Here is a 57,671-nt window from a genome sequence, read left to right as displayed (position 1 = left end):
TGATAAGGATTAAGAAGGATAACCTGCTTTAGTATAATTTTCATTTTTCACCTTTTTTAATTTACCATTGTTCCGAGTAAATATAGAACCGCCATTCGAATGGCAACTCCATTTGTAACCTGGTCCAAAATTATTTGATAAGGTCCATCTGCAACTTCGGATGAAAGTTCCACACCTCTATTTATTGGACCCGGATGAAGTATTACAATATTTTTATTATTCTTTTCAATTCTTTCTGAAGTAATTCCAAAATAATTATGGTATTCTCTTGTTGATGGAATTCTTCTTCCTGCATCTCTTTCAAGTTGAATTCTGAGAACATTCAGAACATCATTATTCGCAATAGCTTTATTGATATCATGCAATACTTTTACCCCAAGAGATTCAATGCCCATAGGAATCATAGTTGTTGGTCCACATACAGAAACATTAGCTCCCATTGTTTTTAAGCCAAAGATGTTCGACATTGCTACTCTGCTGTGTGCAATGTCTCCCACAATACAAACATTTAATCCTTTCAGAGTTCCAAATTTTTCTCTAATTGAATACATATCGAGCAATGCCTGTGTGGGATGTTCGTGCAAACCATCACCAGCATTAATGATATTTGCTTTTGTAATTCTTGTTAAGAATTGAGGCACACCTGCAGATTGATGCCTTACTACAATCATATCAACTTTCATTGCTTCAATATTTCTCACAGTATCTTTAAATGTTTCCCCCTTTTTTGTGCTGCTTGTTGATGTGGAGAAATTAATAGTATCAGCCGATAATCTTTTTTGAGCAAGCTCAAAAGAAATTCTTGTTCGAGTTGAATTTTCATAAAATAGATTTACAATTGTTTTGCCTTGAAGTGTTGGAACTTTTTTGATTGGTCTTTCGAGTACTTCTCGAAATGTTGTTGCAGTATCCAGAATTAATTGAATATCTTCTTTTGGAACTCCATACAAACCTAACAGATGTCTGCTTGATAGTGACATATTTTTCTCTCTTAATTTTTATTTGGAACATTTACTAAATAAATAGCATCTTCTCCATCAATTTCTTTGAGTCTAACACGAACTTCTTCATCAATTGAAGTTGGAATATTCTTTCCTACAAAGTCAGCTTTAATTGGCAGTTCACGATGACCTCTGTCAACCAGAACGCAAAGCTGAATAGTGTTTGGTCTTCCTAAATCCATCAAAGCATCCAGAGCTGCACGAACTGTTCTGCCTGTATATAATACATCATCAATAAGTATTACATCTTTTTCGTTAATATCAAAAGTAATATTTGTTACAGAAACTTCTGGTTGTTTTAATCTTGTTCTAAAATCGTCGCGGTAAAGTGTTACATCAAGAATTCCAAAATTTGGTTCATAATTTTCAATTTCTTTAATTTTTGATTTAATTCGATTTGCAATAAATTCTCCTCTTGTTCTCATTCCGATTAATACAATATTTCTTGAGCCTTTATTTCTTTCAAGAATTTCGTGAGTAAGACGGGTTATTGTTCTGTTCAGACCTTCTTCATCAACTATTTTTGCTTTAATATCCATAGTTCTCCTCTTGTCTATATAAAAAAAATCCTCGTTGACTTATCGTCCCCGAGGATTCTTTGATTAATAATTTTATGATTAGCATTCCTTTTTATCTCTCTGGATAAAATTAAAGGATAATTTTTAACACAAACTTATAAGAATGCCTCTTTAAAGTAAAGAGTCATTTCAATTTGAAAATTACTGAATCTTAAACTCTATTCTTCTATTCATTGCTCTGCCTTCAGCAGTTTTATTATCAGCAATTGGATTTGCTTCTCCATATCCAACAGCTTTAAGTCTATTTGCACTAACACCTTTTGAAATCAAATAATTTTTTACAGCATCAGCTCTCTTTTGAGATAATTTTTTATTATACTCTTCAGAACCAATATTATCTGTATAACCTTGAATTTCGACATTCAAGCTTGGATTTTCAAGTAAAGTTTTTGCAGCATCAAAAAGGATTGGATAAGATTCTGGTGTAATTTTAGCACTATTGAATTCAAAATTAACACCAACGAGAACCCATTTTTCTGCTTTAGCTGCTTCAGCTTTTACGGGCTTTTCAACTACAACTTCTTTTACAACTTCTTTGGGTATATATCTTTTAACAATTTCTTCAATTCTTTCGTAATCGACTTTTGGTGCACCCTCTGCACTTAAACCCGAATAGAGTTGACAGAGTTTGGAAGGTTCACCTTTAGAGAAGTAATAGAGAACACCAAGTTTAACAGTCATATAAGAATCTTTTCCATTTATTTCGCCAATACCTAAAGCACCGTCAAATTCAGAATTAGTAACAAGATGATAACTTGCTTCAGATATTAATTTCAAGCATGAAGTCAATTCCCATTCTAAACCAACACCACCATTAATTTGCGCAACTAAAGCATTATCATCCAAAGTAGGTGTAGCTTTATTTGTAAGCATACGATAATCAAGCCCACCTCCTAAAAACAAATATGGTGAAACAGATTCACAGGGAACTATATAATATAATGCATCAAGGTTTCCCATTAGCACATTTGTTTCAGAAGTAACAACTGGAGTTCCCCATTCACCTTCGAGATGAAGATATGAGCCTGTTAAACGAAGTCCAACATGTTCTGTAAAATTTCTTTGGAGTGATAAAAATCCACCGTAGTTCTTATCTGTTGCTGTGATGTTAACATTAACGAAACGGGGATATGTTAATCCAGCTCCAAGGGTCCAGCTATTTTTTGCAAGTTGAGCCTGTAGTGTAATTGTCATAAAAAGAATTGGTATAATCATTAAAATAATTTTTTTCATCTTACCCTCCTATTTATCATAAATGTTTTATTTTCATATCAGAATTAAAAACAATATTTTTGTAAGAAAATATTTTGACTAAAAAACTTTTGCATGAATAAAACGGGGTGTAGCGCAGCCCGGTTAGCGCGCTTCGTTCGGGACGAAGAGGTCGAGAGTTCAAATCTCTCCACCCCGACAAATATTTAATTAATTCAAAACCAATAGAAAATTGCATAATAATTCTTTCCTGCTTTATCTTTAATTTATCTCATACATGACCAATTGAAATTCTTTTATTCATTGATTCTAAAATTTTTTATAAAGGGATTGAACAAATTTTATTACGAATAAAATTAAAAACTAATCTTAATGTTCAATCCCATTTTTTGATACAATGTTAACTAAATTATCTTAACCGCCAACACCTTGATCATGCTTTTTAACCCATGTCCAGTTGTCTCGAATCTTTTTATAAACTTTAAAATTAACTGTTACCTGCGCTGATTGGTCGCCCACAGTTATTGTTCCTGATATAGTAACTAAAAATCTTTGAACTACAGCAGACCAAACCCAAGTGCCTCTTTCATTTGGAGCGTTAGGATTATAATGGTCTAATTTTCCATCTCCATTTACATCTTTTTTATAATCAGCTGGCAAATCGGGCTGTGGTGTTGCAGTAAAAGAAATTGTAACAGGCTGTATTACTCCTTGATTATTTATTCTAAAATCATAAGCTGATGTTATATCAAGACTGCCAATAACATTTCTAATCCATGCATCACTTAAATCACCTGTCTTTTGAATTATATTAATAACAGGAGTATATGAATGTTGAATAGTTTGGTCTTTTGAGACAACTTGTTCGGAAGCATCTGGCTGATTATCACTAAATGCTGTTTGAGTAAATGTTCCATTTTCTGCAATGGACCATGTTGAAAAACCAGTAATTTGTGCTGAAGCTGATTTGCCATCTGCATCTACAATTGCTGTTCCTTTATTTTCCCATAGCAATGTGTTAGGATTAAGTCTGTATAATGTAAGCTGTTTTCCTGGAGTTGTTGTATATGGTAATGGAAATGATACTGTAACAGGTTGTAAAAATGTAAGTCCAGTTGGTTCAAAATTAGCAGCTGATGAAATCATTTTATTTAATGCAGCAGCAAAAGGTATAGTATTATTTGTTGATATTGAAGAAACAGTAATTGAAGTATTTTGCGATAATGCATTAGCTGGTATTTGCAATGTTACAGATTTGCCTGCTACAGACTCTGAAGAACTATTTGATATTTGACCACCACTGGCAGCAATTACATTTTGAGTTGTACCTGAAATTTTCATAAGATATGCCACAGGAACACTTGATGTATTATTAGCCTTATTAATCAAAGCTACAACATTTTTTGAGGTATATGAAGCAGCTGATACCCCAACAGTTAATTTAGCTCCAGGAACATTAGACAAATCATATTCATATTTGCCCGATGCATCTGTTGCAAGTGTTGTTAGAATATCCCCAGCTTCATTTTTAAGTAGAACGGTTGCACTCTGGATAGCAGCCAGACTAACTGCATCTTTAACATAACCTTTTAATACTAATGGTGCTGGTGGGGTTACTTCCGTTGGTGGAGGTGGTACAATTGGTGCTGTTTTGGTACTTTCACAGCTGATAAATATTGTACCTAAAAGAATAAAACTGATTATAACAAGATAACTTGTTAATCGTTTGTTTTTTGTTAACATACAGTACTCCTTTTATGTTATGAATAATTAATTGTTAATTCTTTTTAATAAAAAATTAGGATTATATTTTTTTAATGTTCTGTAGAATGAATTTCCTGTATTATACATTACGCCTATCATAGCAGGAATTTCACCTTTTACTCTGTACTCCCATCTAAAAGATTCTGCAGTACGCAATCTAATAGCTGAGGGGATACTATATGAAGAAGGAAACAATGGAATACTGAAATTAAAACCACCATTTGAATGTTTACTATCTGAACGCACTACAAAAAATCCTATTTCTATTTCACCAAATTGTCTGCTTACATCAAATCTCACACTTTTATCGCCATATAAAAACTTGCCTGCGGTCAAAGCCAATGTTAAATCATATTTATTAATTCTGTATTCAATATTCATGTTGATAGTCCATAAATATAAATCCGAATAAAAAATTTTTTTGTTCATGAAAGACAGGTAACCAGTGTAACCTGAGTTTATACCAGCTGTTAAATTTCCATCATAAAAAATTTTTTTGATAGATAAGTCAAATCCATATCTGTTTTCTGTGAAATAACCAAGAGAAGATGATAGAAAAAAATTCTCTGGTAATCTAAAATTTTGATTTAATGAAATTATTCCAGGTCGAACGTAATCACCTTCTCCGGGAAATTCATTATAAATCGGGACTAATATTTGTGTAACTATGTTCATGCCCTTCCAGAATGTTGTATTAATTTCAGGAATAAAATTTACTTGAGCTCTAACTGGATTAGAGTAATCACCAAACTGTCCCTTGAAACCTGGATTAAATATTAAATCAATTTTAAAGTCAGATTCGTTTTCTAATAAAAATTTTTCTTCTTGCAATTCTTTTTTAATATAGTAAGATGCAGTTACTCCTTCTTCAAATGTTTTTTTGTCAATAATCCCTTCTTTGTATCTCCGATAATCTTCATTACTATACTGTAAGGAAATAAGAGGCACTTTATTCTGCATAACAATTAACTCAATCATTTTAATCTCATTAAATTCTGATAACAAATTCATTACATTTCTTAATGCTTCAACATTGTATCTGTAAGTGCGATTTTCAAGCAAGATTAAAAGTTTTGAGGAATCTATTCTTACATATAAATTCTCAAAACCTTTTTGAGATAACAAAGCAGTAATTTTACCTTCAGGATTAAATTTACCTAAAGCAAATGAGTACAAAAGAAGTAAAAAAATTATTGCCCTTATGAGTAATTGCTTCATATATATAATCTATTGCAATTACTTGCAATCATTATTTTTTTAATAAGGGAACCAGAAATCTACAGAGACCCTCTTACACGTGTGAAATATAAGTTATTAATTATTTAATATCAAAGATTTTTTTTCTAAAATAAAAAATTTTTGTCTTATTTTATTTGAGCTTAGTTTTTCAATTAACTACAAATTAATCAGGAGTATTTCAATGCCATCGAATCACTCTTTCGACATAGTTTCAGAAATTAACTTTCAAGAAGTTGATAATGCTATTAATCAAGCCTTAAAAGAAATACAGCAGCGTTACGATTTAAAAGATTCTAAAACAGAATTAATTCTTAACAAAAAAGAAAAAATCATAACTCTTAACACAAAAGATGATTACTCAAGGAAACAAACAATTGATATTCTTCAATCAAAATTTATAAAAAGAGGATTATCAATCAAAGCAATGAAATTAAATGAACCAGAACCTGCAGCAGGAGGAAGAATTAAACAAATAATAACTTTGCAGCATGGTATTTCAAAAGACAATGCTAAACTTATAACAAAGATGATTAAAGATAGCAAGATAAAAGTGAATGCTCAAATTCAGGATGAACAAATTAGAGTTACTTCACCAAAAATTGATGACCTTCAAGCTGTAATAAAATTAATTAAAGATGCTGATTTGGATTTTCCTGTTCAGTTTACAAATTATAAATAAATTAAAAAAAATTTACTGCACATAAAAAAAGAGCCTTCAGAAATTCTGAAGGCTCTTGTTGTTAAGCTTCACATATTAAAAACTATATCTCAATCCAATCTGCATTCTCCAACGAGATGCCATATCACTAATTTGAGCAGCTTTGTTGTTGTTTGGCTTGGAGAATGTAAAGACTGGTCTTGTATTTAATGCAGCGTTTGAATTAACATTTCCATTTGCATCAACTCTTCCCTGATAAGTAACAATTCGATAAGTTGAACTTCCAACTGATTCAACTTTGCCCCAATCGCTGTTGATTAAATTAAGAACATTAAGAATATCAACTGACAACTGGAATCTTCCCAGACCCCATAAATCAGGAATATCTTGAGTTACTCTTAAATCTAAATATTGCTGCCATGGTTCTTTTGCACCATTTCTTTCTGCAATTTTACCGCGATTTGCATTTAAGTAGTCATCATTTTTAATGAATGCTTCTAAATCTTCATACATCTTACTGCTTGCTGGCACATATTGTTTATTGGAAATAGTACCGAGTAAAATTTCGGATTTGTTTCTTGGAATATAGAACAAATCATTCTGGTCAAATCCATCATTATTCAAATCGCCGTAAACAATGTATGAATAAGGAGAACCGCTTTGACCATTATAGAATAATGAAATTGTTGTTGGAGCATTTTTGAAAAATTCTTCTGTATAAGAAACAGAAGCAAATACACGATGTTCAATTTCCCATTGAGATGTAGTTAACTTTGGACTGTTCGGGTCAATATCAATTGGATTATATCTCATTTGTGATTGAGCTTGAGATGAATTCAAGCTGTTTTTATCTTTTGCCTGTCCATATGTATAACCAGCATTAACTGAAAAACCTCGTGCAACATTTCTTTGAATCTGGAATACTAAGTTATATTGATAACCAGAACTTGTGTTGTATAATTCGAGAACATCAAAGAAATTTCCACCGCCAGAATTTGTTCCACCATAAATTGGACGACCATCAAGACCAGTTCCAATAATTGAAATGTTTGCTATAGGTGGATTCAAATTAACTTTTCTATAAAGCATTTCATTAAGGTTCTTTGAATAGAGAACTTCAAATGTACCAATAAAGCCTAATGGTAATTGTTGGTCAACTCCAACATTAAATCTTAAGAGTTGAGGGAGTTTCAAATCTGGATCTACCAAATCGATTTCTGACTGTAATCTTGCAGAGCCTGTGCCTGGATCGCCTGCAATGTATTGATTATATGGGTCAGCTCTGAATTGCAAACCTGTTCCTTGATTTCTAACTTCTGCTGTAAATGTTCCAGCATTACCAAAATTATTTGACATCCATACATAAGGAATACGGCCAGTAAATACACCTAAACCACCACGAACCTGAGTAGTTCTGTCACCCGATGCATCCCAGTTAAATCCAATGCGAGGTGACCAGAGTAAATTTCCGCTTGGAACTCTGTTAGTTTTATAATCTGGGAAGTATTGTGGAACTAATGGATTTTCATCTGGAGTATCAGGGAATACTGGAACATCAATTCTTAAACCATAATTCAATTTTAATCTTGGTGATACTGTCCATTCATCCTGAACATAGAAGCCAAACTGAAGAACAGAAAATTCTGCTGCTGGAATTGCCTTAGGATCTCTTGGGTCTCCTTTTCTTGAATAAACTCTTTGATAGAATGATACTTTATCTGCAATGAAATCAGCTAAGCTGTTGTATTCATAATAACCAAATGCTGAACGAGCAAATAAGTTAGAGAACTTGAAAAATTCATTATGAGTACCAATTGTAAATGTGTGGTCGCCGGCAAAAATGTTGAAGTTGTCTGTTAATTCAAAAATGTCTTGATCTAATCTATTTGCAGATGAAAATCTATCCGGACCAGCATAAAAACTAAATGTGCCATTTAATTCTTTAATTAAAACTTCAGGTGCATCTGCTGAAATACCTTTTCTTTTATCACGTATCATTGTGTAACCAGCAATCAATTCATTCGACATCGTATTTCCAAAAGTGCTGTTCAAAATTAATACAGTAGAATTGGTTGTATTGCTCATTTTGTATGGCTGTGTATCAAACAACAAAGTATTTACTTGACGGAAATTATAAAATTTATCTGCTGATGCATCAACAAAATTATGTCTTAATGTCAATTTATGATTTGATGCAAGGTTATAGTCAAATCTTAAGAATAATTTTGTACTTGGTTGATGAAGTGTAACATCATTATAGGTTCCAGCATTAAAACCTTTTGAAGCAAGAGCTGCTTTAACTTGGTCGGCAAGGGCTTTTAATTCTGCTGGAGTTTTTCCACCATATCCACTTATTAATGAAATGTTTGGTGCAGGATTATCATAAGCAGTTAATTCACCATTGACGAAGAAGAATAATTTATCTCTTAAAATTGGTCCACCAACTCTAAAGCCATACTGATAATCTTTGAATTCATCTACTGCCTTAGAAGTTACTCCATTAACTTTGTATTTACCAACTAAATCTTGATTTCTTCCATAGAAATATACTGAACCGGAAAAATTATTAGTTCCACTTCTTGTAATTGCATTAATTCCACCACCGGTAAATCCGCTTTGGCGAACATCATAAGGAGCAATAACTACTTGAAATTCACTAATAGCATCCAAGCTTATTGGATTTGTAAATGTTTGTCCGCCTGGAGTTCCTGTGCTGCCCAGTCCAAATAAGTCATTATACTGAGTTCCATCAATTTGAATGTTGTTATAACGACTTGTTCTTCCAGCAGCACCTAAATCTGTACCTGAAAATAAAGGTGATAGTTTTGCAAAACTTTGAAAACTTCTGCTGACGGTTGGCATAGCTTCAATAGCACGAGGAGTAACTGTTTGAGCTGCACCAGTTCTTGCCTGGCTTAAAATAGCTCCTTTTTCTGCTGTTACTGTAACACCGCTTAGTTCAACTGCTTGTTCTGGCAGTTTAAAATCAATTCTTAAATTTTGACCTAATTCAAGTGAAAAACCTTCTTCTACTTGAGTAGTGTATCCAACATAAGAAACTGTTACTTTATATGGACCTCCTACTCTCAAGCCAAGTAGATTATATCTTCCATCTTCTCTTGAAGTAGTTCCATACTGAGTTCCTGATGGCTGGTGAACAGCTATGATATTAGCTCCTGGCAAAGGATTTCCGTTTTGGTCAACAACTTTACCATTTAGAGCTGCCGACGTAACGCCCTGTGCCCACAGAGACGTTCCCGTTATAAGCAAAAATAGAATTAGTAAAGAAATTAGTTGTTGAATTTTTTTCATATACACTCCTCATTTGTTTGTAGATTTTTTAATATAAGATATAGGTTATTTGTGCAGATAAAAATTTTTTTCATGCGGCTAAATATGATGGGATTTAATTTCATATACAAGTTTTAATTCAGAGTTAATAATTTTTTAATACTCTGACAATGACAAAATCCTAATTAAGATATTTTTCCTTACAGAAAATAGGAAAATACTTTTAATAGCAAAAGGATTTTATTTCTTTTTTTGAACTTTTAATTCTTCCTTATGCGTTGAATTTTAACTTAACTATATTTGTAATATCAAAATAATGGCAATAATATGAAAAAATTAATTTATAAGTTTTTTCTAATTTTAATTTTATTCCAAATTTCCATTTTTGCTCAGAAACCATATGTCATTTTAATATCATTCGATGGCTTCCGATGGGATTATTTGAATCGTGGCATTACTCCAAATCTCGAAAATATCCGAAATGAAGGAGTTTCAGCTATTTCTTTAAGACCAGCATTCCCTTCCAAAACTTTTCCAAATCACATTTCCTTAATTACTGGTATGTATCCAGAAAATCACGGAATCATCAGCAATAGTTTCATCAACCCATTCAATAATAAAAGATATAGAATGGGAGATACCAATGCTGTTAGAGATGGACAATGGTATATTGGAGAAGCTTTTTGGGAAACAGCTGAAAGAAATGGTATTAAAACCGCAAGCTATTTTTGGCCCGGCTCTGAAATTAGAATTCCTTACAGACATCCTTCTTATTACGAACATTATGACCATTATCGTTCTTATCAGAAAAAAATTAAAGGAATAATAGACTGGCTTAAAATGCCTGCAGATGAAAGACCACATTTCATGACTCTATATTTTCATGAAACTGATACTTATGCTCACGACTACGGAACAAATTCAACTGAGTTAAATAATGCAATTAAACATCTTGATACTGTAACAGGTTATCTACTGAATGAACTAAAAAATATTAATATGCTCGACAGCATTAATATTATTATTGTTTCTGACCATGGTATGACTGACATTTCCAAAGAGAAATCCATTAACATTGAAAAACTTTTAGAAAATTATAATTGCAGATTTGAAGATGACGGTCCGGTTATGATGATTGAACCACCTAAGCAATACTTCAACGATGTTTATGATATTCTCAAAAAAAATGAGAATCATTACAAAGTATATTTGAAAGAAGAAATGCCTGAATATTATCATTACAACAAACATCCTTTTATATTTTCAATAATTGTTATTGCAGATTTAGGCTGGTCATTAATTCGTAATTCAAAATCTGATTGGTTAAACACAACTAAAGCCAATCACGGTTATGACAATAATCAGATTGATATGCATGGAATTTTTCTTGCTATCGGTCCGCAATTCAAAAAAAATTATAGAACAGGTACTTTATGGAATATTGATTTATATCCATTACTCTGTAAAATATTCAACATTCAGCCACGTTCAAATATTGATGGAAAACTTGAAAGAATTGAATTCATTTTAAAAGAAAATAAGTAAAAACATGAATGAAGAACTTCTCAAAATAAATTATGAAAAACATAAACTTGCCAATGGTTTGGAAGTAATTTTATATCAGGATAAAAGTCTGCCTATTGTTGCAGTTAATATCTGGTATCGTGTTGGTTCTGCAAATGAATCTAAAGGAAAAACCGGCTTTGCTCATTTGTTTGAGCACATGATGTTTCAAGGTTCTCAAAATATTCCTAAAGGTGAACACTTCAGATTAATTCAAGAAGCTGGAGGTTCACTTAATGGTTCTACTTCTTTTGATAGAACAAATTATTATGAAACTCTCCCATCGAACTATCTTGAATTAGCATTATGGTTAGAGTCAGATAGAATGGGATTTTTACTGCCGGCATTAACAGAAGAAAAATTAAATAATCAAAAAGATGTTGTTATGAATGAAAGAAGGCAGAGATATGAAAATCAACCTTATGGACTTGCATGGGAAATTCTTCTTTCGAACTTGTTTTCATCAAACCATCCTTATTCATGGCCTACAATCGGCTGGATGGAAGACATAAAAAATTTTCAACTTGATGATGTGATAAATTTTTTCAAAACTTATTACAATCCAAACAATGCAACACTTGTAATAGGCGGAAATTTTGATTTTGATAATGCAATTAAATTAGTAGAAAAATATTTTGGAGAAATTCCATCAAGCAATTCAATTCCTTCTGTAAATGCTCCAGATGAAAAATTAGATGATTCAAAAAAAGTTATTCATGAAGATAATGTTCAGCTGCCAAGAATCTATTTTGCATGGCACTCAGATAAAATTTTTGGATATTATGATGCTTCGCTTGATATACTTTCAGATATTTTAACTTCAGCAAAAAATTCAAGGCTAACAAAGTCTCTTGTATATGATAAGCAAATTGCACAGGATGTCAGCTCGTTTCAGTACTCAGGCAAATATGCTGGCATGTTCTTAATAATTTCCACTGCTAAACCCGAAATATCACTTGATGAAATCAAAAAAGAAATTTTTGAGCAAATTGATTTGCTTATTAAAAATGGAATATCAGATGAAGAATTAATAAGGTCGAAGAACAGCATAAAATCTCATTATATCTATTCACTTCAAAAGCTGGATGTTATTGTTGACCATATCAATCATTATAATTTTTATTTGAATGAACCAGATTCTTTCATGTTCGATTTAAATCGTTATGAAAAAGTAACAAAGGAAGATGTTATTGATGCAGCAAAAAAATTTTTACAAAACCCTTATGTTGAATTACACATAATTCCAAAAAAAGAGTTAATAAAATGATAGATAGAACAAAAGTACCTTTACCTTCAGAAAACATTTCATTTGAAATACCTAAGATTAATTATTTTACTTCATCAAAAGGACACGAAATATTTTATACCCGCAAAGAAAAGCTTCCAATTGTAAGTTTTAGTATTGTTCTTTTCAGCGGAAGTAAATTTGATAACGAAAATCAAAAAGGTCTTGCTCTTCTTACATCTTTTATGATTGATGAAGGAGCTGGGAAATATGATGCATTTCAATTAAGCAATGAATTTGAAAAACTTGGAACCATTTTCAGTATTACTGTCAATCACGATACATTTTCATTTTCTATTTTATCACTAAAAGAAAATTTTGAGCGTTCACTCGAGCTTCTTTCAATAATTTTAGATGAGCCGCATTATGAAGAAAAAGATTTTCAACGAGAAAAGAAAAAACTTTTAGACAAAATAAAACAACTTAAAGATGAACCTTCATACATTGCATCTACTGCATTTGATAAACAAATATTTCAAGATTGTTATTACTCTTATCCTTCAATTGGCTATGAACAGACAGTTAACAACATTACACTTGATGATGTAAAAGATTTCTATGTTAAATACATTAAAAACTCTAAAAAGAAATTTATTGCAGCTGGCTGTTTATCGCAGAACGAAATATCAAATCTGATTGATAAATATTTTACATCAAATAAAATTCTTATTCCAGAAGCAGAATTAAAACTTCCCGAAAAATCCGTTACAAAATATTTTATAATTCATAAAGAAAATTCTGCACAGGGAGAAATCAGAATTGGTCATCTTGATGGATTGAGAAAGTCGCCAGATTATTTTGCAAATAAATTAATGAATTCAATTCTTGGCGGAGAATTTTTCAGCAGAATTAATCTCAATCTAAGAGAAAGAAAAGGGTTTACCTACGGAGCTCATTCATCATTTAATTATTATCAAAATGCCGGATATTTTGAAATTTCTACAGCAGTTAACATAGAAAATGTAGGGGAATCAATTTCAGAAATTTTATTTGAACTAAACAACATAAAACAAAATATTACAAAAGAAGAAATTAATCTTGCAAAATCATTTTTAATAAAACATTTCCCTTCAAATTTTGAATCTTATACACAGCTTGCACAAAGCATTGCTTTGCTATTAATTCATAATCTACCCTTAAATTACTACAATGAATATATACACAATATTGAATCCGTGACAGAGGAAGAAATTATCAATGCAGCAAGAAAGAATATTCACCTTGATGAATTAACTATTCTTGTTGTTGGTGATAAAAATAAAATTTTGCCACAGCTAAAAAAGATAACAAACGAATTAATTGAACTTGATATTTATGGAAATTTAATCGAGAAGCAGAATTTATAATTTCTATTTCAAATTATTTTTAACAAGATAAGTTGCTGAAAGCGGAATAATTTTATTCCCTTTCTTCCTCATTCTGTCAAATTCATTTTTTATCTTAAGAAAATTTTCATAAGTCAAGAAGAATATTTTTTGATTTGGCAATCCAGATTGATTTGGTAATTTATTTTTATCACTCTCACTTTTATCTTCAGCATAAAATCTGAATTTTGATATAAGTTCATTTTCATCTTCAGAGTTCAGATGAATGAACTCTGAGAGATTAAGCAAATTAATTTTTCTTTTTTTGAATTCATCTTTAATAAAATTAAATGTGGTAGAATTATATAATTCCGAAGTTTCATCAACAACAAAAAGCTGAGCATTGCTAAAAGAGACCACAATATTTTTAACAGAATTTTTCAAAATGTATTTATGTGATTTTGGATTCAGCTTGAAGGGCATATCAACAACATCATCGTTTAATAAAACAATAAATTCTTTTGAATAATTTTTAAGCTCGTTTGCTTTCAGAATTATATCTTCATCGGGAATAACTACTGTAGAAAATGGATAAGGAATTGACAGGAAAGAATTAAAATCTTTTTCGCTCAAATCAAATGCATCTGAGATAATAAAACAAAGTTCATTTCTCTTTCTTACTACTTGTTTATCGGGAATTAATTGAATTAATTGTTTGAGATATTCATTTGAATAGATTCTTATTTCCGTTGTGCCAAAAAATTTTTTTTCTTCGGATACAAAACTTGTAATATCATTTTCAATTTTTTTATGAAAATCCCGGATAATCAGAGGAATTGGTAAATCTGCAGGAAGCTTTACAACAATTTTTTTTTCAATAGAGTCTTCATCAGGAATTTTAATTTTTTCAGAAGATATCCATTCTGATTCGATTCCAAAATCATTTAATACATTATAAAAAATTGAATCGAGCTGACGACAGGAAAATTCATGTTCTGTATTTAAATCTTTTTTTCTTTTTGTAAAAAAATCTAAAGCCACATTTATAATTAAAAGCAGAATAGCCGAAGCAATTAAATATTTAGTAATTTTCTTTTTGAACTGCATAGATTAATGTTAAATTTAATTTGAATTCAGAAAAAGAAAAGTCATTTACGATTCTATATTTTAACAAAGATTGGAATGTTCGCTTTTATTACAAACGATATGTGTTGATTACCTGGCAAATAATTATAATAAGTAATAACATCAAGAATAAACATTGAGAAACCTGCTCCTATCTGAAATCCAAATCTGCCAAAATCCTCAAGAAAATTTTGTTTGTTCCTATCAAGTTTGAACTGATGTAAGTTTTCAAAGTATCCATATTCAACTCCTGCATCAACAATTGGCATAAGTAAAACTACATTTTCCAGAACAGGATGAAAATAATATCTTACACCTGAAGAAATTAAAATTACATTGCTCGAAAATGAAGAATAATCTGATTTTTTATAAAGGTCCTGTCTTCCAGGGAAATGTCCATAGCCAATTGTTGTATACAAAAAAATTGGGATAAAAAGATTATCAGTGTAAGAGAAAGTAACATCAAAGCCAACACCTATATTGCTGTTGTTATTTAGAGTTCCAATAGGAAATTTTGGTCCAACTCCCACAGCCATAAATAAACCTTTTGCTTCGCCAAACTTTATTATTTGTGCATTTGATATTGAACCAATCAATAAAACTATTAAGACTATTTTTTTTGTCATAAATTTTTATTTGCCAAACAATTTTGTACCTATTCCATATTTGAAAACAAGTTCACCGCCAAAATGGGCAGTCAACAAAATAAAAATTGCACCAATAAAACTAAGTAAAACCAATATTAATTGATATTTCCTGAAAAATTTTTTCTTAATTAATAAATATGTTCTTATAAAAAATAGAAGTGTGAAATACCATACTGTAATCGTTGCATAATCTTGATGTCTTTCAATCAGATTATTTAATTCATTTTTAGTTATATTGTTAATTACAGCTTGATAAGCTTGATTTCCTGTGAACACTGATAAAATTGCACTCAATATTCCAAATATCAATAATATGTAAGAACTTTTAGTTAAATATTCTTTTTTAAGCATAAAACCAGCTAATTCGAAAATGAAATAAATAACAAAAAGTGTTATTGAAAAATGAACAATTTTAGGATGAAGATTTGAAAGAAATTCCATTAGTTTTTCTTTTTGTTTGCTGATTTATTTATAAGTTCAGTTAATTTTTGGATTACCTAATGTAATGTTTAATTATATTGAAACCGCTAAGAGCGCAGAGAAAGTCGCAAAGTTATAGTGACAAAAAATTTATGTATCTCAAAGTTATCAAGATGCACATTTTTTATTTGCTTCTTCAATTCTTCGCAACTACTCAAGAAATTTTTTTTGATTAATCAATTATACCATTTTTAACAAATTATCTTCTAAATAACATTTACTCATATTTCTTAATTAACCACAAAGTACACTGCCTCCGTTGACATTAAGTATTTCACCATTAATATGTCTTGCCAAATCCGAAGCAAGGAAAAGAACTGGACCTGCAATATCTTCTGCTGTTGCAATTCTTCCCACAGGAATTTCTTTGCGTACTTTTTCCTTGAATTCTAAATCTGCAAAAACTTCGCTGCACATTTCTGTATCTACCCATCCAGGTGCAACGGAATTAACAGTGATATTAAAAGGTGCTAATTCAACAGCAAGAGATTTTGTAAAAGAAATTATACCCCCTTTTGATGCTGCATAATGAGAGTGAAAAGCTTCGCCGCGCTGTCCAGCAGTTGATGATATAAAAATCATTCTGCCAAAATTATTTTCTTTCATGTACGGCAAGCAGGCTTTAGCAAATAAAAATGTAGAAGTTAAATTAATTCTCATTAATTCATTCCAGCCGTCGAGTGTCAATTTTTCAAGAGTTCCATCGTTCCATATTCCAGCATTATGAACAAGTATATCTATTTTTCCAAAATCTTTAGCTACTGCATCAACCATATCAAAAATTTCTTTTTCTGATTCCATATCAACATGATAAGCTTTTACCATATCAGGAAATTCTTTTTCAAGAAGTTCGGCTCTTTGTTTTGAGTTCTTGTAAGTAAACGCTACTCTGGAATTAGCTTTTACAAAATATCTTACACAGGCTTCACCAATTCCACGAGAACCGCCTGTTATTATTGTTACTTTATTTTTTAAGTCTATCATTAGTACCTCACTTTATATAAAAATAAACCTTTTGCGGGAACGGATTCTCTTGCAATTTTTCTGTCTTTTTTAGAAAGAACATCAATTAGATAATTTTTACTCATATTTTTTTCAGCAGCATAAAGAAGTGTTCCAATTATAGTTCTAACCATTCCATGAAGAAATCGATTAGCCGAAATATAAAATAATGTTATATCCTTAAGTCGCCGCCAACGAATTTCATAAACAATACAAATTTTATTTTTTATTTCATTATTCACTTTTGAGAACGAAGTAAAATCGTGTTCACCTAAAAATACTTTACTGATTTCATTCAAAATGTCAATATCAATTTTCATAATTGGTGGATATAAATAAGAATATTTATCATAAAAAGGAGATTTAATATGTGTAAAAATATAGATATAACTTCTGCTTTTAGCATCATATCGGGCATGAAATGATTCGTCTACTTTTTCAATTTTTGTAATTGAAATATCATCAGGCAATAAAGAATTCAAGGAGTAATGAAATTTATTTAAGTCAATTTCTTTATCAGTTCTGAAATTTGCAGTTTGGTCCAAAGCATGAACACCAGTGTCGGTTCTACCTGAACCAATTAAATTAACTCTTTCCTTAATAATAATTTCAATTGCATCAATAATTTTTTGCTGAACAGTTACCGCATTTTTCTGAATTTGCCAGCCTGCATAATTAGTTCCATCATATTGAATATGGAGAAGAAAATTATTCATAATACCAACTAATTTTATATCAAAAGTTACAGAAAAATTTATTTATCATTTTCTTAAAATTTATTTTTAAAAAATAAAGCCAAATGAAATTTTCTGTTGTTTTTTAAAAATCAAAAAATTAGATTGTTTTTGGCATAACAAAATATAGGTTGATTATTCAAATAATGAATAATCTCTTATTTATTAACAATAAAATCTCTACCAAATTAATTTAACTAACTAATCCATTAACCAAAAAAGGGGTGTGTATGAAAAAAATTATACCACTTTTATTGCTATTTGCTCTAATACCTACCCTTTTATTAGCTCAAAACACATTTCGAGTGATGGGAAGGGTAACAGACAAACAAGGCGAACCGCTAGTAGGAGCAAATGTTTTTATTAAAGCTCTCAATATGGGAGCCGCAACAGACCTCGATGGAAAGTACTCTTTCGAAGTACCGAAAGAATTAGCAAAAGGTCAATCAGTTACTCTTAGTGTAACTTATGTTGGTTACAAATCACAGTCAGTTAATATCATACTTACAGGAAATTCAATTGAACAAAACTTTCAATTAGAAGAAGATATTTTTGAAAGTGAAACAATTGTTGTAACAGGTATTGCTTCGAGAACATCAAAATCAGTTTCTGAAATTGCTGTATCAAGAATTCCTGCAGCAGAATTAACTGCTGTTCAAAGTTATCAGGGAATTAATCAATTACTAAGCGGGAAAGTAGCTGGTGTTCAACTAAAACCAACATCTGGAAATGTTGGTGGTGGATTTAGTTTCTTTGTTAGAGGTGGTGGTGGATTAAACGGCGATGAACAACCAATGATTTTCGTTGATGGAATTAGAGTAGATAATACAGAAATTGTAGGCTATGGAAGAGGCGGACAAGGATTTAGCATTCTTGCTAACCTAAATGTTCAGGATATTGAAAAAATCGAAGTATTAAAAGGTCCAGCTGCAGCTGCTATGTATGGTACCAATGCTTCGAATGGTGTAGTTATGATTACTACTAAATCTGGTAAATTACTACCTGGTTTAGGAAAAGCAGTTTCCATTGATTACAAATACAACTTTGGAATTAATACTCCATCATTCAAATACAAAGCTTCAGATTTTCTTTCAGTTAAGGATAATGACAGAGCAAACAAAATTTATAAAGATGGTTTCATTAGAGACCATTTTATAAGTGCTACCGGTGGTACAGGAATATTAAGATATTATGCATCATTCCAGAATCGTATTGAAGAAGGAATTCTTGATCCAATCAAAGGAGATCGCAAAACTTTCAAAGTAAATGTAGCAGCTTATCCTGCAGATAATTTAAGCATGAAATTTAATACTGGCTTTGCATACAATTTCATACAAGCACCAAATAACGACAACAATATTTATGGATATCTTGGGAATACACTTTTAGCTTTGTGGGGATTTACAGATAGTGCAGCTGTTGCAAATTTCCAGGATAAAAACAACAACAATCAATTTCTTGGTTCTTACAGCATAACATGGTCGCCAATCCCAAATATGGATTTAAATGCTTCAGTTGGTATGGAAGATTCTGATTGGAGACAAGACCAAATTTATCCTGCACAATACAGATATGGAACAATTAACAAAGGTTCAAAAAGAATTTATAACAGACACTTTAGAGGTTTCACTTATGATTTAAATGCTCGTTATTCATATGACATCATTGACGGCTTAAGAAGCACATCTATAATCGGTACACAAATTTCTGACCGCAGAGTTCAAACAAGTTATATGAATGCTGAACAGTTTGGTTCTCAATACATAATGAACATTGGTTCAGGTGCTACAATAAGAGAATACAACGAAGGTGCAGCTCATAACCGCGATGCTGGTATCTATTTCGAAAATGATTTTTCTTATAAAGATACTTATTTCTGGACTTTAGCAGTAAGAAGAGACTATGCAAGCGCAGTAGGACGTGCAGCTCCAGCTATAACTTATCCAAAAGCCAGCTTTGCTCTACGTCTCGATAAAATGTTCAAACTTCCAGAACAAATTGACTTATTAAAATTAAGAGCAGCTTATGGAGTAAGTGGTCAATTACCAGCCAACGATGATGGTATTCCATTACTCTGGTCTGCTGTTAATGCTGGTCATGGAATTGGTGCAGTTTTAAATGCTATTGGAAATGAATCAATAAAACCAGAAGAAATCAAAGAATTAGAAGTTGGTTTCGAAACAGAATTCTTAAATATGTTTTCTCTTGAATTTACTTACTTTAGACAAAATGCAAGTAATTCAATTGTTGATAAACAAAATGCACCATCTACTGGTCTTACAGCAAGTGCAGTTCCATTTAATATTGGTGGAATGAAAAACTGGGGATTTGAATCATTATTACAATTCAATCCAATTAGAGGAAGAGACTATAATTTATCGTTCTCCTTCATATGGAATTACCAAAACAATGAAGTAACTGATTTGGGCGGCGCTCAACCAATCTTTGATGGTTTCGATGTAAATGTTATAAAAGAAGGAATGAGAAAACATGAATTCTATACATGGAAAACAAAAGGTGCAAAGTTTGATGCAAATGGTAAATATATTGGAGTCGAAGCTACAGAAGATAGAGTTGATTTAGGAAATCCATATCCAGACCATTATGGTTCTTTCACTGTTAATTTCAGATTCTTAAAGAACTTCAATTTCTATGCACTGGCTGAATATGGATTAAATAATAAAGTTTATAATCTAACAAAGCAATTTGCTATACAATACAACAACAATACAACTTACGAAGAATTAAAAGCAAAATTGGGTCTTACAACAAAATATCCAGAAATTCAGAGATTAGAAGTTGGTTCTGCAGAATACAAAGCAGCTGCAGAACAATATGCAAAGATGAATTATGTTTATGATGGAAATTTCATTGAAGATGCAGACTTCTTAGTAATAAGAGAATTAAGCTTGAGTTATGATTTTACAGAATTAATTTCTGAATTTATTCCTGGAAATTACATCCGCAATTTTGTTGTAGGGTTCTCTGCTTACAATATGTTTAAGTTCTCAAAATATACAGGTGCTGATATCGAAGTTAACTTTGCAGGCAGCAGAAGCTTATCACGCGGACAGGATTTCTTAACACTTCAGAATCCTAAAGTTTTCAACTTCTGGTTCCAAATCGGATTTTAATTGAAGGAGAAATGAATATGAAAAAAATAAAAATATTAAAATATGTTCCACTACTTGTATTTCTCACAGTATTTGCCTGTGAAGATTATGTAACTAGTGTTGACCCATTTATTGACAGAGTAGAAGATGCAGTGCTCGATAGAGAAGACCAAGTTAATTTTCTTGTTATTGGTGTTCAGGATGCAGCAGCATTTTGTATAGACGATTTATTTATTGCTGCAGATGGACTTTCTGACCAATTATTCTTTACTCGTGCAGTTCGTAATGCTACTTATCCAACCTATGAACAAATTGATTTAGGAGACATCTTATTAGATAACAACTCAATTGATGCAGCTTATACTCCATTACATCGCTTTAGAAAATATGCAGATACCTTAATTGCTCGAATTGATAGAATTACATTCAAAGATGAAAGTATTAAAAAGAACGGATTATACAATGCATATCTGTATGGAGGATTAGCTCGTTACTTCAGTGCTACTTACTTTGGTTTAACTCAAGAATCAGGCGGAGATGCAATCAATCGAAGTGCAATTATTCCATCAGCAAAATTATACGATTTAGCAGTTGAAAAATGGAAAAATGCTCTTAACTTTGCTGCTACAGATGCTCAAAAGAGATTGGTTAATTCTTTAATTGCGAGAGCATATCTCTTCAAAGGAGATTATGCAAATGCTGCAACTTATGCAAAAGATGGAATGAAAAATGGGGATCCAGTATTTGATGCAAAATACAATACTTTGAACGATAATAATTATCGTGTTCAAGCTGGCGAACTTCGTTCTCAATTTGTTCTTACACAAAGAATGGTTGATTATGTAACAAAAGACCCAAAAGAAGCCAACAGAATTCCATACAAAAAAGCTTCGCTTGCAACCGGAGCTACTGGCACTTACTATTATCAATACAAATATAAACTCGACCCTGGAACTGGTTTAATTACTGGCATTCCATTAATGACCTGGCAAGAAAATAATTTAATGTTAGCAGAACTTATTTTAAGAGGTGCTGCTTCTGGTGATGCACTTGCTTTGGTAAATGAAGTTAGAGCTTCTCATCAAATTGACCCATTAACAGAAATTACTCTGAATGACCCTTCAAAACCAAGTATTGTTGAAGAACGAGATAAAGAACTTTGCTTCCAGGGAATGAGATTACCAGATGAAAGAAGATTTGGAATTTGGCATTTACCAGGCAAGTGGCAATATCTGCCAATTCCTGAAGGAGAAAGAAACGAAAATCCAAACTTCTAAAAAAGAAAGGCTGACCATTTGGTCAGCCTTTTTTATTCTTAAAAACTCTTCCTAAAATTTATTGTTATTGCTGCTGGTAAAGTTGAATTTGTTTCTGCACTTACATTCCAACTTACATCATTTGAAATGTTTTTGTTATAAGCAGAAATTAATCTTACAGCATTAATTGCACTAATTAATCTATTCAATATCAAAGCACCGATTGCAAATCTTACATTATTATAAGCCTGTTCACTTGAAAGCCACATTTGTCGATATTCTTTTCTTTGACTTTCACTTTCCCATTTCCAAAAATCTGCTTTTGGGTCATAAACATTATAAAATTCTCTATTCAATTCTTTAACACGATTGTATTCATCAACACTGATATAAATTCCAATAGTAGCAAAATAATCCGAATCTTTTCCTTCAAGATTTACTCCGCCTTTCGATTGTGCAAATGATTTGTAATTATCCTCTTTCCATTTTCCATAAATATTAAATCCTGCAAATACACCCCAGAGAACTCCATCAGTAATTGTAAAATATTTTCCGCTTTCATAATTGCCTGCATATAATTCACCCATACCTGGAATTAACATCGAAAATAAAATACCAAGTGCAGGATTCTTTTTTTCTTTTGATTCTATGAAGTTATTCGAAATCAAACTTCTCTGTTTTTTGCTTTCACTTTGGAATTTTTCAGAATTATTTTGCAGAATTTGATTGCGAAGTTCAAATAAATTTTCTTTCTGAAATGTTTGAGAAAAAATTGTTGATGAGACAAAGATTAAGAAAAATAATTTTTTCATAATTCAACCTGTTTTAGTGATAATTCAGCAGTAGCAATATTCTCATCAACCCCCGTAACTTTTACATTTATAAATTGATTAATTAATTGTTCATCAAAAGGAATTTTTATTCTAATGTAATTTGATGAAAATCCTTTCATAAATCCATTGTGATTCTCAGCTTCAAAAAGAACTGTTTGTTCACTTCCAATCATTGAACGATAAAATTCATTTCTCTTTTTATCACTTAAAATTCGCAGCATATTATTTCTTTTCTTTCTTTCTGCAATATCTACTTTTCCTGGCAAATTTATTGCTTTTGTATTTGGTCTTTCTGAATATGTAAACACATGCAAATATGCAATTGGTAATTCTTTTAAGAAATTGTAAGTTTCGATAAAATCATCATAAGTTTCGCCCGGGAAACCAACTATCACATCAACACCAATTGCAAGTTCTTTTATCTTATTGACTGCTTTATAAATTAAATCATGATAATCTTCAACTTTATAACGACGCTGCATCAATCTCAAAATTTTATTGCTTCCGCTTTGAAGAGGAATATGAAGATGATTGCAAATTTTATTTGTGCCTGCAATTAAATCAATCAAATCATCATTTAATAAATTTGGTTCTATAGAACTTATTCTAATTCGATATTCACCATCAATTTTTAACATATCATTTAATAAAGAATAAAGATTATAACCGAAAGATTTTCCATAATCTCCAACATTAACTCCGGTTAAAATTATCTCTTTATAATTTGAATCGAGAAGTTTTTTAAATTCCTTTATGATTTCATCTGGTTTTGCACTTCTGCTCTTCCCTCGAGCAAGTGGAATTGTACAGAATGAACATTTATAATCGCATCCATCCTGAACTTTGAAAAATGCACGAGTCCTATCATTTGTTTCAGCCGAGAAAGATGAATAAAATGAATTCAATTCTTCTGTAGGTGTAACATGAATACACGAAAGATTTTTCTTTTCTTCTGTATCAGATGTATTTACTTTCTTGGGATTTTCAAAATCATTGATGTAATTAAAGAGATTAAATTTTTCGTTGCTTCCTAAAACAGCACTAACTCCTTCAATCTTTGCAATCTCTTCCGGCCTTAATTGAGCATAACATCCGGTGACAATCACATAAGCATCTGGATTATTTCTCAAAGCTCGACGCACAATTTGTCTGCATTCCCTTTCTGCATTTTCAGTAACACTGCAAGTGTTAACAACATAAACATCAGCGGATTCGTTGTAATCAACAATATTAAAACCTCTTTTCAAAAATTGTTCGCTGATTGTTGTTGTTTCAGAAAAATTTAATTTACATCCTAATGTGTAGAATGCAACTTTTTTATTCATAAAGAAAACTTTCTAATTATAAAATCAATTAATAAATATTATAGAATCAAAATCAAGTCAAGATTAAAATAATAAACGGGCTGAGTTTTATTCAATACTTGAATAAATCTGCAGCCCGAATATTTACTTTAACTGAATTTTTATTCAGACTTTTGTTCTTCCTGTTTTGGAGTTTCAGTCTGAGGCGGCTGAGGAGGTGCTGGTGGAATTTTATCATCATATAAATTAAAGTCAGATGAATCAAATTTACCTGCATCAGCCTGTCTAATGTCTTCTATTGTAACTTTATCAAGTTTATGTTTGGTTATATATTCAAGAATTTCTTCATCAGATTTTTCTTTCAATACAGCAAGAGCACTTAAGACTATCTTTTTATTTTCTTTATCGAATTCAACTACTTTTAGTTCAAGTGTTGTTCCGATTGGGAAGCAGTAAGATAAATTTTTTATTTTCGAAGTTGATAATTGAGTTGCAGGAATAAATCCATCAACACCGAGCGGCAGTTCTGCAATTAATCCTTTTTCAATAATTCGAACAACTTTACCTTCTGTAACTTTTCCAACAGAATAAACAGATTCAAAACCATCCCAAGGATTTGGATTAATTTGTTTATGTCCAAGAGATATTTTTCTTTGTTCAGTATCAACACTAAGAACAACTACATCAATTTTTTCGCCTTTCTTTACAACTTCACCGGGATGACGAATTTTCTTTGTCCACGATAAATCTGAAATGTGAATCAATCCATCAATGCCGGGTTCAAGTTCAACAAATACACCAAAGTTTGTTAGATTTCTTGCAATTCCTGTATGACGTGAACCAACTGGATATTTCTTAACAATATCTTGCCAAGGATCTGGTGTTAATTGTTTCATGCCAAGAGAAATTTTCTTTTCTTCTTTATCAAGACTCAAAATTACTGCTTCAACAACTTGTCCCATTGATACAAACTGAGAAGGATGGCTTATATGTTGAGTCCAGCTCATTTCGGAAATATGAATTAATCCTTCAATTCCTTTTTCAATTTCAATGAATGCGCCATAATCTGTAAGAGAAACAACGCGACCTGATACTTTATCTCCAACTTTATATTTCTCATCAATATTTTCCCATGGATGAGGCTGAAGTTGTTTTAAGCTGAGAGAAATTCTTTTCTTTTCTTTGTCGTAATCAGTTACAACAACTTTAATTTTTTCGTCAAGCTTAACAACTTCGCTTGGATGATTAATTCTACCCCAACTTAAATCTGTAATATGAATCAAGCCGTCAACGCCATTTAAGTCGACAAATACACCAAAGTCTGTAATAGCTTTAACAGTTCCTTCAAGAACCTGACCTTTCTCAAGTTTTTCAAGGATTTCTTTTCTCTGGTCTGCAATAGTTTCTTCAATTAACACTTTATGTGATACAACAATATTTTCTGCAGCTTCGTTTACCTTAACAATTTTGAAGTCCATTGTTTTACCAACATAAGCATCAAAATCTCTAACTGGACGAATATCAATTTGTGAACCTGGTAAAAATGCTTCGATGCCCATAAGGTCAACAACCATACCGCCTTTAATTCTCTTAAGAATTTTTCCCTGAAGAACTCTATCGTTTTTATAAGCATCCATAACATTAGCCCAGATTTTTAGGAAATCAGCTCTCTTTTTGCTGAGAACAAGATTTCCTTCTTCGTCTTCAACACTTTCTATAACAATGTCAATTTTAGAACCGATTTTGATTTCTTCAGTTGAGCTGAATTCTGATTTTGGAATTGTACCATCAGATTTAAATCCTACATCAACAACAACATTATCTCCATCAATTCCTACAATTGTACCTTGAATTATTTCACCTTCCTTAATATCGCGGAAGGATTCTGAGTAAAGTTTTGATAATTGTTCAAGTTCTTCTGGTGAATAGTCTTCAGTATTTACGAACTTAGCCTGTTCATTAAGTTTTTGCATTGTATCTTTTTGTAAATCGGACATTAGTCCTCCTACTTTAATTTTACTGCTTACGTCTTTCCGCCATCAAAGAAAGCCGCTGCAGCTTTTTTTTAATTACACATTAGTTATTTACTGATGGCAAAAACTTAGTAATTAATTTCAATTCCTTTGCTTTGTAAAACTTCGTTTACTTTTGCAAGTAAAAATTCCAAATCTTGTTCTGGAGTAAAGCCTGTATTATCAAACTCAATTGCATCATCTGCTTTTTTAAGAGGAGAAACTTTACGTCCGCTGTCTATTTTATCTCTTTTTTCGAGATTTGCTTTAACTTCTTCAAAAGTAATTGGAATATTTTTTTCCTGATATTCTTTAAATCGTCTTTGTGCTCTTGTATCAAGAGATGCAGTTAGAAAAATTTTTACATCGGCATCGGGAAATACAACTGTTGTAACATCTCTTCCTTCTGCAATAACATTTCCTTTGTTTCCAATCGACTTCTGAATTTTTACCATTTCTTCTCTTACTTCCGGTATAGCACTAATCTCACTAACTTTAGAGTTTACCTCAGCACTTCGAATTTTATCTGTCACTTCTACATCATCCACAAAAACTCTTGTTACACCATCTTCGAATTTCAAATTCAAGTTAATTTTTTTTGTCATCTCGATAACTGCATTAACATCATCAGCAATACCTTTCTGTAGCGCCATAAAAGTTATGGCACGATACATTGCGCCAGTATCCAGATAGTTAAATCCAAGTTTTTTTGCCAGATTTTTAGCAGCAGTGGATTTGCCTGAACCAGCAGGACCGTCTATTGCTATTATAATTTTCTTCAACATTGGGTTACAAAAATAGGAAAAGAGATTAGATGCCGCAAATTTAAAACATAATTTTTTCTTCAGATTTTATAATATGATTTTGATTATCAACCATTACGATTTTGGGCGAATAATTCTTAAGTTCCTCTTCTGAATAATTTGCATAACTGGCAATTATTATCAAATCCCCTATTTGAGCTAGACGGGCAGCAGCTCCATTTAAAATTATTTCTCCATCTTTACCATAAATTACATAAGTAGAAAACCGAGCTCCATTATTGATGTTATAAATATCTACCTTTTCGTATTCCAAAATATCAGCTTGTTCACATAAAGATTTATCAATAGTTATTGAACCTTCATAGTTTAAGTTGGCATCTGTTACAACTGCTCTATGAATTTTTGATTTTAACATCTCTCTCCTCATTATTGCACCTCCTTTTCTCTGTTCATATTAAATGCTAAATATAAACCATCAAGAACAAGTGTTGGAATCATAATATCAAATAATTTTGCTGATTCAAAAAGTCGTGAAAAACCACCTGTGCCAATAACAACAGGAGTTTCATCTTTAAATGCTTCATCAATTATTCTTGCTTTCAATTCTTTGACCATTCCAATTTGGCCAAAGTATAATCCTGATTGAATGCTTTCAACTGTTGAACGACCTATAACTTCGTTCATTTCTTTTATTTCTACTGTTGGAAGTTGAGCAGTTTTGCTTTCAAGTGCTTCCATAGAAATTTTTATTCCAGGTAGAATTATTCCTCCAAGATATTCCTTGTTCTTGCTAATTACACAAAAAGTTGTTGCGGTTCCAAAATCGACCACTATCAAATTTTTATTTGGAAAAATATTTACAGCTGCAATTGCATTTGCAATTCTATCAGCACCAACTTCAAGTGGATTTCTGTATTTAATTTTTAATCCTGTTTTAACTCCTGGTTTTAGAAAAAATGGTTCTTTATTAAAATATTTCACACAGCCTGCTCTTAATGAATGATTCAAATCTGGCACTACACTGCATATTGAAATGCCTGAAATGTTTTCCGGCTCTACATTATTTTCTCTTAAAACATTTTTCAGAAAAATTCCAATTTCATCCGAAGAAAATTCCTGCCGTGATGTTTTTCTAAATTGAAGTATTAATTCATTATTTCGAAATACTCCACCATGAATTTGAGTGTTGCCTACATCAATACAGAGAATCATAAATTATCTCCTACTTTCTGATAAATTATTTCTTCAATTTTTTGTGAAAGTTCATTTACAGTTTCTGCAGAAATTCTATTCATTTCTTTATCATAAATATTGAAATGTTTTTGAACATTATTTTCACGATTATTTAAATCATTGTTAATCACTAAATCGCAACCTGAATTTTCAAAACATTTTCTAACAGCATTTATCCTTTCTTCTTCATTGAAAGTGCTTGTAAACTTGAATGCAACAAGAAATAAATTTTTGTTCCTTGAATAATTTTTTATTCTATCAAGAATTTTGAAATTTCTTTTAAGATATAATACAATTTCATCATAGCCTGAGTTAATTTTTGAATTTAATGGAACAGAATATTTTTCATTATTCAATTCAACCATCACTGGCGAGTAATCGCTTACAGCAGCATTATGAATTACAACATCAAAATTTTCATTGCTCAGCATATTTTGAATTTTGTCATTCAAATCAATGAAATCCATAAATGAAATTAAATTGCATGAAAGAAAAGGAATTTTGGCATCAATTGAATGAAGATAAGTAACATCATAATTTTTACGAATGAAAAATTCAGCAATTTGAGATGCAGTATTTCCAGTGCTCAAGTTCGAAAGAAATCTTATGCCGTCAATATTTTCTTTTGTGCCGCCTGCAGTAATCAAAATCTTTAATTTTTTTTCAGAACTTTTGCTCAAGGATTTGATGAGATAATCATAAATTTCATCAGGGTCAAGTAGTTTCCCTTTGCCAGTATCACCGCATGCTAAATAACCTTCTGCCGTAGGTAAAATTACGGCTCCCCATTCTCTTAATTTTTGTAACGATAATTTTGTTGCAGGATGTTCATACATATTTGTATTCATTGCAGGTGCAATTAGAAATGGTTTTGACCAATCATGTGCAAGAAAAAGTGATGTTAAAAGATTATCAGCAATTCCAGCGGCAAATTTATTGATGGTATTTGCAGATGCTGGGCATACAATTACTGCATCTGCCCACTTTACAAGATTAATATGGCTCATCATTTCACCGCTTTGAAAAATATCAACATAAACAGGATTTCCAGTTAATCCTTCGAGTGTAGCTGAGCCAATAAATTTTAATGCACCTTCAGTTGCTACTACTTTAACTTCAAAACCATTTTGAACAAGTTTTGAAATTAAGTAGGCACTTTTATAAGCTGCAATCGAGCCTGTTATTCCAAATAAAATTTTATAGTTTGACATTGTCAATTAACCTCACTTTTCCAATATGAACTGCTCCAAATCTTCGTCCTTCAAGTTCTTCAATATAATCTACTTTGAAACCAAGTTCTTCAAGTTCTTTCCTGATTTCTTCGTTTGATTTGTTCGACATTAATAATCTTGGAAAATTTAGTGCTAACTTTCTTTCTTCTTCTGATAACAAAAGATTTCTCGAACTCATTGCAAGACCATCTTCATCACGAACAGTTGGGCATGGAATAATTTCTATATCCATAAAAAATGCTTTGCACATTCCATCAATTAATTTGAGCTGCTGATAATCTTTTTCACCAAAGTATGCTCTATTTGGTCGAATTATATTAAAAAGTTTCATTACAATTGTTAGCACTCCTTCAAAGTGTCCGGGACGAAATGCACCACATAATTTTTTACTGAAGTCTGTTTCAATAACTCTATACTTATAGTTGTCTTGATAAATTTCATCATACTCGGGATAAAAAAGAAAATCAACTTTGTGATTTTTTAATATCTCAAAATCTTCCTGAAAAGTTCGAGGATAATTTCTCAAATCATTAGGGTCGTTAAATTGAGTTGGATTTACAAAAATACTTACAACAGAAATGTCATTCTCATTTACACATTTTTCAATTAAAGAAACATGACCTTTATGAAGAGCTCCCATAGTCGGAACAAATCCGAATCTTTTGTTCTTTAGTTCATCTGAATTTCTTATTTCTTTCCATTCAGAAATTTTTTTGATTACTCTTGTCATCAGTAACTCTCATCTTTGTTTGGATAATTTTGATTTTTTACATCATCATTAAATTTATTTAATGAATTCAAAATCAGTTCGAAACCATCAAGATATTTGCGTAAAAATTTTGGTTGAAAATCTTTTGACATTCCAAGCAAATCCTGCAGTACTAAAATTTGTCCATCAGTAAATGGACCTGCTCCAATTCCGATAGTTGGGATTGACAATTCTTTTGTGATTTTAGCAGACAATTCAGATGGCATCATTTCAAGAACAATTGAAAAGCAGCCTGCATCTTCAAGTTTTTTTGCATCATCTAAAAATTTTTCTGCAGTTTGCTCATCTTTTCCTTGTAATTTGTATCCTCCAAATTGATGAACAAATTGTGGAGTTAATCCAATATGTCCCATAACAGGTATTCCAGATTTAACCACATATTGAATTAAATCAAGGTTATCATCAGCACCTTCAATTTTTACTGCCTGAGCACCCACTTTCATTAATTTATCAATTGATTCCATCAAAAAACTAATTCCCTTTCGATTAGATAAAAATGGAAGGTCTGAAATCAACAATTTGTTTTTTAATCCCCGCCTGACTGCTGCAGTATGATAACACATCATTTCAATTTCTGCATTTATTGTAGTTTCAAATCCATGCATTACCATTGCTGCACTGTCTCCAACAAGAACTGCATCAATATCACTTTCATCAATTATTTTTGCTGACCAATAATCATAACATGTAACCATAGAAATTTTTTTGCCAAGACTCTTCAGCTTTTTAAATTCATTTATAGTTTTCATTTTTATTTCACCTTTGAAACAAATAGAGAATTTGAAAACAGGGTTGATAAATGGAAATGATAATTAAGAATGGGATTGAAATTGGATATTGAAAAAAGAAAAACTTTGAAATTTGTTTTGGTACTTGTCTCATCGATCAAGTCCTGCATTGTAAATTTATTTGAATTAATGTAACCGTTCTAAATAAAGAATCGGTTCTTTTATGTGTGACAAAAATAACACTTCAAAAATAATTTTACTAAAAATTTAATTTCTCATTCCAAGTCCTTTAACATCATGAACAACTTCAAATAGATAATTTTCTGAAGCCATTAAATCTTTCAATGTGAGGTTATCGACAATTGAATCAATTGCATCCTGAATAATTTTCCATAAAGAACGAATTGAACAGTCAATCGAATTTGTACAAAAATCTGTTATACCCGAATGATGCTGGCAGAAATTTTCATCATACAATCTTCCGCCAAGAGCATTTAAAACTTCTCTTATTTTAATTTGTTCTGGTGGTCTTGAAAGAGTGTATCCGCCAGTCTGTCCTCTTTCTGCAATTAAAAAACCACCCAATCGAAGTATTCTTAAAATCTTGCCAACATTATGCTGCGACATTTTTTCTGCTCTTGAAATTTCTGGAATTGTAAGAGATTTTCCCACCTGATAAAATTTTGCAACTCGCAATAACAATCTTAATCCATATTCTTCTTGAGTACTAAATTTCATTTTGCCTCCAATCAATTCATGAACGGCGTTTCATTGTATAATTTACTGTTCAATCTTTATTCTTGATAACTTTTATTTTTTGTTTCTTCATCTTTGTGTCTTTAATTCTTTGCGATTCTCTGCAAACTTTGCGGTTTCAATAGTTCATATAGTACTCAGGTGAAGTTAATTTCTCATATATCCGCTATCATTTAATGTTGTATCGTATCTTAAAAAATTAGGATACTATAATTAACAAAAAAATCTATGTATTAATTTGAATCTTCGAGCCGCATGAAATTGCATGAACAAGCTGAGCGTATTTTTCAGGAGAAATTGATGGTCCTTTTCTCTTGCAATATTTATCGAAAACAGATTTTAATTCCTCTGCAATTTCTTCTGGGTATCTTCCTTCAATACTGTGACGCGGAAGAAAATATACAAGCTCACCATTTTCAAACAAAGCCATTGAGGGCGAAGAAGGAGGATATTGACTCAAGAATTTCTCACGAAGAAAATCTACTGCATCTCTATCCATACCTGCAAAGACAGTAATAAATTTATCTGGAATAGTATGATGTTGAAGTGCGAGTGTTGCTGCAGGACGAGCGCTTCCAGCTGCACAACCACACACTGAATTTATCACAACAAAAACAGTTTCTCCATTTTTTTGTGAAAGAACATCGTCTACTTGCTGCGGGGTTCTTGTTTCCTGAAAACCAACAAAAACCAATTCATCCCGCATTGGCTGAACAGCTTCAGGATCATACAATGGTGGTTTCATATTTATTTCAAACATAGATATTTCCTTTCTTTTAGTTTATAGAAATCCTAATTCAAACTTTGCTTCTTCACTCATTTTATCCATAGACCATGGTGGTTCCCAAACTAAATCAACATAAACATCTTTCACACCTTTTACATTTTTAACTTTATACTTGACTTCGGAGGGCAAACTTTCTGCCACAGGACAATGAGGAGAGGTCAAAGTCATTTTGATATAAACATTTCCTTCGTTATCAATTTTCAATTCGTAAATCAAACCCAATTCCCAGATGTCAACTGGAATTTCAGGGTCAAAGCATGTTTTTAATACTGCAATTATATCTTGTTCGAGTTTACCTTTATCAATCATATTATGAAAACATTTGTTTTACTTTTATTAAACTTTCTACAAGTTTATCAATTTCTTCTTTTGTATTATAGAACGAAAAAGATGCTCTTGCAGTAGCAGGTATATTAAATCTTCTCATAATTGGTTGAGTGCAGTGATGTCCAGTTCTTATAGCAATTCCATCTGTATCGATTATAGTTCCAATATCATAAGGATGAATTCCTTCAATAATAAATGAAACTACAGAAGCTTTATTTTTTGCTGTTCCAATAATTTTTAGACCATCAATTTCCATTAATCTTTTTGTTGCATATTCAAGAAGTGAATTTTCATATTCAATCAATTCACTTCGATTGAATTGATTTAAATAATCAATTGCAGCACCGAGACCAATTCCTCCTGCAATGTTTGGTGTTCCTGCTTCAAATTTTCTTGGAATATCTTCAAAAGTTGTTTTTTCAAATGTTACGGTTCTAATCATATCACCACCGCCCTGATACGGCGGCATCATTTCGAGATATTCTGTTTTGCCGTATAAAACTCCTATACCAGTCGGACCAAAAACTTTATGTCCAGAAAAAGCGTAAAAATCTGCATCTAGTTCCTGAACATCAATTTTAAGATGCGACATTGCTTGTGCACCATCAATCAAAACAGGAATATTGTGTGAGTGAGCAATCTTTATAATTTCTTTAACAGGATTAATAGTTCCAAGTGTATTTGAAATGTGAACTACGGAGACAAGTTTTGTTTTTTCTGTTATAAGTTCTTCAAATTTATCAAGTTCAATTTCGCCGTTGTCATTAATCGGAATAACTTTCAGATTAATATTTTTTCTGTCTCTTATTAATTGCCATGGAACAATATTGGAATGATGTTCCATATTAGAAATAATAATCTCATCTCCTTCGCGAAAATATTTAGTTCTGCAAAGTGTTGAAGCAACAAGATTAATTGCTTCAGTTGTTCCTCTTACAAAAATAATTTCCGATGCACTTATTGCATTAATAAATTCTTTTACCTTCAGTCTTGCATTTTCATATTGTTCAGTTGCAAGCTCACTCAAGAAATATAAACCTCGATGAATATTTGCATTATCATAAGTATAATAATAGGTTAATGCATCAATTACACTTTGAGGTTTTTGAGTAGTTGCAGCATTATCAAGGTAAACAAGTGGTTTTCCGTTTACCAATCTTTTTAATATTGGAAAATCTTTTCGAACTTCTTCTACATTGAATTTTCTTTTGACTTCTGTGATAGTATTAATCACGGTTCACCAAATTTTTTTAAGAATTAAGATAAATTGTTTTGAAATTCTACTCGATGAAGTCGTTCAAATATTCTATGATTAATTTGTTCTTTAAGTTCTTCAATTTTCATTGATTCAATAACATCATAAGCAAAAGCTCTAATTAAGATTGACTTTGCAAGTTCCTGAGGCACACCTCGAGAACGAATATAAAATTCGGCTTCCTCATCAAGATGTCCAACAGCTGCACCATGTGTACATTTTACATCGTCAGCAAAAATTTCGAGCTGTGGTTTTGTATTTATCTTTGCATCTTTTGAAAGCAAAATTGCTTTATTTTGCTGATAAGCATTTGTTTTTTGTGCACCTGGTCTAACAAAAATTTTCCCATTAAAAACGCCATGCGAGTTATCATCTAAAATTCCTTTATACAATTCATTGCTCATACAATTTGGTTTTGCATGGTCAATAAATGTATAATTACTTACATGCTGATTATCCTGCGCAAGATATAATCCGTAATAATGTGTCTCTGTAAATTCACCATCCAATTTCGAATTAATATCATTTCTTACAAGAGAACCGCCAAAACTGATATTAAATTGGTTAAATATACTTTTAGAATTTTGAACAGCATCGATTTTTTCAATATGAAATGAGTCATCATTTTCATCTTGAATTTTATAATAATCGATCAAAGCCGATTCACCAATGAAAACATCAACCGTAGAATTCATGAAATAATTTTTATTCCCAAAACCTTTGTAATTAACTATAACATTTAATTGTGAGTTATTGTTTGCAATAATTAAATTTTTTGGGGAAACTAAAACTTCATTTTCATTATTTCCATTTAAAAATAAAATCTGAACAGGTTTATCAAGAACAACATTTTTATTTGCAATGATTACAAATCCATCATAGGCATATATGCAATTCAAAGCATTAAAAATATTTTGTTCGCTGGAAAATTTATCAATGTTGTTATGAATAAGTTCTGGTTTGTCTTTTAAGATTTTATTAAGACTTCCAGCAATTAATCCATTTGGCAAATTCTTAAGTTCACTTAAATCTTCTTCAAAAATTCCATTCACGAAAGTGAGAAGATAAAAATCAAATCCAGTGAATAAATATTTTTTTATTTCTTCAGGGGTAAATTTTGTTTTATCAATTAAAATTGATGGAATAAAATTATGCTTTAAGATCGGAGTTACATCAGTAAATCTCCATTCTTCATTTTTTCTATTAGGGAAATCTAATTCTAAAAATTTCTTTTTAGATTTTTCTCTAAGCTCGTTTAATAAATTTTTGCTTGAGCCATTAAGTCGTTTTGATAAAATATCTATGTTTTGTAAATACCAATCTTTTGCTTTTTCAGACAAATTTTGATTCATGCTTATTCTCCTGCTTACGCATTTTGTGATTCAAGTTCATCAGTTGTAATCCAATCATAACCTTTTTCTTCAAGTTCAAGAGCTAATTCTTTGCCGCCTGATTTCACTATTTTTCCTTTTGATAAAACATGAACATAATCAGGCACAATGTAATTAAGTAATCTTTGATAATGAGTAACTACAATTACAGCATTCTCGTCGTTGTGGAAAACATTAACACCATTAGCAACAATTTTTAATGCATCGATGTCAAGACCGGAGTCTGTTTCGTCAAGTATTGCAAGTTTGGGATTTAACATCAAGAGTTGAAAAATTTCGTTGCGCTTTTTCTCGCCGCCAGAAAATCCAACATTAACAGAACGACTAATTAGAGAATCATCCATTCCAAGTATTTTAGATTTTTCTTTCATCAAATCAAGAAATTCTTTTGGAGTTAATTCTGGAAGTCCAAGATGCTTTCGTTTTTCATTAATTGCAGTTTTTAAGAAGGTTGCATTCGATACACCGGGAATTTCAATTGGATATTGAAAAGCCAAGAATACACCTTCACGAGCTCTTTCCTCTGGTTCAAGTTCAAGCAAATTTTTACCTTCAAACCAGATTTCACCTTCAGTTACTTCATAGCCTTTATTTCCTGCTAAGACATTTGCAAGAGTACTTTTTCCTGAGCCATTTGGTCCCATAATTGCATGAATCTCACCAGCTTTAACTTCAAGATTTATTCCTTTTAAGATTTCTTTTCCTTCAACATTTGCATGTAAGTTTTTAATAATGAGCATTTTTATACCTTCATTTTTGTTAATAAAATTTTAACCGACACTTCCTTCAAGACTTATAGCCAGAAGTTTTTGTGCTTCAACAGCAAATTCCATTGGAAGTTCTTTAAAGACTTCTTTACAGAAACCATTAACAATCATGTTGACTGCATCTTCCGTAGAAATGCCTCTTTGATTAAGATAGAAAATCTGGTCCTCGCCAACTTTGGAAGTTGTTGCTTCATGTTCAACTTTTGCAGTATCATTTTCAACTTCAATGTATGGAAATGTATTTGCACTACATTTATCACCCATCAACATAGAATCGCATTGAGTAAAGTTGCGTGCTCCAATTGCATTTTTCCCAATTTTAACAAGTCCACGATATGAATTTTTACTTCGTCCTGCAGAAATTCCTTTTGATACAACAGTGCTTCTTGTATGCTTTCCGATATGAATCATTTTTGTTCCAGTATCTGCTTGCTGGAAATTATTTGTTACGGCAACAGAATAAAATTCACCCACTGAATAATCACCCTGCAAAATGCAGCTTGGATATTTCCAGGTAATTGCAGAACCTGTTTCTACTTGAGTCCAAGAAATTTTGGAATGTTTTCCTCTGCATGCACCTCGTTTAGTAACAAAATTATAGATTCCTCCTTTACCTTCTTTATCTCCTGGATACCAATTTTGAACAGTTGAATATTTAATTTCAGCATAATCAAGAGCAATTAATTCAACAACAGCTGCATGAAGCTGATTGTTATCTCGAATTGGTGCTGTGCAACCTTCAAGATAACTTACATAAGAGCCTTCATCTGCAATAATCAATGTTCTTTCAAATTGACCTGTTTCTTGCGCATTAATTCTGAAATATGTTGATAGTTCCATTGGGCAGCGCACCCCTTTGGGGATGTAGACAAAAGAACCATCACTAAAAACAGCAGAATTTAATGCTGCATAAAAATTATCAGTGTATGGTACTACCGATCCCAAATATTTTTTTACAAGTTCAGGATATTCACGAATTGCTTCTGATATTGAACAGAAGATAATTCCTTTTTCTTTAAGTGTTTCTCGAAAAGTTGTTGCAACAGAAACTGAATCAAAAACAGCATCAACTGCTACACCAGCAAGCGCCTTCTGTTCTTCAAGAGGAATTCCTAATTTTTCAAATGTCTTTAATAACTCAGGGTCAACTTCATCAAGACTCTTTTTTTGTGGCCTTTTTTTTGGAGCCGAATAATAACTAATATCTTGAAAATCTATTGTCGGATAAGTTACATTGGGCCACTTTGGTTCTTCCATTGTAAGCCAGTAACGATACGCTTTGAGACGCCATTCAGTCATCCATTCAGGTTCCCCTTTTTTAGAAGAAATTAATCTAATTATGTCTTCATTCAAGCCTTTCGGTGCTACTTCAGATTCAATGTCTGTAACAAAACCCCATTTGTATTCGGATTTTGTTAAATCATCCAGCACTTTCATATCATCAGATACTTCCTGATTTATTTTATTTACATTTTCGTCCATTTTGTTTTTCCCAAAAATTATTGATGCAAACCTATGGAATCTTGATAATTTTGTCAAGATTCAAAATAAAAACATATTTAAAAAACATTTAGTTCACTTTAATCATTTTTTATGAATTAATACCCGTAACGTATTTTATAACTTCTGCTTTTTCAATTGTAATTAATCCGCCGCAATTTGCTTCTTCAAAAATATCATGAAGTATTGGCATAAACTTTTCTACTTTTTCTTCCTCGTCAACAATTTCAATTATTATTGGCATGTCTTCAGAAAGTCTTAAAATTTTTGAAGTATGAATTCTGCTTGCTTTGCCAAATCCCATTATGCCTTTGAAAACAGTTGCTCCTGCCAATCCGGCTTTTCGTGCTTCTAAAACAATTACTTCATAAACTGGTTTATGATGTAGTATATCATCTTCGCCAACAAATATGCGGACTAATTTTGCTTCCCCTTTAATTTCCATATTATTCTCCAGAGATTATTTTTGAAAGTTTATAAGAAATAAAAAGTACGAAAAGAGTAAGAAAAAGATTCAGCAAAATATTTAAGCCAGCATATAAATATTCTCTTTCTTTTAAGAAGTTAATTGTTTCATATGAAAAAGTAGAAAATGTAGTTAAGCCACCGCAAAATCCAATTGTAAGAAAAATTCTTAATTGAGAACTGATTAGTTCATAAGCATCGAAATAATACATTACAATGCCAATAATAAAACTTCCCAGAATATTAACCGTTAATGTTCCATATGGAAAAGTAGGAGGAAGAAATTTATAAACAAAACCTGAAAGCCAGTATCTTAGTACTCCTCCTATTCCAGCTCCAATAAATACAATGATATAATTTTGCAATTTATCACCTTAATTTTTGTTTGTATTTATATGGTAGGAGTTATCAGTCCGATGGGTTTAGTTGGACAGTTTATTACAGGCTAACTCCATAGCCCATTGCAAAATTACAAAAGAATTTTTTTTGAAAAAAGTTGTCGATTATAATTTAACAGCTTTGCTTATAAAATTCTTAACTTTTCTAAAAATAGAATATTCATGCATTAGTTCTTTAATTTCATTTAATTTCATCTCTGCTGCCTTAACACCTGCTTCAATAATTTCTTCTGCTTTATCAAAATCTGTCCATGAGTAATTTGATACTTCAGGATAAATAATTAAATCCGCTTCTTTCAATTTCATCATTGACAGATGATATGAAGTGATATTTTCAGTTCGATAAAGTATATCAATTATGTTTTTAGGAGGTTCAATTTTATTTAGAGTTCTTGAAACATTAACAGCTACAACTTTATTTGTACCTAATTGCCTAACTTTTGAAGCGGGCACATTCTCGGAAGTATAGCCATCAATTAAATAATATCCATCTAATTTAACTGGAGGGAAAATGCCAGGAATTGCTGAACTTGCTTTTAAAACATCTCGAAGCTTTCCTCTAACAAAATTAATTTCTTCGCCTGTAATTAAATCTGTTGAAATTGCAGAAAATTTTATTTTAAGATTCTCAAGTGTAACATCAGGAAGAATATCATAAATTTCGTTTGTTGTTTCTTCATCAAAATATGAAAGTGAAGTTAATGATTTAATTGCCTGCAATCTTAATTCAATATAATCAAGAAATTTATTGAAATAATTTTTATCTGTCTTCTTAGCAGATTCGTTTAATTTTTCTATTCCAAGCTCTCTGAATTTTGGATGCTTCATTGCATTAAGTATAAATTCTTCAACATCTTTTGCATTTCCAAAGTACGCATAAAGACCACCAACGATAGCACCCATACTGCATCCAGTTATTGCATCAACTTTGATTTTCTCAGAATCGAATACTTTAAGAACGCCGATGTGTGCTAAACCTCTTGCTCCTCCACCGCCAAGTGCTAATCCTAAGTTTGTCATATTTTTATTTTTGATTTTCTTTAAGCCAATTCAATATAATTTCATCTTTGGGAATTATACCATAACATTTAACCTGCTCGTTGATTACTAATGCAGGTGTCATCATTATTCCATAATTCATAATTTCACTTATATCAGTTACCTTTTCAATAATTGCTTCGATAGATTCTTTTTCAATAATTTCTCTAACTTTTGCTTCAAGTGTGTTACATTTTTTACATCCGGTACCAAGTATTTTTATGAAAATCATTTTTCAACTCTTATTGTTAATTTTCAAGAGAATTTTATTTTTTATTTCTTCAGAAGTAGGAATTCCATTTGGATAAAATCTGCATGTAAGAGCTGGATTATCTGGTTCGGGCATTTCTAATAGATCTTCTCCATCAATTAATAATGTTGGCGACCCTCTGAATTTCACCTTTCGTGCAGTTGCTTCATCTTCTACAAGAATTGTTTTCAATTCAATTTTATCTTCCAGGCCTTGAATAGCTTCATAAATATTGTTTTGCATTTTTAAGTAATTTGGACATCCTTCGAAATATTGGAATTCAAGTTGTATTTTCATTGTAATTAATCTGAATTTATTTTTTCAAATGTAATCAGCAGTATTTAATTTACCAAAAAAAGTATTATTACTTTTGGACTTAATTAATAGTATTGTAAAAAGATTAGTAAGCAATACAATATCTAAAATTGTTCAGATCATATGAAATGAATGATGGTTCCTGCAGATATATCTCTTCAAAAAATATTACAAAAACATTATTAGAAATTAATAATTTATTTTTTAGACTCTCTCTTCAACGAAAAACTTTTTCTTGAATTTTAATGCAACATTAACAAGCGTAATCAACACTGGCACTTCTACCAATGGTCCAATTACAGTTGCAAAAGCTGCAGGTGAATTTATTCCAAAGACAGCAACAGCCACTGCAATAGCTAATTCAAAATCATTGCTACCAGCGGTGAATGCAACAGTTGTAGTTTTTTCGTAAGTTATTCCCTGTCTTTTAACAAAAAAGAATGTTACAAAAAACATAATTGCAAAATAAAATGTATATGGAATTGCAACTCTTAGAACATCAAGAGGAAGTTCAATGATCTTCTCTCCCTTTAATGAAAACATTACAAAGATTGTAAACAATAAAGCAATTGGAGTAAGTATAGAAATTTTAGGAATAAATTTTGTGTGATACCATTCTTTTCCATTTTTCTTAACTAAAACTAAACGAGTCAAAACTCCGCCAGCAAATGGAATCCCAAGATAAATTAAAACTGTTACAGCAATTTCCCAGATAGAAATGTTAACTAAGGCACCTTGCATTCCAAATAATGGAGGAAGAATTGTAATAAATATATAAGCATAAATAGAATAAAAGAGAACTTGAAAGATTGCATTAAAAGCAACAAGTCCAGCTGCAAGTTCTGAGTCGCCGCTCGCTAAATCATTCCAAACTAGAACCATTGCTATACAGCGTGCTAAGCCGACAAGAATTACGCCCATTGCCATTTCAGGTTTATCCTGTAAAAGAATAAGCGCAAGGAAAAACATTACAAGCGGTCCAACAATCCAATTCTGAATTAATGATATGCTTAGCAGCTTCACATTTTTGAAAACTATTGGCAGTTCCTCATACTTAACTTTTGCAAGTGGAGGATACATCATTAAGATTAATCCAATTGCAATTGGAATGTTTGTTGTTCCACTACTTAATGAATCCCAGAAATTTGCGATTCCAGGAAAAACTGAACCAGCTACAACACCAAAGAACATTACAATAAAAATCCAAAGTGTTAAATAACGATCAAAGAAAGAAAGTTTTTTTGATACGGAAGGATCCATAATCTCTCCAAAATTAAATATTGATTTAAGTATGTTCTTTTTTTATGAACGCAGATTTCGCTGATTTGATAGATTTACTCTAATAAATTTGTCTGAGCAAACTCACCTAATCAATTTATCTGCTTACTATTTATTTCATATCTTTTAACCAATGTTCTAATGTAGATTTGGTAGGAATTTTCCCTTGAATTAAAATTTTCCCATTTACAATTAATGCGGGAGTCATCCATATTCCAAGATCAATAAACTTATCAGGTTCAACAATTTTTTGAATATTTGCTTGCAGATTGTTTTCTGTAACAACTTCATTACAAAGTTGATAAAGTTTCTCACAGTTAATACAACCAGGACCAACTACTTTTATTTCTAACATAATTTCTCCTCTATTTTGTTTTTCTTCATGGTTCTCTCTGTTATCTCTGTGGCTCTCCGTGTATTCTCCGTGAATCTGTGTGTAAGAAAAATATTACACAGAGAGCCACAGAGTTATTTTAATTCATTTAAATAAAATTCATAAAATTCTTTTTTGATTTCGTCTCTAACTTTTCTGAATACTGAAAGAATTTCATCTTCAGTTCCAGTTGCCTCTGCAGGGTCTTCAAATCCTATATGCAGCTGTTTACCAACTTTGCCAATAAAAACAGGGCATGTTTCTTTTGCATTGTCGCAAACAGTTATTACATAGTCAAATGACTGATTAATATATTTTTCTACATTTTCGGGAATGTTGTTGCTGATGTCAATCCCGATTTCTTTCATTACTTGAACTGCTTTGGGATTTATTTTTTCAGCCGGGTTAGTTCCAGCTGAGTAGACTTCAAGATTTGAATCAAATGATTTTAGAAATCCTTCTGCCATCTGACTTCGGCAGGAATTTCCAGTACAAAGAATGAGTATTCTTTTTTTCATTTTTTCTCCTCTTTAATTTATGAAGTTACACAGAGAACCACAGAGAGTACACGGAGAACCTCAGAGTTATTTAATGTATCTTTTAATTCCATCTTTTAACCGAAGTACATTGAAGTTTATTAAAAGTCCAACTTTCTTTTCAGAGAATTTTAAGTAAGTTAATATTTGTGCTTCATGAACTGGATTAAATTCATCAACGGTTTTCAGTTCTAATACAACTTTATCTTCAACAAGAATATCAATTCTATATCCACATTCAAGTTTAATTTCTTTGTATACTACCGGAACTGGTTTCTGTCGTTCAACTTTCAATCCCTTCTTTGACAATTCATAAGCTAAGCATTCTTCATAAGCCGATTCTAATAAACCTGGACCTAACTCTTTGTGCACCTCAATAGCACAACCAATAATAATATTTGTTAAGTCTTCATATTGCATTGTACCTCCGTGTTTCTCTATGAATACTCTGCGGCTCTCCGTGTAATTTTTTAACAATTAAAACAAATACCCATAAATAAGTCCACTTATTGTTGCCATAATTACAACAAGAGAAACATAAATAATTGTTTTCTGAGTCCCGATTACGCTTCTTATCACTAACATATTTGGTAACGATAATGCTGGACCTGCAAGAAGTAATGCCAATGCAGGACCTTTACCCATTCCATTATTTATCAGTCCTTGTAAAATTGGAATCTCAGTTAGAGTAGCAAAATACATAAACGCTCCAGTGATTGACGCAAAGAAATTCGAGAATAAAGAATTTCCACCGACTAATGTATAAATCCATTCTTTGGGAATTATTCCGCCATTACCTTCAGCTGAGCCTAAAAGAAAACCAGCAACCAGAACACCGGCTCCGAGCAAAGGCATAATTTGTTTTGTAAATCCCCAACTCTCGCCAAGCCATTGATTTGGCTCGCCATCAGTAAATGTCAATGCCAAACCTGTTGCAATAACTCCAATAACAAAAGGAATTGTTGGATTATGATAAAAGAAAATTGCTGAAAGAATTACTGCCAGTGATCCAAGAAAAACATATAGTTTTTTCACGCCAACTATGTAAATCAATGAGATTGCAAAACCAATTCCGAAAATTGAAGTGATATACCATTTATTTGCATAAACAAAATACCAGAAACCTTCTGTCTCGAGTGGTTTACCCCAATTAACAAAACCGAGAATCGCAACGAGAATAAAGAAATGAGTTGCTGTTTGCCAGAATGGTCTTGGTTCTTCTACTTCGGGCATTACAAGTTGTGCTTCAGCTCTTTGTTTTTCTTCTTTTCGATAAATGAAAGCCATAATTAAACCAATAATTAAACTGAATGAAACTGCACCTATTACTCTTGCTATGCCAAGTTCAAGTCCAAGAACTCTTGCTGTAAGAATAATTGCAAGTATGTTAATTGCCGGTCCTGAGTAAAGAAAGGCAATTGCAGGACCAAGTCCTGCGCCTCTTTTATGAATACTTGAAAATAAAGGTAATACAGTGCAGGAACAAACAGCTAAAATTGTCCCGGATACAGAAGCAATTAAATATGCTTTCCATTTTATTGCCTTTGCACCAAAATATTTAATAACAGAAGCCTGACTGATAAATACAGCAATCACTCCTGCGATAAAAAAAGCAGGCACCAAACACAATAGCACATGTTCCTGGGCATACCATTTAGCAAGTGCAAAAGCATCAATAATAGAATTACGAAAAGTTTCGTTTTGAATTGGTAAAAAGTAAGCAAACAAGAAAAAGCCGGTTATCCATAAAAAGGATTTGTATTGTTCTTTCCAGTCCATAATGAAATTGCCTTTAATATTAGAAATATATTTCGATTTGCTTTATATTTTTAGATGATTAGTTTATTAAAACATCTTTTGAAGAAATTCTACTTTCTATTTTTTGACCTTTTCTTTAATTAGCTTTACTAAATTTTCTTCTGGAATTATGCCTATAACACAACGATTGTCTTCTCTTAATAGTAATCTTTGATTTAATCGTTCCTCATCTTCCAAAAAAGATTTGTCATTTAAGAAAATCTTTAAAAATGTAAAAAGGCTTTTATTTTCTTGAACAGACTTATTTAGCTGATAATAAACCCATGTTCCTTCTTTTTCATAAGTAAGCAAGTCAGCATTCTTAAGAATAGTTAATGCTTTCGAAACTGCATATTGAGGAATTCTTAATGCATCCATTAATTCACATACACAAAGATTTTGACCGCTCTTAATAAAGAGGTTAATAATTCTTAACCTTGTTTCATCTGAGAGAGCTTTGAACTTTTCTATTAACTTATCCATGTAAGTATATGCTAATTTTTGCATGTAAAAATATGCCTAAAAATGCATATATGCAAGTAATTTTTTGGGCGAGTTAAATTTCCGCAAGAGTTTAATTTAATCTTTCGAGTCTGGACCTTAAGTGTCTTTCAGTTATTCCAAGCAGGCGAGCAGCTGCACTCTTATTACCATTTGTTCTGCTTAATGCTTCGTTAATAATTGTTTTTTCAAATGCTTTTAATTTTTCTTCATAGGGGTCGTCAAGATTAAATGCATCTAATTTTCTATCGAGTTCACTAATTTTTCTTAATTGGGGAAGATCGTCTTTAGTTATAAATTCATTTCTTGTAAGAACAACTGCTCTTTCAATTATATTCTCAAGTTCTCGAACATTACCGGGGAAATTGTACTTCATTAAATAATCAAGTGCATCACTTTCTATACCTTTTACATCTTTGTTAGTTGCCGCTGCAAATTTTTTAATAAAATGATTAATGAGTAATGGAATATCTTCTTTCCTCTCTCTCAAAGAAGGCAATCTGATTTCAACAACATTTAAGCGGTAAAATAAATCTTCTCTAAATTCTCCTTTTGAAATCATTTCTTCTAAGTTTCTATGAGTTGCTGCAATTATTCTAACATCTGTATGAAAAATTTGATTACTACCGACACGTTGAAATTCTCCAAACTGAATTGTGCGCAGTAGTTTTACTTGAACAGGTAATGGCATATCACCTACTTCATCAATAAATATTGTTCCTCCGTCTGCTTCTTCAAATCTTCCAATTCTTTCTTTTATAGCTCCTGTAAAAGCTCCCTTTTCATGTCCAAAAAGTTCGCTTTCTAAAAGGTTCTCGGGCAAAGAAGCAACATTAACTATAATAAAAGGTTTGTCTTTTCTTGGGCTTGAATAATGAATGGCTTTTGCAATTAATTCCTTACCAGTTCCGCTTTCACCTCGTATTAAAACTGTTGTTTTAGTTTGTGCAACTCTGCCGGCAATATTCAACACTTTTTCCATCAATTCGCTTTGAGATATAATTTCCTGAAATCTATACTTTTCCTGAAGTTGTTCTTTCAGCAATTTGTTTTCGTTTTGTAAAAACTTTTTTTCTTTGATTTTATTTAAGATACTTTCCAGAACATCAAGATTTATAGGTTTAGTAAGAAAATCGTATGCACCATTTTTCATCAAAGTCACAGCGTTCTCTACCGTGCCATAAGCTGTTATAATCACAACTTCAATAGAAGGATTTAATAATTTTATTTCGGTTAATACCTTAAATCCATCCCAGCCAGGCATACTATAATCCGTAAGCACAATATCAATTTGTTCATCTTTTGCAATGTTATAACCTTGTTCGCCATCTGTTGCTGTAAAGACTTTATAATCCCTTTTGGTTAAAAAATTTTTAAGAGATTGCAATTGTGGCTCTTCGTCGTCTATGATTAATACCTTAAGTTGATTCATAGAACTCCCAATTTATATTCAATTGGTAATTTAATATAAAAACTTGTTCCTTCGTTTATCTTGCTTTGCACATGAATATTTCCGTTGTGTTCTGTTATAATTTTGTGAACAATACTTAATCCAATGCCGTTTCCTTTTTTCTTTGTAGTAAAGTAAAGGTCAAATATCTTTTTTAGTTTATCCTGTTCTATTCCTTTTCCATTATCTTTAAATATAATATTAAGCTCGCCTTTTTCTTCATAAGCATGAATCGAAATAATTCCTTCTTTTTCGATAGCATCCAAAGAATTTTCAATTAAGTTAATAAATACCTGTTTTAGCTTTGATTTATCGAGAACAACTTTACCATTGTATTTTAAGTCAATAACAAGTGAAATATTTTTTTGCTTTAACTGCCAGTTATATTGATTAAATAATTCATCAAAAAAATCATTTAACAAAAATTCTTCTGGATTAATTGGCTGAGGTTTAGCAAACTTTAAAAATGCCTCGATTATTTCGTTAATTCTCTTTACTTCATTGTAAACTATCTTAATTAGATTATTAAACTCTTCCTGATTCTCTTTAACTTCATAGTCTTTTCCTATTTGCTGTGTGATGGTTCCAATAGAATTAAGAGGATTTCTTATTTCATGTGCAACTGTGGAAGCTAATTTGCCCATTGCAAGCATTTTTTCATTTATAAACATCTGTTTTTCTCTAAGTTTTTGTTCTGTTAAATCTCTAAATACAATAATCAAATTGGAATTTTTATTATCGTCTTCAAATTTACTTATAGAAAACAAAAGTATTTTCGAAGTCCCATTTATTAAGCATTCCTTTTCGAAAATTTTATTATCACTTTTGAATATCTCCTCACAATTTTCGTCACTAAAAACTTTTTTTGCATCCATCCCTATTACTTCATCGACTACATTTAATATTGATTGAGCAGCTTTATTTATTAGAATAATTTTATTGTTTGAATCAAGAACAATAATTCCATCGCTTACATTGTCAACAATTTTTTTAGAATATGATTCCACTACTTTGAATCTCTTGGAAAGAACATTGAAATTTTGATTCACAAAAATCAAGGTTGTTGTTACAAATCCAAATACAAATAATAATGCAGTAATAACTATGATTCTGCGAACAATTCTTTCATTGATATTATTCAAAGGATCAAGAGAAAGACCAAGCCGAAAAATTCCTATAGTATCCTGTTGAAATATAAATGGATGAATAACTTCAAATGCTTCGAAGGTTTTATACTTTTTAATTTCCCATCTATATAAACTATTTGAATTTTGAAGCAGAAGATTTGCGGTCTCATCCAATTCATCGATTTTACCAGAAGCTGCTATAATCCCATCTTCATTCTGTAATACTGTATAGATGATTTGTGAATTTTGAGTAACATTTTTTAATAATACACCAAAACCAATCTCATTTCGGAATTTGAATAATTCATCTGCATTTATATTTAACACAATAGCTTTTCTATCTTTAGTGGAAACTGCTATGGCATATCGTTGCCCGTCCAGAAATCTTGCTTGTTTAATTCCAATTATTAATGTGTCTTTCTTTCCCTCAAATATTGGGGATAAGTATTTTTTAACAGAATCAGATGATAAATATTTATGATGAATATCTTTATGACTAGAATAAATTTTTTTGCCTTCAGAATTAAATATGTTAATTCGATAGATATTATTTTCTTCAGCATATTTTTCAAGGAATGAATTAGATATCATTCCTCTTTCTTCGATTATCTTTATTGTATTGGCATTATTCAATAATCTTTTTTCAACTTCTTCTTCTATTCTATTATAAGATAACAATGCATTTCTTGATGAAGTTAGAATTGTTTCAAGCAAGGAATCGCCCTCATTTTCAAGCAGTTCCAGCATCTCTTTTTTGCTTTGATTCAACTCAATCCAGGCTGATGTAAATACAACAATCACAATAACAGCAAAAATTGAAATCAGAACTCGGGGTTGTATTAAAAAGTTCTTAATCATAAAATTTTATAACAAATGTGAATGGAAAATAAAAAATTGTTTACCCAGTAAGAAGCATTTAATTCGAAAAAGATTCTAAAATTTTATTTAGAAACTTAAGCCAATGCCAATGCTTAGTGAATTATTATTGTAATTAAATAAATCACTGTTTGATTGATTTTTTATGTATTGATAATTGATTAACAAGTAGAGATTCATTTCTTCTTCTTTTCCAAAAACAAAATCTTTTTTCAACATAACATTAAAAATTTTCTGTTTATCATTTCTCATATAATCATTAATATAATTCAAGTTCTCGTCATAAATTCCTTGTGAAGGATAAAATTTTTTGTTGAAATAAAAGCCTAATTTTATTGTAAAATCATTTAATATGATTTTTGTAAGCTCAGCTAAAATACTGTTGCCTTCATAATTAACCGGGTCATCAAAAATTTCTGATTCATCACCATAAATCATACTGACATCTTTTACATAACTGTTAAAACCACTATTTAAAATACTTCTGTTTGTAAATTGAAATGCAATCCCAGTGGTGGGAGTAATCGATTGTGCAACTCTAACATAGTTTAATGATTGTATCACATAAGAAATATTTTTATCAAGATAAGATTCAGTAACTAATTGATTATTTTCATTAAAATAAGAATAAGTTCCAGACTGAGAGGGACTTAAATATTTTTTATAATTAAAACTACTTCCATAAATCAAAGTAGTTCCACTTTCAAAACCATGATTCAAAAAAATACTTGCAGAATATTTCAAATTATTAAGAATAGTAATGTTTGGATAATTTGTAATGCTTAGATTTGATGAAAGTCTGATAAATAAATCCTTGAAATTTGTGTTGAAATTATAAAACATGAGTGCATTTGTATAATCAAAGTAGTTATAAATGTCTTTACCAAATCGTTGTTCTACATAAGCTCCTAAAAATGAATTATCAAAACTTTTAACAGCAGAAAATTGATGGACATAAAAATTTCTTGCCGCATCAGAACTAAAAGAGATAAAACTTCCGGAGTAATTAAAAGCTACTAAGTCAAAGTTGTATCCAAGTTCATAATTAAGCGAATATATAGATGTTTTCAAAGCATACTTTGTTCTAAATGGATTATCATTATATTCATATTCTGTTGCAATACTTGAAGATAATTGTGCATATTCATTTATTGAAAGAAATAAAATTAAAAATGCAGTAAAAAATATTTTTCTGGATGCCATATAAAACTCACTATTTTTAACATTAAAAAAGGGACTCCGAAGAGTCCCCATTAATTTTACTTACCACCTCTATAACCTCGACCTGCTTTTGTCTGAGTTTGAGTTCCACTTTGTGTTTGAGTTTCTGTCTGTGTTCCGGCTTGAATACCTTGTCCAGCATTGTTTTTCATTCCTTTACCAGAACTATATCCACCTTTTCCAGCTTTGTTATTTAATCTTCCTTTTCCAGCATTATCATTAATTCCGTCACCATTAAGGTCAACGAATTTATTTTTCTGCAATTTTGGTCCTTTATAATCTGGATCTAAACCATTTGGAATTCCATCTCCGTCATGGTCAGGTGCGTTATCATTGTAACCGTCACCATTATTGTCAATAAAGTTTTTACCATGTTGAGCCGGTGGATTAGGTTTTGTTTGATCTTGAGTTTGAGCATTAACACTAATGTAGCTCAATAACAGTGTTACAGCGAAGAGAACAAATAGCTTTTTCATTTTTTTTACTCCTTATATTGTTTGTTGATAATTATGAGTTCGCAGTAATTTTATTAAAAACCATGCCAGCTGTAAAAAGTTGGATTTTGGTTAAAATTGGGAAAAAATAAAATGTTTATAAGGAGTAATTAAACATATAAGTCGAATAGCTCGCCCGTATAGTCGAAAAAATTATTGGAGGTCAAGAATTCCATACTTTTTCATTTTTCTCCAGTTTTTTTGGACCTTCATTGCACTGTTAATTATAGAATATGGAATGAGCTTTATAGATCTCAAAAACATTACTACTGAATATACTTTCTGGATTTTGCTGCTTAGTGCATTAATAGGAATTATTCCAGAATCTGGTCCCCATTTAATTTTTGTAATGCTTTTTGCAAAAGGATTAATTCCCTTCTCGGTTCTGTTCACAAGTTCTGTAGTTCAAGATGGTCACGGCTTGCTACCTATGCTTTCTTATTCATTCAAAGATTCTTTGCGCGTAAAAATTTTTAATCTGTTTTTTGGATTAACAATTGGGATACTTATATATTTGGTAGGCTATTGATTTATCAAAGATTTCAAATAATTACTTTTTTTGATAACATATTAATAATTATTAAATCGATATATTTCTAACTCATTATTACAATAAAAATGAAATATGATATAAAATTTCAAGCAAGCAAAAACAGTCTTCTCCTTTTTGAAACTCGATTAACAATAAACACTTATGATATAGATGCAGCGGGTCATGTTAATAATATCGTTTATATTAGATGGCTTGAAGATTTGAGAACAAAACTTTTTTTAAATATTTGTGATTTTGAAAATATTCTGAAAAATGATTATTACTTAGTTGTAATATCAACATCCATCACTTATAAAAAGCAACTAAAATTATTTGATTCACCTGTCGGTATAATGAAACTTGACAACATTCAACATGGAATAATTACATTAGCTGCACAAATCAGGTCAGAAAAACAAATTAATGCATATGCAGAACAAAAATGTGTTTTTATTAATCTTAAAAATTCATGCATACTTAATCAGGAATTAACTTTAAAATTATTAAATATAGAAATGAGAAAAGAATTTGGAGGATAAGATGAAAGGAAAATTTTTCTTAATGATTTTATTGTTATTAATAAGCAATTTATTCGGACAAAACTTAACACTCAAAGGGAAAATTACAGACTCAAAAAATGGAGAAGCAATTCAAGGTGCAATAGTTTTCATTAGCTACAATTACATGGCTTACACAAATAATGATGGAAATTATGTAATTAAAGGAATACATGAAGGAGATTATTCAATAAAAGTTTCAAGGCTTGGTTACAAACCAGTTACAGTTTCAATCAAGATCGACTCAAATAATACTATCAAAGATTTTGTTTTAGAGCCTTCTCCAATTGAACTTGATGAAGTTATTGTAAGCACAGCTCGAACTGATAAATATCTTCGCAATTCTCCTTACTCTGAACTATTAATACCAAAAGAAAAAATTCAGAACAAGCCATATCAAACTCTTTCAGATATTTTAAAAGATGAACCTGGTATATCACTTTTACGAGACGGCATATGGGGAACAGAAGTAAGTATTCGCGGACTTAACCGCGAAAATGTTGTAACTCTAATTGATGGCAGCAGAATTGTTACATCAACTGATATTGCTGCAAGATTATCCATGATTAATTTAAATGATGTTGAACGAATTGAAGTAATCAAAGGTGCATCATCTTCTATTTATGGTTCTGGAGCTACAGGCGGCATTGTAAACATCATCACGAAATCTCCTGAATTTTATAATAAATTTTCCTTCAATGGAAATATTTCTACAGGATATAATTCAGTTAATAATTTATCAGTAATATCTGGTACATTTTACAGTGGCAGTTCATTTTGGTCTTCTAAGATTTCTGGTTCTTACAGAAAAGCTGAGAACATTCAAACTCCAATTGGAGAATTAAAGAACAGTCAATTTGAAGATTATAGTTTTTCAGGTGCACTGAATTTACTTCCCCTTGATAATCATTTAATTAAAATCAATTATCAATTGTTCAAAGCAAATAATGTTGGAATCCCGGGTTCGTTTGTATTTCCAAGCAATGCAGATGTTCGTTACCCAGATGAGAAGAGAGAATTAATTTCATTTAATTACGATATTCAAAATATTTCTAAAATGTTTTATAAACTTTCGGCAAAGTATTCTTATCAATACATCAAACGAAATGTTGAAAATATTCCTCATACTGTCCAGAATCTTCCTGCAAGCGGAACAACACCTGCAAGAAGAGTGAGTGTTCTTAAAATCACTCCCGGAGCCGATCATAAAAATAATAATGTTCAAATTCAGGGAAATCTTTTATTAACAAAAAATAATAATCTTATTCTCGGTATTGATTACTGGGATAGAAGTTACAATGGTCATCGCGAAAAATATCAACTGATAGAAGTTATGAATGCACAAGGTGATGTTGTGAACACCACTAACAAAATTATTGAAGAAAAACCTTTACCCGATTCAAAGTATAAAAGTCTTGGAATTTTTGTTCAGGATGATGCAGAATTAATTAAAAACAAATTATCTCTTTCTATTGGTGCTCGTTATGACAGAATAAATATTAGCGGTGAAGAAACTCTTAATCCAGTTTATGAAATTACTAATGGCGTAATAAATTTTTCTCCTTCTGGTCAAAAAATAATCTGGAATAAAATCGATGCAAATGACAATTCCTATAGTGGAAATGTCGGTTTAAAATATTCAACCAGTTTTAATCTCGATTTAACACTTAGTCTTGGTTTATCTTTTCGTTCACCTTCACTTGAAGAAAGATTTCAATACATAGACCAAGGAAGTTATGTGCGTGTTGGAAACCCCAATCTAAAATCTGAAAAAGAAAAATCTGTCGATTTTGGAATTCGTTATTACTCATCTAACTTGAAAATTACCTCAAGCATTTTCTTTAATTATTTCAATAACCTTGTTGCTGAAGTACCAGGAATATTCGAAGGAAGAAATGCTTTTATAAAAACAAACATTGGCGAAGCAAGAATCTATGGGTTCGATTTAAGTAGCGATTATAATTTTTACAAAAATCATATTATCTATGCAACTGCTTCTTATGTTAAAGGAGACGATATTACAAAAAATTCCAATCTTCCAGCCATTCCTCCATTGAACGGAATTATTGGAATTAAAATTGACTTATTTGATAAACTTCAAGCTGATTTTTCTTCAACAATTTTTGCAGCTCAAAACAAAGTTGCTGCTAATGAAATTACAACACCTGGTTACGCCGTATTTAATTTATCATTAAATACATATACTATAAAACTTTCATCTATGAAATTTCGATTCAATGCTGGTATAGAAAACATTTTGAATAAGAATTATCGAAATCATTTATCAACAACAAGAGGAAGTATCACAGTTGAGCCGGGAAGAAATTTCTTTGTTAATTTAACAGCTGATTTTTAATTAATTTAAACAAACAGCAAACTTATACGACACAATTTTATGCTCTGGTTTTTTATTGCATTGCTTTCTTCTTTGCTTTCAGCTTTTGCTGCAATAACGCAAAAGAAAGTACTCTTTAATCGAGATGCTCTTGAATTTTCTTTTATGCTTTCAATTATAAATTTAATTTTTTCAATCCCATTTTTCTTTTTTATCGACTACAGCACTATCAACACATTTAATATTACTATTCTTTTTATAAAATCAATAATTGGTGTAGCAGCTTTTTTATGTGTTATGACTGCATTAAAAAATTTGCAGATAAGTAATGCATTGCCTCTGCTTGCGTTAACTCCAGGTTTTGTTGCTGTTTTTGCATTTATTCTTTTAGGCGAATCTTTAAAAACTGCAGAAGTGTTGGGTCTAATTTCATTAATAGCCGGCACATATATTCTTGAAAGCAAAAATCTGAAAGAAATTTTTTCTCCTTTTACTGTATTCATTAAATCAAAGTATCATCATTATATTTTACTTGCACTGCTTCTTTTTACAGCATCATCAATACTCGATAAACTGCTACTTGTTAGATTAAATCTTTCTCCGATTTCATTAACAGCATTTCAGCATTTATTCTTTGCTATTCTTTTTGCTGCAGTATATGTTTTATTTCTTCTTTACAACAATGAAAACATACATGAAAAAACTTTAGAGATTTTTCAAAAGAAAGATTTAGGTTGGATAACACTTATCTCAATACTTACAATTGGTTATCGTTTTACACAAATAGTTTCAGTAAAACTTGCATCTGTTGCTTTGGCACTTGCAGTCAAAAGAACATCTGTTTTATGGGCTACAATAATCGGGGGAAAGATTTTTAAGGATTCAAATTTACTTAAAAAAACTATTGCTGTAATTTTTATCTTACTTGGAGCTATTTTGATATTACGAGAATAGAACCATGCTGAGAATACTTAATTTTTGTCAATACATCAATTAATTAACTTAAAAGTATTCTTTAATATGCAATAATTTTTCTTTCGATAGCATCAAAGCATGGTTTTGATTTATTCAAAGATAAGAAATTTTATTTCATAGCAGAATCTTTTATGATGGAAATATGGTCTATAAAATTAATTGTAAATTTATATGCAGAAAATACACGGGTATAACCACTTAAGTTATCACACTTTCATCGCACCAAATCAGGATTGATTGTTGGATAAAATGAATTGAAAAATTATAAAAACAAAATCCTAACGAGTTGGATTGTGATTTAATTAATTACTCCAAAACATAATTTTTGCCAGCAGCTTCTACTTCAAGTATATTTATGAATTTATTGTTTCTCTTATGATTCAATTAATTTCTTTATGTCAAATTTTTTCATCGTAAATATTGCATTCATTACTTTGCTTTTTTTACTAGGGTTATTCAATAAATCATTTAATATTTTTGGAACTACCTGCCATGAAATTCCGAATTTATCTTTTAACCAGCCACATTGAACTTCCTCTCCACCTTCTGTGAGTTTCTGCCAGTAATAATCGATTTCATCTTGAGTATCACAGTTAATAATGAATGAAATTGCTTCGTTGAAATCAAAATTATGCTTTATTGTACCGCCGCTCATTGCATTAAACAAATAATTATTTAATTCGAATTGTGCAAAAAGTAAAGTGTCTTCGGGGAGATTCATCGATTTATCATATGGATATTCCATTATCATTTTAGAGTTGGGAAAGATTGATGTAAAATGTTTGACTGCTTCTTTTACCAGATTAAATTTTTCATTAACAAATAATAATGAAGGAACAATTTTCTGCTGAGTGTTTACATCTTCAACATCAAGCTGCCAGGAAACACCATATTTATCTGTTACAAATGCATATTTGTTCGACCAGAAATATTTATCTAACGGCATATTCACAGAACCACCTTCAGAAAGCTTTTCATATAAAAAATTAATTTTGTCTTCTGAAGCACAGTACACATAGAATGAAATTGATTCATTGAATTTAAAAACAGGTCCGCCATTAAGAGCAAGAAAAGGCTGTCCATTTAATTCAAATTCAACAGTCATTACCGAACCTTCAGGTTTTTGATGGAACTCAAATCCTTCTTTTCCATAACGAATAATTCTTCCGATATGAGAATCTGAGAAAAGCGATGTGTAAAACTTAACTGCTTCTTCGGCTTGATAATCAAACCATAAACAGGGGGTTATAGAATTAATTGTTTTCATTTTAATATCCTTTATAATAAAGCATTTTTAACATTGTATTAACTGAAGTAGTTCATTATAATCATTCATATTATTTACATTATAAAAAATCTCATCTTTATAAAAGGAAAGCGATTGAGGATGAATAATTTCAGTTTCAATGCTGCTCAAAAATTTGTGGAATGATTTATCATTCAAATCATTATTTGAGATAAAATATTCAATCTCTTTTATAATCTTTTTTGAATAAATTCCAACCAACGGTTGATGATAACCAGCAGCTTCGCAAAAGATTACTGGCTTATCACTTTTATAATCAACAATGTATTTAATCATTTCTTTTGTCATCAAGGGAACATCACACGAAAGAACAAAAATTTTTTCTGTCTTTGTGTGAGTTAATGCTGAATGAATTCCTGCAAGCGGTCCTTTCCATTTATAAATATCTTCATATAAAGGAATGTTAAGAAATTTATATTCATCAGGAGAGTTTGTGATGATTATAACTTCTGGAAAAATTGATCTCATCAAATCAACAATTCTTTCGATGATAGTTTGGTTTCCAATCTTAAGAAATGATTTATTCGTTCCCATTCGTGAGCTTTTTCCGCCAGCGAGAATTACTCCGGTTATATCAGAATACATTTCACTCTTTCTCCTTTTTTCGGATTCACTCTTTCTTCTTCGATTTCTATCAGACAATTCGCACGACTCATCTCAACAAGATTTCCGGATGATTGCGAAAATTCCGAAGTTACTTTCCATTCATCATTTTCTTCAAATAAAATTCCTCGCGAGAAATGTCGCTTTCCATCTTTCTTCTTTAAATCATTCTGTAAAGTTGCTGTTATATTTTTTATTTCATCTTGTTTGAATAAAAATTCAATTGCCGGTTTGATAAACACATAAAAATTCACCAGCGAAGAAACCGGATTGCCGGGCAGACCAAACACTAAAATTTTTCTCTCCTCTTTTTCAAATACTCCAAAGTAAATTGGTTTACCGGGTTTGATGTTCACTTTCCAGAATTTTTCCTTTACTCCTTGTACTTCAAAAATATTTTTCATAAAATCGTATTTGCCAACTGACACTCCGCCGGTTGTGATAAGCAAGTCAATCTCCATCTCCAAAGCTGCTTTTACTTTTTGTGATATAATTTCTTTATCATCTTTTGTAAAGCCAAGATTTATTACTGTGTGATTCATTTCTTTTATTGCGGCATAAAGAGAATAATTGTTTGAAACACGAAGTTTATCATCTTTCGGTTTTTCATTGATTGGAATCAGCTCATCGCCGGTTGCAAGAATTGCAGCTTTTAATTTTGAAAAGACTTTTACTTTTTCTTTTCCGCAGCTTGCAAGCACCGCAATTGTCTTTGCATCAATTTTTGTGAAGCGATTTACTGCGATTTCATTTTTCTTTAAATCATTTCCCTGCGTACGAATATTCATTCCTTTTTTAAAGAAAGCATTCTCTTTCAACTTTAGCAAGTTGCCGTTTATTTCAACATCTTCTACTGGAATTATTGTATCAGCATTTACTGGAAGTTTACTTCCGGTTGTTATCAGAACGGCATCATTTTCTGTTAAGTTGAATGAAGAAAAATTTCCGGCAGAAATTTCTCCGATAATTTTCCATTCGCTTCTTTCAGAATATTTAATCGCATATCCATCAACTGCTGAATTATCAAAGGGAGGCAAATCAACATCTGCAATTACATCTTCTGCAAGGATGCGGTCGTAGGAATCCCAAATATCAACTTCTTCTGTGTGAAGAGTTAATTTTTCAATTTCGTGTTTAATTATTTCAAGTGCTTTATTATAATTTATCATAGTTCTCCTTTGTGTTCCTTTGTGAAAATCCTTTGTGTCCTTCGTGGTTAATTCATTTTCACCACAAAGGAACACGAAGTGCATCACAAAGAAACACGAAGAGTTTATAAAATTACTCTTTTAATTCCATCTTTTAGATGTCTTACATTAAAGTTTATCAATAAT

General features: G+C 31.1%; 56 protein-coding genes, 1 tRNA gene and 1 riboswitch (1 of these 58 running past the window's edge). Of the genes, 11 read left to right on the top strand and 46 right to left on the bottom strand.

Annotation, left to right across the window (positions count from 1 at the left end; translation table 11 throughout):
- From AC27L2_RS04660 to AC27L2_RS04645, 4 genes are all read right to left on the bottom strand, one after another.
- Positions 1-44, bottom strand: partial view of a dihydroorotase gene (locus AC27L2_RS04660; RefSeq protein ID WP_487210526.1) — the 5' end (the start) only. Its footprint begins 1,246 nt before the window's first position; the window shows 44 of its 1,290 coding nt (coding positions 1-44); it begins with the start codon at positions 42-44; its stop codon lies off the left edge, out of view.
- A 12-nt stretch (positions 45-56) separates the two neighbouring features.
- The gene (locus AC27L2_RS04655; RefSeq protein WP_487210525.1) at positions 57-980 is read right to left on the bottom strand and encodes an aspartate carbamoyltransferase catalytic subunit; all 924 of its coding nucleotides are present in this window, start codon (positions 978-980) and stop codon (positions 57-59) included.
- An 11-nt stretch (positions 981-991) separates the two neighbouring features.
- Positions 992-1,540, bottom strand: a complete 549-nt coding sequence (gene pyrR, locus AC27L2_RS04650) for a bifunctional pyr operon transcriptional regulator/uracil phosphoribosyltransferase PyrR (RefSeq protein ID WP_487210524.1) — start codon at positions 1,538-1,540, stop codon at positions 992-994.
- Positions 1,541-1,720: 180 nt separating this feature from the next.
- On the bottom strand, positions 1,721-2,812 hold the full coding sequence (locus tag AC27L2_RS04645) for an OmpA family protein (protein ID WP_487210522.1): 1,092 nt from the start codon (positions 2,810-2,812) through the stop codon (positions 1,721-1,723).
- A 103-nt stretch (positions 2,813-2,915) separates the two neighbouring features.
- On the opposite strand from AC27L2_RS04645, the gene AC27L2_RS04640 reads away from it, so the two are divergent.
- Positions 2,916-2,990 (top strand) — tRNA-Pro (locus AC27L2_RS04640).
- Between the two features lie 215 nt (positions 2,991-3,205).
- On the opposite strand, the gene AC27L2_RS04635 is transcribed toward AC27L2_RS04640, so the two are convergent.
- Both AC27L2_RS04635 and AC27L2_RS04630 read right to left on the bottom strand, forming a co-directional pair.
- Complete coding sequence (locus AC27L2_RS04635; RefSeq protein ID WP_487210521.1) at positions 3,206-4,534, bottom strand: carboxypeptidase-like regulatory domain-containing protein; 1,329 nt, start codon at positions 4,532-4,534, stop codon at positions 3,206-3,208.
- A 27-nt stretch (positions 4,535-4,561) separates the two neighbouring features.
- Positions 4,562-5,773, bottom strand: coding sequence for a YjbH domain-containing protein (locus AC27L2_RS04630; RefSeq protein WP_487210520.1), 1,212 nt, complete (start codon positions 5,771-5,773; stop codon positions 4,562-4,564).
- Between the two features lie 202 nt (positions 5,774-5,975).
- Between AC27L2_RS04630 and AC27L2_RS04625 the strand changes: the two genes are divergently transcribed.
- Positions 5,976-6,473 (top strand): YajQ family cyclic di-GMP-binding protein, encoded by a 498-nt coding sequence (locus AC27L2_RS04625; protein WP_487210519.1) that lies wholly within the window; start codon positions 5,976-5,978, stop codon positions 6,471-6,473.
- A 75-nt stretch (positions 6,474-6,548) separates the two neighbouring features.
- Here the strand turns inward: AC27L2_RS04625 and AC27L2_RS04620 are convergent, their stop codons facing one another.
- Positions 6,549-9,764: a TonB-dependent receptor gene (locus AC27L2_RS04620; RefSeq protein ID WP_487210518.1), complete on the bottom strand. Its 3,216-nt coding sequence runs from the start codon at positions 9,762-9,764 to the stop codon at positions 6,549-6,551.
- Between the two features lie 306 nt (positions 9,765-10,070).
- Here AC27L2_RS04620 and AC27L2_RS04615 point away from each other — a divergent pair, with 306 nt between their 5' ends.
- The 3 genes from AC27L2_RS04615 to AC27L2_RS04605 are packed head-to-tail and all read left to right on the top strand — an operon-like array spanning position 10,071 to position 13,937.
- Entirely contained in the window at positions 10,071-11,288 is a 1,218-nt protein-coding gene (locus AC27L2_RS04615) for an alkaline phosphatase family protein (protein ID WP_487210517.1), read from the top strand.
- A 4-nt stretch (positions 11,289-11,292) separates the two neighbouring features.
- On the top strand, positions 11,293-12,573 hold the full coding sequence (locus AC27L2_RS04610; RefSeq protein WP_487210516.1) for a M16 family metallopeptidase: 1,281 nt from the start codon (positions 11,293-11,295) through the stop codon (positions 12,571-12,573).
- Positions 12,570-13,937 carry a M16 family metallopeptidase gene (locus AC27L2_RS04605; protein ID WP_487210515.1) on the top strand — a complete coding sequence of 456 codons (1,368 nt, stop codon included), beginning with the start codon at positions 12,570-12,572 and terminating at the stop codon, positions 13,935-13,937. The genes AC27L2_RS04610 and AC27L2_RS04605 overlap by 4 nt, the downstream gene beginning before the upstream one ends.
- Before the next feature lie 3 nt (positions 13,938-13,940).
- On the opposite strand, the gene AC27L2_RS04600 is transcribed toward AC27L2_RS04605, so the two are convergent.
- The 5 genes from AC27L2_RS04600 to truA all read right to left on the bottom strand — a co-directional run bounded on the left by AC27L2_RS04600 (position 13,941) and on the right by truA (position 17,865).
- Entirely contained in the window at positions 13,941-15,002 is a 1,062-nt protein-coding gene (locus AC27L2_RS04600) for a hypothetical protein (RefSeq protein ID WP_487210514.1), read from the bottom strand.
- 53 nt (positions 15,003-15,055) lie between these two features.
- A complete protein-coding gene (locus tag AC27L2_RS04595; RefSeq protein ID WP_487210513.1) occupies positions 15,056-15,646 on the bottom strand; it encodes a hypothetical protein in 591 nt (196 codons plus the stop codon).
- A gap of 6 nt (positions 15,647-15,652) precedes the next feature.
- Positions 15,653-16,108, bottom strand: a complete 456-nt coding sequence (locus AC27L2_RS04590; RefSeq protein ID WP_487210512.1) for a DUF2231 domain-containing protein — start codon at positions 16,106-16,108, stop codon at positions 15,653-15,655.
- A gap of 273 nt (positions 16,109-16,381) precedes the next feature.
- Positions 16,382-17,131, bottom strand: a complete 750-nt coding sequence (locus AC27L2_RS04585) for an SDR family NAD(P)-dependent oxidoreductase (protein WP_487210511.1) — start codon at positions 17,129-17,131, stop codon at positions 16,382-16,384.
- Complete coding sequence (truA, locus tag AC27L2_RS04580; RefSeq protein ID WP_487210510.1) at positions 17,131-17,865, bottom strand: tRNA pseudouridine(38-40) synthase TruA; 735 nt, start codon at positions 17,863-17,865, stop codon at positions 17,131-17,133. The genes AC27L2_RS04585 and truA overlap by 1 nt, the downstream gene beginning before the upstream one ends.
- Before the next feature lie 248 nt (positions 17,866-18,113).
- Between truA and AC27L2_RS04575 the strand changes: the two genes are divergently transcribed.
- Together AC27L2_RS04575 and AC27L2_RS04570 are read left to right on the top strand one after the other, a co-directional pair.
- Positions 18,114-21,017 (top strand): carboxypeptidase-like regulatory domain-containing protein, encoded by a 2,904-nt coding sequence (locus AC27L2_RS04575; RefSeq protein ID WP_487210509.1) that lies wholly within the window; start codon positions 18,114-18,116, stop codon positions 21,015-21,017.
- A 17-nt stretch (positions 21,018-21,034) separates the two neighbouring features.
- Positions 21,035-22,273 (top strand): RagB/SusD family nutrient uptake outer membrane protein, encoded by a 1,239-nt coding sequence (locus AC27L2_RS04570; protein ID WP_487210508.1) that lies wholly within the window; start codon positions 21,035-21,037, stop codon positions 22,271-22,273.
- A gap of 38 nt (positions 22,274-22,311) precedes the next feature.
- Here the strand turns inward: AC27L2_RS04570 and AC27L2_RS04565 are convergent, their stop codons facing one another.
- From AC27L2_RS04565 to AC27L2_RS04415, 31 genes are all read right to left on the bottom strand, one after another.
- On the bottom strand, positions 22,312-23,064 hold the full coding sequence (locus tag AC27L2_RS04565) for a hypothetical protein (protein WP_487210507.1): 753 nt from the start codon (positions 23,062-23,064) through the stop codon (positions 22,312-22,314).
- Complete coding sequence (mtaB, locus tag AC27L2_RS04560; protein ID WP_487210506.1) at positions 23,061-24,410, bottom strand: tRNA (N(6)-L-threonylcarbamoyladenosine(37)-C(2))-methylthiotransferase MtaB; 1,350 nt, start codon at positions 24,408-24,410, stop codon at positions 23,061-23,063. The genes AC27L2_RS04565 and mtaB overlap by 4 nt, the downstream gene beginning before the upstream one ends.
- Positions 24,411-24,550: 140 nt before the next feature.
- Complete coding sequence (rpsA, locus tag AC27L2_RS04555) at positions 24,551-26,386, bottom strand: 30S ribosomal protein S1 (RefSeq protein ID WP_487210505.1); 1,836 nt, start codon at positions 26,384-26,386, stop codon at positions 24,551-24,553.
- A gap of 104 nt (positions 26,387-26,490) precedes the next feature.
- Entirely contained in the window at positions 26,491-27,183 is a 693-nt protein-coding gene (gene cmk, locus AC27L2_RS04550; RefSeq protein WP_487210622.1) for a (d)CMP kinase, read from the bottom strand.
- A 43-nt stretch (positions 27,184-27,226) separates the two neighbouring features.
- The gene (panD, locus tag AC27L2_RS04545; RefSeq protein WP_487210504.1) at positions 27,227-27,592 is read right to left on the bottom strand and encodes an aspartate 1-decarboxylase; all 366 of its coding nucleotides are present in this window, start codon (positions 27,590-27,592) and stop codon (positions 27,227-27,229) included.
- Positions 27,592-28,377 carry a type III pantothenate kinase gene (locus AC27L2_RS04540; RefSeq protein WP_487210503.1) on the bottom strand — a complete coding sequence of 262 codons (786 nt, stop codon included), beginning with the start codon at positions 28,375-28,377 and terminating at the stop codon, positions 27,592-27,594. Before AC27L2_RS04540 ends, panD begins: the two co-directional genes overlap by 1 nt.
- Positions 28,374-29,609 carry a bifunctional phosphopantothenoylcysteine decarboxylase/phosphopantothenate--cysteine ligase CoaBC gene (gene coaBC, locus AC27L2_RS04535; protein WP_487210502.1) on the bottom strand — a complete coding sequence of 412 codons (1,236 nt, stop codon included), beginning with the start codon at positions 29,607-29,609 and terminating at the stop codon, positions 28,374-28,376. The genes AC27L2_RS04540 and coaBC overlap by 4 nt, the downstream gene beginning before the upstream one ends.
- A complete protein-coding gene (gene panC, locus AC27L2_RS04530) occupies positions 29,596-30,360 on the bottom strand; it encodes a pantoate--beta-alanine ligase (RefSeq protein WP_487210500.1) in 765 nt (254 codons plus the stop codon). Before panC ends, coaBC begins: the two co-directional genes overlap by 14 nt.
- Complete coding sequence (panB, locus tag AC27L2_RS04525) at positions 30,360-31,148, bottom strand: 3-methyl-2-oxobutanoate hydroxymethyltransferase (protein WP_487210499.1); 789 nt, start codon at positions 31,146-31,148, stop codon at positions 30,360-30,362. Before panB ends, panC begins: the two co-directional genes overlap by 1 nt.
- A gap of 246 nt (positions 31,149-31,394) precedes the next feature.
- A complete protein-coding gene (locus tag AC27L2_RS04520) occupies positions 31,395-31,865 on the bottom strand; it encodes an RrF2 family transcriptional regulator (RefSeq protein WP_487210498.1) in 471 nt (156 codons plus the stop codon).
- Positions 31,866-32,109: 244 nt separating this feature from the next.
- Positions 32,110-32,643, bottom strand: coding sequence for a BrxA/BrxB family bacilliredoxin (locus tag AC27L2_RS04515; protein WP_487210497.1), 534 nt, complete (start codon positions 32,641-32,643; stop codon positions 32,110-32,112).
- A 21-nt stretch (positions 32,644-32,664) separates the two neighbouring features.
- The gene (locus AC27L2_RS04510; protein ID WP_487210496.1) at positions 32,665-32,979 is read right to left on the bottom strand and encodes an SUF system Fe-S cluster assembly protein; all 315 of its coding nucleotides are present in this window, start codon (positions 32,977-32,979) and stop codon (positions 32,665-32,667) included.
- A 1-nt stretch (position 32,980) separates the two neighbouring features.
- Positions 32,981-34,231, bottom strand: coding sequence for a SufS family cysteine desulfurase (locus tag AC27L2_RS04505; RefSeq protein ID WP_487210495.1), 1,251 nt, complete (start codon positions 34,229-34,231; stop codon positions 32,981-32,983).
- Between the two features lie 23 nt (positions 34,232-34,254).
- Positions 34,255-35,604 (bottom strand): Fe-S cluster assembly protein SufD, encoded by a 1,350-nt coding sequence (gene sufD / locus AC27L2_RS04500; RefSeq protein ID WP_487210494.1) that lies wholly within the window; start codon positions 35,602-35,604, stop codon positions 34,255-34,257.
- Between the two features lie 14 nt (positions 35,605-35,618).
- The gene (sufC, locus tag AC27L2_RS04495) at positions 35,619-36,383 is read right to left on the bottom strand and encodes a Fe-S cluster assembly ATPase SufC (RefSeq protein ID WP_487210493.1); all 765 of its coding nucleotides are present in this window, start codon (positions 36,381-36,383) and stop codon (positions 35,619-35,621) included.
- Between the two features lie 30 nt (positions 36,384-36,413).
- Complete coding sequence (gene sufB, locus AC27L2_RS04490; protein WP_487210621.1) at positions 36,414-37,847, bottom strand: Fe-S cluster assembly protein SufB; 1,434 nt, start codon at positions 37,845-37,847, stop codon at positions 36,414-36,416.
- A 154-nt stretch (positions 37,848-38,001) separates the two neighbouring features.
- Positions 38,002-38,355, bottom strand: coding sequence for a DUF190 domain-containing protein (locus AC27L2_RS04485; protein WP_487210492.1), 354 nt, complete (start codon positions 38,353-38,355; stop codon positions 38,002-38,004).
- A gap of 1 nt (position 38,356) precedes the next feature.
- Complete coding sequence (gene crcB / locus AC27L2_RS04480; protein WP_487210491.1) at positions 38,357-38,740, bottom strand: fluoride efflux transporter CrcB; 384 nt, start codon at positions 38,738-38,740, stop codon at positions 38,357-38,359.
- Between the two features lie 27 nt (positions 38,741-38,767).
- Positions 38,768-38,843: riboswitch (Fluoride riboswitch) on the bottom strand.
- 35 nt (positions 38,844-38,878) lie between these two features.
- Positions 38,879-39,793, bottom strand: coding sequence for a patatin-like phospholipase family protein (locus AC27L2_RS04475; protein WP_487210490.1), 915 nt, complete (start codon positions 39,791-39,793; stop codon positions 38,879-38,881).
- A gap of 4 nt (positions 39,794-39,797) precedes the next feature.
- A complete protein-coding gene (locus tag AC27L2_RS04470; protein ID WP_487210488.1) occupies positions 39,798-40,043 on the bottom strand; it encodes a thioredoxin family protein in 246 nt (81 codons plus the stop codon).
- A 3-nt stretch (positions 40,044-40,046) separates the two neighbouring features.
- Positions 40,047-40,358 (bottom strand): DUF2703 domain-containing protein, encoded by a 312-nt coding sequence (locus AC27L2_RS04465; RefSeq protein WP_487210487.1) that lies wholly within the window; start codon positions 40,356-40,358, stop codon positions 40,047-40,049.
- Between the two features lie 222 nt (positions 40,359-40,580).
- On the bottom strand, positions 40,581-41,636 hold the full coding sequence (arsB, locus tag AC27L2_RS04460) for an ACR3 family arsenite efflux transporter (protein WP_487210486.1): 1,056 nt from the start codon (positions 41,634-41,636) through the stop codon (positions 40,581-40,583).
- 130 nt (positions 41,637-41,766) lie between these two features.
- Positions 41,767-42,009 (bottom strand): thioredoxin family protein, encoded by a 243-nt coding sequence (locus AC27L2_RS04455; protein WP_487210485.1) that lies wholly within the window; start codon positions 42,007-42,009, stop codon positions 41,767-41,769.
- A 113-nt stretch (positions 42,010-42,122) separates the two neighbouring features.
- Positions 42,123-42,545, bottom strand: coding sequence for an arsenate reductase ArsC (locus AC27L2_RS04450; protein WP_487210484.1), 423 nt, complete (start codon positions 42,543-42,545; stop codon positions 42,123-42,125).
- Between the two features lie 66 nt (positions 42,546-42,611).
- The gene (locus AC27L2_RS04445; RefSeq protein ID WP_487210483.1) at positions 42,612-42,983 is read right to left on the bottom strand and encodes a GxxExxY protein; all 372 of its coding nucleotides are present in this window, start codon (positions 42,981-42,983) and stop codon (positions 42,612-42,614) included.
- 57 nt (positions 42,984-43,040) lie between these two features.
- Positions 43,041-44,342 carry a permease gene (locus AC27L2_RS04440; protein ID WP_487210482.1) on the bottom strand — a complete coding sequence of 434 codons (1,302 nt, stop codon included), beginning with the start codon at positions 44,340-44,342 and terminating at the stop codon, positions 43,041-43,043.
- Between the two features lie 96 nt (positions 44,343-44,438).
- The gene (locus tag AC27L2_RS04435; protein ID WP_487210481.1) at positions 44,439-44,867 is read right to left on the bottom strand and encodes an ArsR/SmtB family transcription factor; all 429 of its coding nucleotides are present in this window, start codon (positions 44,865-44,867) and stop codon (positions 44,439-44,441) included.
- Between the two features lie 67 nt (positions 44,868-44,934).
- Positions 44,935-46,293 carry a sigma-54-dependent transcriptional regulator gene (locus tag AC27L2_RS04430; protein ID WP_487210480.1) on the bottom strand — a complete coding sequence of 453 codons (1,359 nt, stop codon included), beginning with the start codon at positions 46,291-46,293 and terminating at the stop codon, positions 44,935-44,937.
- The gene (locus tag AC27L2_RS04425) at positions 46,290-48,296 is read right to left on the bottom strand and encodes a sensor histidine kinase (RefSeq protein ID WP_487210479.1); all 2,007 of its coding nucleotides are present in this window, start codon (positions 48,294-48,296) and stop codon (positions 46,290-46,292) included. The genes AC27L2_RS04430 and AC27L2_RS04425 overlap by 4 nt, the downstream gene beginning before the upstream one ends.
- A gap of 87 nt (positions 48,297-48,383) precedes the next feature.
- Entirely contained in the window at positions 48,384-49,517 is a 1,134-nt protein-coding gene (locus AC27L2_RS04420; RefSeq protein ID WP_487210478.1) for a hypothetical protein, read from the bottom strand.
- 56 nt (positions 49,518-49,573) lie between these two features.
- Complete coding sequence (locus AC27L2_RS04415; RefSeq protein ID WP_487210477.1) at positions 49,574-50,011, bottom strand: hypothetical protein; 438 nt, start codon at positions 50,009-50,011, stop codon at positions 49,574-49,576.
- Positions 50,012-50,138: 127 nt separating this feature from the next.
- Between AC27L2_RS04415 and AC27L2_RS04410 the strand changes: the two genes are divergently transcribed.
- From AC27L2_RS04410 to AC27L2_RS04395, 4 genes are all read left to right on the top strand, one after another.
- Positions 50,139-50,558, top strand: coding sequence for a putative manganese transporter (locus tag AC27L2_RS04410; RefSeq protein WP_487210620.1), 420 nt, complete (start codon positions 50,139-50,141; stop codon positions 50,556-50,558).
- Between the two features lie 89 nt (positions 50,559-50,647).
- Entirely contained in the window at positions 50,648-51,100 is a 453-nt protein-coding gene (locus tag AC27L2_RS04405) for an acyl-CoA thioesterase (RefSeq protein WP_487210476.1), read from the top strand.
- Position 51,101: 1 nt separating this feature from the next.
- Positions 51,102-53,474: a TonB-dependent receptor gene (locus tag AC27L2_RS04400; RefSeq protein ID WP_487210475.1), complete on the top strand. Its 2,373-nt coding sequence runs from the start codon at positions 51,102-51,104 to the stop codon at positions 53,472-53,474.
- Between the two features lie 39 nt (positions 53,475-53,513).
- Positions 53,514-54,407: an EamA family transporter gene (locus AC27L2_RS04395; RefSeq protein WP_487210474.1), complete on the top strand. Its 894-nt coding sequence runs from the start codon at positions 53,514-53,516 to the stop codon at positions 54,405-54,407.
- Between the two features lie 394 nt (positions 54,408-54,801).
- Here the strand turns inward: AC27L2_RS04395 and AC27L2_RS04390 are convergent, their stop codons facing one another.
- The 3 genes from AC27L2_RS04390 to AC27L2_RS04380 are packed head-to-tail and all read right to left on the bottom strand — an operon-like array spanning position 54,802 to position 57,506.
- A complete protein-coding gene (locus AC27L2_RS04390) occupies positions 54,802-55,695 on the bottom strand; it encodes a VOC family protein (RefSeq protein ID WP_487210473.1) in 894 nt (297 codons plus the stop codon).
- A 27-nt stretch (positions 55,696-55,722) separates the two neighbouring features.
- Positions 55,723-56,319: a molybdenum cofactor guanylyltransferase gene (mobA, locus tag AC27L2_RS04385; protein WP_487210472.1), complete on the bottom strand. Its 597-nt coding sequence runs from the start codon at positions 56,317-56,319 to the stop codon at positions 55,723-55,725.
- Positions 56,304-57,506 (bottom strand): molybdopterin molybdotransferase MoeA, encoded by a 1,203-nt coding sequence (locus AC27L2_RS04380; protein WP_487210471.1) that lies wholly within the window; start codon positions 57,504-57,506, stop codon positions 56,304-56,306. Before AC27L2_RS04380 ends, mobA begins: the two co-directional genes overlap by 16 nt.
- Positions 57,507-57,671: the final 165 nt, after the last annotated feature.

This window comes from Rosettibacter sp. KY25, from assembly GCF_057554405.1.
Note: the sequence above shows the minus strand (reverse complement) of the source record. Positions and strands in the feature narration are given on the sequence as shown.

Bases quoted from the DNA above. Each gene is read 5' to 3' on its own strand.
- AC27L2_RS04655 (WP_487210525.1), bottom strand. From the start codon at position 980: ATGTCACTATCAAGCAGACATCTGTTAGGTTTGTATGGAGTTCCAAAA.
- pyrR (WP_487210524.1), bottom strand. From the start codon at position 1,540: ATGGATATTAAAGCAAAAATAGTTGATGAAGAAGGTCTGAACAGAACA.
- AC27L2_RS04645 (WP_487210522.1), bottom strand. From the start codon at position 2,812: ATGAAAAAAATTATTTTAATGATTATACCAATTCTTTTTATGACAATT.
- AC27L2_RS04635 (WP_487210521.1), bottom strand. From the start codon at position 4,534: ATGTTAACAAAAAACAAACGATTAACAAGTTATCTTGTTATAATCAGT.
- AC27L2_RS04630 (WP_487210520.1), bottom strand. From the start codon at position 5,773: ATGAAGCAATTACTCATAAGGGCAATAATTTTTTTACTTCTTTTGTAC.
- AC27L2_RS04625 (WP_487210519.1), top strand. From the start codon at position 5,976: ATGCCATCGAATCACTCTTTCGACATAGTTTCAGAAATTAACTTTCAA.
- AC27L2_RS04620 (WP_487210518.1), bottom strand. From the start codon at position 9,764: ATGAAAAAAATTCAACAACTAATTTCTTTACTAATTCTATTTTTGCTT.
- AC27L2_RS04615 (WP_487210517.1), top strand. From the start codon at position 10,071: ATGAAAAAATTAATTTATAAGTTTTTTCTAATTTTAATTTTATTCCAA.
- AC27L2_RS04610 (WP_487210516.1), top strand. From the start codon at position 11,293: ATGAATGAAGAACTTCTCAAAATAAATTATGAAAAACATAAACTTGCC.
- AC27L2_RS04605 (WP_487210515.1), top strand. From the start codon at position 12,570: ATGATAGATAGAACAAAAGTACCTTTACCTTCAGAAAACATTTCATTT.
- AC27L2_RS04600 (WP_487210514.1), bottom strand. From the start codon at position 15,002: ATGCAGTTCAAAAAGAAAATTACTAAATATTTAATTGCTTCGGCTATT.
- AC27L2_RS04595 (WP_487210513.1), bottom strand. From the start codon at position 15,646: ATGACAAAAAAAATAGTCTTAATAGTTTTATTGATTGGTTCAATATCA.
- AC27L2_RS04590 (WP_487210512.1), bottom strand. From the start codon at position 16,108: ATGGAATTTCTTTCAAATCTTCATCCTAAAATTGTTCATTTTTCAATA.
- AC27L2_RS04585 (WP_487210511.1), bottom strand. From the start codon at position 17,131: ATGATAGACTTAAAAAATAAAGTAACAATAATAACAGGCGGTTCTCGT.
- truA (WP_487210510.1), bottom strand. From the start codon at position 17,865: ATGAATAATTTTCTTCTCCATATTCAATATGATGGAACTAATTATGCA.
- AC27L2_RS04575 (WP_487210509.1), top strand. From the start codon at position 18,114: ATGAAAAAAATTATACCACTTTTATTGCTATTTGCTCTAATACCTACC.
- AC27L2_RS04570 (WP_487210508.1), top strand. From the start codon at position 21,035: ATGAAAAAAATAAAAATATTAAAATATGTTCCACTACTTGTATTTCTC.
- AC27L2_RS04565 (WP_487210507.1), bottom strand. From the start codon at position 23,064: ATGAAAAAATTATTTTTCTTAATCTTTGTCTCATCAACAATTTTTTCT.
- mtaB (WP_487210506.1), bottom strand. From the start codon at position 24,410: ATGAATAAAAAAGTTGCATTCTACACATTAGGATGTAAATTAAATTTT.
- rpsA (WP_487210505.1), bottom strand. From the start codon at position 26,386: ATGTCCGATTTACAAAAAGATACAATGCAAAAACTTAATGAACAGGCT.
- panD (WP_487210504.1), bottom strand. From the start codon at position 27,592: ATGAGGAGAGAGATGTTAAAATCAAAAATTCATAGAGCAGTTGTAACA.
- AC27L2_RS04540 (WP_487210503.1), bottom strand. From the start codon at position 28,377: ATGATTCTCTGTATTGATGTAGGCAACACTCAAATTCATGGTGGAGTA.
- coaBC (WP_487210502.1), bottom strand. From the start codon at position 29,609: ATGTCAAACTATAAAATTTTATTTGGAATAACAGGCTCGATTGCAGCT.
- panC (WP_487210500.1), bottom strand. From the start codon at position 30,360: ATGACAAGAGTAATCAAAAAAATTTCTGAATGGAAAGAAATAAGAAAT.
- panB (WP_487210499.1), bottom strand. From the start codon at position 31,148: ATGAAAACTATAAATGAATTTAAAAAGCTGAAGAGTCTTGGCAAAAAA.
- AC27L2_RS04520 (WP_487210498.1), bottom strand. From the start codon at position 31,865: ATGAAATTTAGTACTCAAGAAGAATATGGATTAAGATTGTTATTGCGA.
- AC27L2_RS04515 (WP_487210497.1), bottom strand. From the start codon at position 32,643: ATGTTTGAAATAAATATGAAACCACCATTGTATGATCCTGAAGCTGTT.
- AC27L2_RS04510 (WP_487210496.1), bottom strand. From the start codon at position 32,979: ATGATTGATAAAGGTAAACTCGAACAAGATATAATTGCAGTATTAAAA.
- sufD (WP_487210494.1), bottom strand. From the start codon at position 35,604: ATGAATCAAAATTTGTCTGAAAAAGCAAAAGATTGGTATTTACAAAAC.
- sufC (WP_487210493.1), bottom strand. From the start codon at position 36,383: ATGCTCATTATTAAAAACTTACATGCAAATGTTGAAGGAAAAGAAATC.
- sufB (WP_487210621.1), bottom strand. From the start codon at position 37,847: ATGAAAGTGCTGGATGATTTAACAAAATCCGAATACAAATGGGGTTTT.
- AC27L2_RS04485 (WP_487210492.1), bottom strand. From the start codon at position 38,355: ATGGAAATTAAAGGGGAAGCAAAATTAGTCCGCATATTTGTTGGCGAA.
- AC27L2_RS04475 (WP_487210490.1), bottom strand. From the start codon at position 39,793: ATGACAAACTTAGGATTAGCACTTGGCGGTGGAGGAGCAAGAGGTTTA.
- AC27L2_RS04470 (WP_487210488.1), bottom strand. From the start codon at position 40,043: ATGATTTTCATAAAAATACTTGGTACCGGATGTAAAAAATGTAACACA.
- AC27L2_RS04465 (WP_487210487.1), bottom strand. From the start codon at position 40,358: ATGAAAATACAACTTGAATTCCAATATTTCGAAGGATGTCCAAATTAC.
- arsB (WP_487210486.1), bottom strand. From the start codon at position 41,636: ATGGATCCTTCCGTATCAAAAAAACTTTCTTTCTTTGATCGTTATTTA.
- AC27L2_RS04455 (WP_487210485.1), bottom strand. From the start codon at position 42,009: ATGTTAGAAATAAAAGTAGTTGGTCCTGGTTGTATTAACTGTGAGAAA.
- AC27L2_RS04450 (WP_487210484.1), bottom strand. From the start codon at position 42,545: ATGAAAAAAAGAATACTCATTCTTTGTACTGGAAATTCCTGCCGAAGT.
- AC27L2_RS04445 (WP_487210483.1), bottom strand. From the start codon at position 42,983: ATGCAATATGAAGACTTAACAAATATTATTATTGGTTGTGCTATTGAG.
- AC27L2_RS04440 (WP_487210482.1), bottom strand. From the start codon at position 44,342: ATGGACTGGAAAGAACAATACAAATCCTTTTTATGGATAACCGGCTTT.
- AC27L2_RS04435 (WP_487210481.1), bottom strand. From the start codon at position 44,867: ATGCAAAAATTAGCATATACTTACATGGATAAGTTAATAGAAAAGTTC.
- AC27L2_RS04430 (WP_487210480.1), bottom strand. From the start codon at position 46,293: ATGAATCAACTTAAGGTATTAATCATAGACGACGAAGAGCCACAATTG.
- AC27L2_RS04425 (WP_487210479.1), bottom strand. From the start codon at position 48,296: ATGATTAAGAACTTTTTAATACAACCCCGAGTTCTGATTTCAATTTTT.
- AC27L2_RS04420 (WP_487210478.1), bottom strand. From the start codon at position 49,517: ATGGCATCCAGAAAAATATTTTTTACTGCATTTTTAATTTTATTTCTT.
- AC27L2_RS04415 (WP_487210477.1), bottom strand. From the start codon at position 50,011: ATGAAAAAGCTATTTGTTCTCTTCGCTGTAACACTGTTATTGAGCTAC.
- AC27L2_RS04405 (WP_487210476.1), top strand. From the start codon at position 50,648: ATGAAATATGATATAAAATTTCAAGCAAGCAAAAACAGTCTTCTCCTT.
- AC27L2_RS04400 (WP_487210475.1), top strand. From the start codon at position 51,102: ATGAAAGGAAAATTTTTCTTAATGATTTTATTGTTATTAATAAGCAAT.
- AC27L2_RS04395 (WP_487210474.1), top strand. From the start codon at position 53,514: ATGCTCTGGTTTTTTATTGCATTGCTTTCTTCTTTGCTTTCAGCTTTT.
- AC27L2_RS04390 (WP_487210473.1), bottom strand. From the start codon at position 55,695: ATGAAAACAATTAATTCTATAACCCCCTGTTTATGGTTTGATTATCAA.
- mobA (WP_487210472.1), bottom strand. From the start codon at position 56,319: ATGTATTCTGATATAACCGGAGTAATTCTCGCTGGCGGAAAAAGCTCA.
- AC27L2_RS04380 (WP_487210471.1), bottom strand. From the start codon at position 57,506: ATGATAAATTATAATAAAGCACTTGAAATAATTAAACACGAAATTGAA.